The organism is Bradyrhizobium arachidis (assembly GCF_015291705.1).
GTDB lineage: Bacteria > Pseudomonadota > Alphaproteobacteria > Rhizobiales > Xanthobacteraceae > Bradyrhizobium > Bradyrhizobium arachidis.
In genome coordinates this window covers 4,944,285-5,001,955 of sequence record NZ_CP030050.1, presented here as the reverse complement: position 1 = coordinate 5,001,955, position 57,671 = coordinate 4,944,285, and the positions used below count along the sequence as shown (strand labels likewise).

The window sequence follows — 57,671 nt, the reverse complement described above, 5'->3', positions numbered from 1 at the left end:
CCGGTCGGTGTGCTCGTGCGCAGCGCCGCCGAGATGGCAGAGGTTCTGGCTGGCAACCCGTTTTCCAAAATGGCGCCCAACCGCACGGTCGCGATCTTCCTCGACAAGGCGCCGCCCGCCGATACGCTCGCCGGAATTCGCGGTCAGAAGGACGAAGAGGTCAAGCTCGCCGCCGCGAGATCTACGTGCATTACGGCGACGGCATGGGGACGTCAAAACTCGCGATCCCCGCCGCCAAGACCGGCACCGCGCGCAACATGAACACCATCGCCACCCTGGCGAAGATGGCCGCGGAGCTTTAGGCCAGCTTGAGCGCGGTAATCCCCATCAGCACCAGCACGATACCTACGAGCTTCATAGCGCTGAGCGTTTCCCCGAACAGCACGACTCCCAACAGGAACGTGCCGGCAGCCCCGATGCCGGTCCACACCGAATAGGCAACGCCGACTTCGAGCACCTTCAGCGCGCGCCCGAGCAGGAACACGAAGGCTGCGAGCAGCACCAGCGAAGCGATGCTCCACCCCGCCCGCGTGTAGCCTTCTGCGTACTTCATCGAGATCGCCCAGCCCACATCGAGCGCGCCGGCGATCACCAGCATCAGCCAGGCGACGGATGACGACATCGGCTCAGGCCGCGAGCTTGAGGAGATGCGCATCGTGCCGGACGAGGAAGGCGCGGAGCAGCTGCGGATAGTCCGCCCCGACCGCAGTGCCGACGCTCGGGCGCTTTGCGAGCTCAGCGCGCCAGGCGCGGACCTTCGGCACATCCCTAAAGATGCCATGCTCGGCCAGCTCGTCGAACAGATCGAAATAGCGAAAGACCGGCGCGAACACCGCATCGACCAGGCTGAACGCTTCGCCAGCGAAATAAGGCCCTGCGCCGAGCGCGGCTTCGACGCGCGCGAACTTCGCGACAAGCGCCTGGCGCTTGCTTTCGAAGGTCGCCGGATCCGTCGTGGTCTCCAGGCCCCAGAGATCGCCGAGGATCGCCGAACCGAATTCCATCCAGGCGCGGTGCTCGGCACGCTTCAAGGCATCCGCCGGATGCAGCTTGGCGCCGGCTTGCGTCTCCTCGATGTACTCGCAGATCACGTTGCTCTCGAACAAGGCCACCTCGCCCTTGTCCGTCGTCACCACCAGCACCGGCACCTTGCCGAGCGGCGAGATCCTCAAGAACCAGTCGGGCTTGTTGGCGAGGTCGATATCGATCCGCTCGAACGGAACGCCCTTCTCTTTGAGCGCGATCACGGCGCGCTGCACATAGGGGCAAAGCTTGTGGCTGATGAGCTTGAGCGAAGATGTCATGGCCATGATCCCGGCGGTTCGATGCAACTGCATCCAAGATAGATGCATTTGCATATATCCGTCAAGATCGATGCAACTGCATCAACCGGCTGTGACCTCGGCTGCCTCTCTAGGGTCTGGCGATCACCCCGCCGGTCATCGGCATCGGCACGCCCGTGGTCGCCGGATAGGACAGCGGCAGGCCCTTGAGGCCGCGCGCGGCGAGGAAGCCGAAGGCCTGCGCCTCGATGGCGTCGGAGGCCCAGCCCAGCGTCTCGGCCGCCTCGACGGTGGCCGAGCCCACCCGCTCCCGCAGCATGCGGAGCATGGTGAGGTTGCGGGCGCCGCCGCCGCAGACGATCCAGCTCCGCGGCCGCCGCGGCAGCAGCGGTATGACGCGGGCGATCGCCGCCGCGGTGAAGGCCGTCAGCGTCGCCGCACCATCGGCCGGCGCGACCTCGCCGAGCTTGAGCGCGGCGAAATCGTTGCGGTCGAGCGATTTCGGCGGCGGGCTTGCGAAGAACGGCAATTCCAGCGCCCGCGCGATCCAGGCGTCGTCCGCGTTGCCGAGCGCGGCGAACTTACCCTCCGCATCGAACGCCTGGTTCATGGTCCGGTACATGAAATCGTCGAGCAGCGCGTTGCCGGGCCCCGTGTCGCAAGCGATCAGCGTGTCGTTGCCGTCGATATAGGTGATGTTGGAGACGCCGCCGATATTGACCACGACGATCGGCCCTTCGCGCTCCAGCGAATTGGCGAGCGCGCGGTGGTAGACCGGCACGAACGGCGCGCCCTGCCCGCCCGCCTCGACGTCGGCGGCGCGGAAATCATGCATCACGGGAATATGGATCGCCCTGGCGAGCGCCGGCCCATCGCCGATCTGAACCGTCATCCGCTTCTCGGGACGGTGCAGCACGGTCTGGCCATGGAAACCGACGATGTCGATATCCTCCGGCCGCATCCGGTTCTGGGCGACGAAGGCGGCGACCGCCTCGGCATGCGCCTGCGTCACCGCGCGCTCGGCCTCGGCCAGGATGCCCGGCCGGGCATCGCGCCGCGGCAGGTGCACGGCCTCGGACAGCGCCTGGCGCAGCAGATTGCGCTCCGCCGGGCCATAGGGCCGGTAGCCGGACGGTCCGAATGCCTTCACCTGTTTTCCATCGGTCTCGATCAGCGCGACATCCACCCCGTCCAGCGAGGTGCCGCTCATCAAGCCGAGTGCCGTCAACATCATCTCAAGCGGGCCTCGACGTCCCCTACCCTGACGCCTGACTTGTATCAAACAAGTACATCTTATAATGCCACAGCGCGCATTTTTGCGGCAGCCCGGCTGGCGCTGGTTCCGCAACTTGCCGCAATGATCGTAAAATAAGAATGATCAGGCACGCCGACAGATGACTGCATTTAAATCGGATTTCCTCAACACCCTGCAAGAGCGTGGATTCATCCACCAATGCTCCGATTTCGAGGGGCTGGACGCGCTCGCCGCCAAGGGCGAGGCGACCACCTATGTCGGCTACGATTGCACCGCCCGCTCGCTGCATATCGGCAACTACCTGACCATGATGATGCTGTACTGGCTCCAGCAGTCCGGCAACAAGCCGATCACGCTGATGGGCGGCGGCACCACGATGGTGGGCGATCCCTCCGGCAAGGACGAGACGCGTGCGATGCGCACCGTCGCCGAGATCGAGGCCAACAAGGAATCGATCCGCGGCGTGTTCGCAAAGGTGCTGCGCTATGGCGAGGGCAAGAGCGACGCCATCATGCTCGACAATGCGGAATGGCTGACCAAGCTGAACTGGATCGAGATGCTGCGCGACGTCGGCCGGCACTTCTCGGTCAACCGCATGCTGACCATGGATTCCGTGCGGCTGCGCCTCGAGCGCGAGCAGGAGATGAGCTTCATCGAATTCAACTACATGGTCTGCCAGGCCTACGACTTCGTCGAACTCGCCAAGCGTACCGGCTGCCGGCTCCAGATGGGTGGCTCGGACCAGTGGGGCAACATCATCATGGGCGTCGATCTCGGCCGCCGCATGGGCACGCACCAGCTGTTCGCGCTGACGACGCCGCTCTTGACCACCGCCTCGGGCGCCAAGATGGGCAAGACCGCGCAAGGCGCGGTGTGGCTCAACGCCGACCAGTTCTCGCCCTATGATTTCTGGCAGTACTGGCGCAACACCGAGGACGCCGACGTCGGCAAGTTCCTGAAGCTGTTCACGACGCTGCCAATGAGCGAGATCAAAAAGCTCGAGGCGCTCGGCGGCTCCGAGATCAACGAGGCCAAGAAGGTGCTCGCGACCGAAGCGACCGCGCTGCTGCACGGCCGCGACGCCGCGAACGAAGCCGCTGAAACCGCGCGCCGCACGTTCGAGGAAGGCGCGCTGGCCGAAAGCCTCCCGACCGTGGAAATTCCGCGCGGCGAATTGGACGCCGGCCTCGGCGTGCTCAACGCTTTCGTCAAGGCGGGCCTTGTTGCCTCCAACGGCGAGGCGCGGCGCCAGATCAAGGGCGGCGGCCTCCGCGTCAACGATGAGCCCGTGACCGACGAGAAGATGGCGCTGTCGGCCGGCAATCTGACGCCGGAAGGCGTGATCAAGCTGTCCTTCGGTAAGAAGAAGCACGTCTTGATCAGGCCTGCATAGGCGTATGAGCTTTTGATGCTTGTCAGGGCGCGCCGAAGCGCGCTCCCTGACGGGCAATGGATCAGAACACGCCCAAGCAATCGACGGCGGGAACGAGCAAGGATAGCATTGCGGCGACGTCGCAAGGCGCCGTTCGCATCGCGCTCACCGTGCTCGCGCTCTGCTTCACGCTCGCGGTTCTCGGCCGCGGGCTCGGCGACAGCTTTACCGTGTTCCTGAAGCCGATCTCGGAAAGCTTCGGCTGGGACCGCGCGCAGATCGTGTCGGTTTATTCCCTCACCTGGCTCGCGAGCGGCCTCACCGCCCCCTTCGTCGGCCGCCTGTTCGACCATTCCGGACCGCGCATCGTCTATGCGCTCGGCCTGCTGCTGCTCGGCGCGGCGTTCCTGATCGCGGCGCATGCGCAGCATCTATGGCAGTTCCAGCTCTCGATCGGCCTCTGCGTCGGCATCGGCGTCGCTTTCATCGGTATCGTGCCGAACTCGATCCTGCTCGGCCGCTGGTTCGGGCCGCGTCTGCCGACCGCGATGTCGGTGGTCTATTCGGCAATGGGCGGCGGCGTGCTGGCGCTGCTGCCGGCCTCGCAGCTCCTGATCGACCATATTGGCTGGCGCGACACCTACCAGCTGTTCGGCTTCGCAGCCTTGGGCCTGCTGGTGCCGCTGTTGCTGCTGCCGTGGCGGCTGTTCGCCGCGGGCTCGCCTCATGTCGTGAAGAAGACCGATCCGAACTTCGTCGACAATGGCTGGACGCTGCTCGGCGCGATGCGCCATCACGCCTTCTGGGCGCTGTTCTCGACCTTCTTCTTCACCGCCGTCGGAATGTATGCGATCGCCGCGCAGATCGTGGCCTATCTGATCGATGCCGGCTTCCCGCCGCTCCAGGCTGCGACCGCCTGGGGTTTTTCCGGCGTCGTGCTGGTGTTCGGAATGCTCGGCGTGTCCGCGCTCGACGGCCTGATCGGGCGCCGGCCCTCGGTGCTTTTGAGTTACGCGATCTCGATCCTCGGCATCGTCCTGCTGTGGCTGCTGCAGTACTCGCCCAACATCCTGCTGCTGACCGGCTTCGTCGTCTGCTTCGGCAGCATGATGGGCTCGCGCGGCCCGCTGATCAGCGCGACCGCGATGCGGATCTTCCAGGGCAAGCGCGTCGGCACCATCTATGGCACGATCTCAATCGGCAGCGGGCTGGGCTCGGCATTCGGCTCCTGGAGCGGCGGCCTGATCCACGATGCGACGCACGGCTACAACGCGTTGCTCGCCTTCGCACTTGCGAGCGTGGTGCTCGGGATGATCCCGTTCCTGATCGTGCCCGCCTTGCGGCGCTAGGTTTCGCAGGAGTAACCTAAGCGCATTCGCATCACCGGAAAATTACGGATGGGCACGACGCGAACGCGCGCAAAAATCCGAATCGCAGGCGGCTGAAACCCCGGCATGCGGTGTTTTGTCCAACATGACGAAAATGTCAGCGCGAAAATTATGCCGGGTGGCTTGCGAGGCGGAACCGAATGCGGTCCAAGTCGCGCATTGGATGGAGGGCACAAACCAATGGACTTTCCCTATCTCGTTCGCTTTCAACCGGTTCTCTTGAGCCTGTTTCGCTTCATCACCGGCTTGCTGCTGTTCCAGTATGGCGTCGCCAAGCTGTTCAAGTTTCCGGTGCTTCCCTACTTCGCGAACATTCCGCCGCTGATCTATGTGGCCGGTACGCTCGAGCTCGTGCTCGGCGCGCTGCTGATGATCGGCCTGTTCACGCGCCTCAGCGCTTTCATCCTCTCGGGTGAGATGGCCTTCGCTTACTTCATGGGCCACATGTTCAAGGGCGAGACGCCGGTGTTCCTGCCGCTGCTCAATGGCGGCACCGCGGCGATCCTGTTCTGCTTCGCGTGCCTCTATCTCTCGGCGGCCGGCGGCGGCTCGGTCAGCGCCGATGCGGCGATGGGCAAGAAATAACGGCTTGATCGGCGGCGCGTTCGCGCGGCGCTGACGCACGCGGTTGACGCGCAAGTAAACGACGGCACCGGCAGTTTCGCCGGTGCCGCCTACCGCGAGCCCAACACGTTCCAGATCAGAACGAGGGCCGCGACCAGCAGCACGGACATGATGAGGCGGTGAACGAATCGATTCATTGCACGTCCGGCCAAGCCCAATCAGCACTAAAGTCTGAGAACGACGTCCACCCGCAAAAACACGGGTGCGCGGCGATGCATCGCGATTTGCCTGCACACTTGCGCATAAGGCTGCAAATGCCGTGCTGCGCGACGGGCCGTCGCATGCCTACGTTCATGATTGGTAAGAACTTCATGCTACCGATACGAGCAATAACAACCATTCCGTAGAGGCCGCGATGAAGCTGCTCAGTCACCTGAAGATCCGCACCAAGCTGACCAGCATGGTCTGCCTCGCGGCGCTCACGGTCACGGCCATCATCGGCGTATCGGCGGTGCTCAGCAAGAGCCGCATGATGGAGGACCGTGTCCAGCAAATGCGGACCGCGGTGGAACTTCTCTACAACTACGCACAATCGCTCCAGGACGAGGTCACTGCCGGCAAGCTGACGCAGGCCGAGGCGAAAGCCCAGTTCCACCAGCGCGGCCGCCGCATGAGCTTCAACGGCGGCCAGGGCTATCCCGTCGTCTACAATCCCGACACCTCGCTATTCGTGAACGGCGCCAACCAGCAGCTCGAAGGCAAGATCACAGGCGCCATCGACTCCAATGGCGTCCTGATCGCCGACGCGATCATGAACACCGCCAATCAGAATGCCCAGGGCGGCGTGGCCTCCTACCTGTACCCTCGTCCGGGCCAGACCGAGCCGGTCCGCAAGACCGTTTTCACGCGCAAATTCGCGCCCTGGAACGTCACCATCAGCTATGGCCTCTATGTCGACGACATCGACGCCGACGTTCGCGCGCTTACGCTCGAACTCGCTGCGATCGGCATCGGCCTGATGCTGCTGATGGCGACGCTGTCCTGGCTGATCGCCCGCGACGTGCTCGGTGCGCTCGACCGCCAGAAGAACCGCATGCAGGAGATCGCCGACGGCGCCATCGACAGACCGGTCGAGGAGACCGACCGCGGCGACGAGATCGGCCGCATGGCCGAGACGCTCGAAGTGCTGAGACAGACCGCGCTGACGGCGCGGAACCTGGAGGCCGAGCAGGCCGCCAACAAGAGCCGCAGCGAGCAGGAGAAGCGCGAGGCCCTGATCGCGCTCGCCGACCGCTTCGATGCCTCTGTCGGCCAGCTCGTCGGCCTGATGGCCTCCGGCTCCGGCGAGCTCGAGACCACCGCCAAGTCGATGTCGTCGACCGCCGAAGGCACCAACCAACGCGCTGCCGTGGTCGGCTCGGCCGCCACCGAAGCCAGCCAGCGCGTCCAGACCGTTGCGGCGGCCGCCGAGGAGCTCTCCTCCTCGATCACCGAGATCAGCCGTCAGGTCGCACAATCGGCCGAAGTCACCGGCCGCGCCGTCGACAGCGCGCGCCGCACCGACACCATCGTTCGGGCGCTCTCCGACGGTGCCCAGCAGATCGAGCACGTCGCCGAGCTGATCTCCAGCATCGCGGCACAGACCAATCTGCTCGCGCTCAACGCCACCATCGAGGCGGCACGCGCCGGTGACGCCGGCCGCGGCTTTGCCGTCGTCGCCTCCGAGGTGAAGTCGCTGGCGAGCCAGACCGCGGAGGCCACCCGCGAGATCGGCGACAAGATCGCGCAGATCCAGGGCGCCACCAGGGAGGCCGTCGACGCCATCGGCGGCATCACCGCCACCATCGAAGAGGTCAGCCGCATCGCCACCTCGATCGGAGCTGCCATCGAGGAGCAAGGCGCCGCCACTGCCGAGATCGCCCGCAGCGTCTCGCAGACCGCGGAGGCGACGAAGGAGGTCACCACCAATATCGGCGGCGTCTCCACGGCAGCGAACGAGACCGGCAACGCCGCCGGCATGGTGCTCGCCGCGGCCAGCAACCTCTCCAAGCAGGCCGAGCAGCTCTCCGGCGAAGTCGGAACGTTCCTCGCAGGCGTGCGCGCGGCGTAGCGCGCCACTCCGAACAAGACGTTTGGCGCGAAAGCGTCGCCACGTTCGTCATGGCCGCGCTTGTCCCGGCCATCCACGTTTTAGCCGAGCCGCACGAAGAACGTGGATGCCCGGGACAAGCCCGGGCATGACGAGCACTCGAGAAAGTAGGTGGCTTACCGCCGCGCCAGGCTGCACCCGTTCGAGAGCTGGCGGGTCGAGCCGGTCGAGCCATCGTTCGATTGCGAGGGGAATTCCTCGAACGGCGAGTTCTGCTTGCCGGTGTTGAACTCCATGATCTTCCGCGTCACGCCGGGAAAGATCGCGGAGATCGGATTGACGCGCATCACGGGCGCGGCCGGCGTGCCGACGACCTCGTAGGTCACGCCGATCAGTCCCTCCTTGTCGCCAGCCCCCAGGATCAACCCCAGCACCGGAATCTGTCCGAACATGTTGTTCAATCCGTACATCGGCACGAAGGTGCCGCTCATGCACACCTGGTTGCCGGGATAATCGATCGAGCCCTCGATGGTGGCACCGATCATCGGACCCTTGACCACACCATCGCGGATCGTCAGCGAGCCGTTCTGCCGGGTGAACTCGGCGCGCAGCGCGCTGAAGGAGACGCCGTTGCCGGTGCCGTTGGGCGCGCCGGCCGCGACGCGCTCGAGCTGCGCCTCGCCCTTTACCGTGAAATCGCGCACATTGATCAGGCCCTCGCGCGAGGCGTTCGGCTCCGACGTCGGCGGCTCCATCGCCACCACCATCTGGCCGCCGACCGCCTTGGTGTAGGTGTCAGTGAAGCGCAGCAGCGCGCCGGCATTGTTGGTCTGGAGGTAGATCACCTCGCGGTTGCCTTGGGCGCGGCCACCGCGCAGGTCGGCCGCGACCGGCGAGTCGTTGCCGATCTTGCCGCTCAGCGTGAACGCCTTGATGGCCCCGCTGCGCTTCGACATCTTGGCATCGAGGCTGCGCATCGCCTCGCCGTTGAACCCCATGACGGCGCCGAGTTTCAGGTCGATGTCGAAATCGACGTTCTTCAGCTTGTTCTTGGAATCGTCCTTGGAATTGCCTGAGATCGCCGATTTCAGGAAGCCGCGGCCGTCGAAGACATCGCCGCGCATCGTGCCCTTGACCACGCCATCCTGGCTGCGCTCGACCTTCAACGACGCCTTATCGCCGTCGGACGGCGAATAGGTCGGGAAGTTCGCATTCATGAGGTCGCCGTTCGGATCGACCTCGAGCGAGCCCTTGATCGAAGCACCGCCGCCTTCGATGACGATGTCCTCGAAACGGGTCGACTGCGCCGTCGGCACCACCTTGAAGCTGGCCTTGCCCGATTTGCCCGGCAGCTTGACCCAACCGGGCAGGATGTTGTCGAGCTTGACCGAGGTCAGGTCTGCTTCGACGCCGAGCTTGGTGGTCTGGTCGGGACCGCCGGCGATCTTGCCCGACAATTTGATCGGCAGCGAGCCGCTGACGGCGGGGCTGAGATCAAAGCCGAGGCGCGCGCGGCTCGCATCGTCCAGCGTCGCCTGCAATCTGACGTCCGCGTCGCCCTCGGCCGGCTTGCGGTAGTCAAGCGAGGCCGCCTGCCCGTTGATCTTGACGTCGCCCTTGACCTGATAGCCCTGGTTGTTGGCGGCGATCTTGAGGTTGTTGGCCTCCAGCTTCTGGTTCATCACCAGCTTGTCGGCTGAGAAGCCGTTGAGGTCGGCGGTGACGGCATAGACGGTGTCGGCCTTGGTCAACTCGCCCTTGACCGGCAAGCCGAGCTGAATGTTCGCCGTGAACGTCCCCTTGCTGGTGTTGGGATCGACGACCGTCGCCGACAGATCGCTGAGGCGATCATTGGCGAGCATTTCGGCCGCCGCCGGTACCGGACCGTCGACGCGGAACCTGGTGCGCGAGGGCGACGGCTTGGGCGCCATGTCAGGCACCTCGAAGACGAAATCGGAGATCGTGACCTTGCGGCCCGCAGGCGTGTCGGCAATGCCCTGGCCGATGTTCACGGTCGCGGTGCGCCCGGTGACGCGCGCCTTCAGATCGGCGTCGTGCACGACGGGCATGCCATCGACGGGGCGGACCGCGACGCCGCTCGCCACGATGTTGACCGAGAGGCCGTCGTCGGGAATCGGCGGGCCCTTGCGCGGCAGGTTCCTGGTCGACGAATTGATGCCGATCTCGATGCGCTGGAGCGTGCCGCGCTCGATGCGCTCGATCACCCATTCGCGCAGCTCAGGCACGACGAGCGTCGGCCACATCCGCTTCAGCGCCGAGGCCGACATCGGCGTGCCGGCAAAGCCCAGCGTCAGCCGCGGCTCGCCGGAATAATCGATGGCGCCGGTGCCGGCGACGCCGATCTCGCCATTGCTGATGTCGGCCTGCGTCAGCAACATGCGCTTGTGGTCGGTGTCGAAGCGAAAGCCGATCGCGATGCGGTTGAAGACCAGCGGCGGCTCGTTGTCGATGCCGCCGAGCAGAATCGACCCGCCGCTGAAGCCGAGCTGCCAGTCGTTGATGGTGCCGTTCGGCGGCTCGAGATGGGCCAGCAGCGTCAGACGGTTCGCGCCCGAGAGGATCTTGAACGGCGCGACCAGCACCCGCCGATTGGCGTCCCACTCGATGTTGATCTCGGCCTGGTCGATCGCCATCGGGTAATCGGGCGTATCGGTATCGATGATGTTGCCGGCGCCGATCACGATCTTGCCACGGAAGAAAGTCGGCACGCCGTCGCGGCCGAGCTCGCCCTTGAGCTCGCCGGTCAGCGGCAGGTCGGCGGTATAGGTGAGATCCTTGACCCGCAGCGCCAGCAGGATGTTGGAGGTCGAGACCTTGTCGGCCTTGATGTCGACCGAGCGCACGCCGTTCTCGGCGGGGCCGATCGTGGCCCGCAGCATCCACGGACGCGCGCCCTCCTCGCCGAGGCTGAGCGTGACGCCACCACGGCTCGGCCGGCGCAGGCTGAGCGTGATGTTCTCAAAGGTCCATTTGCTGCCGCGCTGCTGATCGTCGACGATCAGGTTGCCGTTCTTCAGACCGATCTCGTTGAGGTTCTGGCCGTCGAGGCCGGTCATGCTCAGGCTGTCGAGCCAGTCGAGGCCCTGAAGGATGCCGCTCTGTGCGGTCGCCTGCGGTGCCGCTTGCGATGCGGCTTGGGATGGGTCTTGGCCCGCGGGCGCGGTCGCAAAGGGCGGCGGCGGGACGCCATTGCGCGGGAACGTCGGCGGCAGGCCCGCGTCCTTCTTGGACGCAACACCTGTTGCCAGCGGTTTGGCGGTGTCGCCGGCGGAGACGGTGACGGTGCCGTCCGGCGCGATGCGGATCGCGAGCTCGGCGTCGACGAGATTGAGGCTCTCGGCGCGCAAATGGCCCATCAGGAGGCCGGCGCCCGACAACTTCACCTCGGCCTTCGGCGCGGTGGCGACGACGACATGATCGTGGTCGCGGACGACGATGTCGCGGATGCGGACGGCGATGCGGACCCGGCCGGCCCGCTCGATCTGGGTGCCGCCGACCTCGACCGTATTGCCGTGACCGATATTGTCCTCGATCGCCGCGGCCAGCCAGGGCGTTGCGATGTCGAGATTGATGGGACCGGCGCCAAGGCGCCACCACAGCGCGCCGAAGCAGCCGACAAAGATGACGACGAGAGTGCCTACGACGACGGCGATCCGGCGAAGCCAGCGTCCGCTCGGCAGTGCCCGCCGAAACGACGAGAAGCTGTCACCGATCCGAAAGCGCGAACCGGAGCGCGACAGCAGGCGGCGCGCCCGATGGCCCGCCTCCTCCTCCTGATCCTGATCCCAATCGGCCTCGTCCCAATCCGGCGGCTCTTGATAGCCGCCGCGCCGATCGAAATCCCGATTGTGATCCTGGGGCGACGTATTCCTTGCCATTGCCTCTCGATACAGGCGCCCATCATGGGTTTGAGCACCGCCGGGACCGCAGCCGTCGACAGGGATGGAAGCACCCCGCCCCGGCATTGCCGCCATACCTCGAATATTCCTGCTGTTCGTCATTTCGCCCCGGGAGCGCGTTCAACGAGCAGTGGGGTGGTGCGTGGAAATCCTTGTAACCATATCCCGGCGCCGCCAGACTTGCCCAGCCAAGGGCGCGAATCCGGCGTGCCGGACGAGATCTGCAATACCGCTTTGGTTGACCCGCCGAAAGCGTCGAAAGGAAGGCGTATGTCCAAGAAATCCCGAAAGAAATCGTCCAAAACGCCCTCCGGCAGTCCGACGGCTAAAAAGAAGACCCTAAAAACGCGGGCATCCAGTCAAACAAAACTCGCCAAAACCCGGCGGGCACCGGCCAGCAAATCAGCCGCGAGCATAGCAAAGACAGCATCGCATGGGGCCGCATCGAAACAGTTAAATTCCTCCAAATCGGCCGCGGCGGCGAAGGTGGCCTTGGCCGAGGGCGAGAAGGCCCCCGCCTTCCGCCTGCCCCGCGACGGCGGCGATGTGGTCACGCTGTCCGACTATGCCGGCCGCAAGCTCGTCCTGTTCTTCTATCCCCGCGCCGACACGCCCGGCTGCACCAGGGAGGCGATCGACTTCACCCGGCTTGCCGACGACTTCGCCAAAGCCGGCACGGCTGTGCTCGGCATCTCCGCTGATCCGTTAAAGGCCCAGGAGAAGTTCCGCGACAAGCACAAGCTCGGCGTTCCTCTCATTTCGGATGAGCAGCACGAGATGCTCGAGGCCTATGGAGCCTGGGGCGAAAAATCCATGTACGGCAAGAGCTTCCTCGGGATTCTTCGTACCACGATTTTGGTCGGGAGTGATGGCAAGGTCGCCAGGGTCTGGCGCAATGTCCGGGTCGACGGCCACGCCGATCAGGTGCTCGAAGCGGCAAGAAGTCTTTAACCAGCCCGTTAAGTTCTAACGGTTCCGTTTCCGGAAAATTAACCATGACCGGCCCAGATTGCTGCGGCAATTGAGCCGCAAGGAAACCATCCGACCGGCGCGGGAGTGCCGATGTCGAAAAGTTCTGCCCAATACTCGCAGTACCCCCAGCATCATCCTCACGACCACGGACGGGCCTTCCAGCGGCGTCCTGCCGCCACGGCAGCGGCCGCGATTCCGCTTCCCGCGACCGACGACGCCTACACCATCGTGCATCACGGCAAGCAGGTCCGCCTCGGGCCCGTGGTGTTCTGGATTGTCGTCGGCACCGTCGTGCTGCTCGGCCTGTGGTCGGCGGCAACCGCCACCTATTTTGCGTTCCGCGACGACGTCCTGACCCGCCTGATCGCACGTCAGGCCGAGATGCAATACGCCTATGAGGATCGCATCGCCGAGCTGCGCGCCAAGGTCGACCGCACCACCAGCCGGCAATTGCTCGACCAGGAACAGTTCGACCAGAAGCTCGACCAGATCATGAAGCGCCAGACGGCGCTGGAGTCCCGAGCGACGGCGCTCGGCGCCATGCCCGACGTGACCGGATCGATCCCGCGCTCGATTCCGCAGCGCGGCGATGCCGGCCAGAGCACGACGCAGGGCACGCCCAAACCCTCGCCGATCAGCGACACCGTGATCTTCGTAGCGCCGCCTGATCGCGAGGCGCGGCTCGAGTCACGCGCACCGACCGTGGCAGCTCCGCCGACCAGCCAGTTCGCCAAGAACCAGGGTTTTGACAACGTCCTGGTCCGGCTCACGAGCTCTCTCGACCAGGTCGAGCGTCGCCAGATGGCGGCGCTCAGCGCCGTCGAGGACGGCATGGATTCGCGGATGCGCCGGATGCGCGGCGTCGTCAGCGATCTCGGTTTGAACCTCGCCAATCTCGAAGCCGCCGTGCCGCGCAGCGCCATGGGCGGCCCGTTCGTGCCGGTCAAGCTCTCAGCCAATGCCGGGCCGTTCGAGAAGCAGCTCAACCGCATCAACGTCACCCGCGCCGAGATGGATCGGCTCAATCGCACGCTGGCGCTGGTGCCTTATCGCAAACCCGTCATCGGCGAGGTCGAGTTCACCTCCGGCTTCGGCGTGCGCAGCGATCCCTTCCTCGGTCGTCCCGCGATGCATACCGGGCTCGACTTCCGCGCCGCAACGGGCGACCCGGTCCGCGCCACCGCCTATGGCAAGGTGGTCTCGGCCGGCTGGTCCGGCGGCTACGGCCGCATGGTCGAGGTCGATCACGGCAACGGGCTTTCGACCCGCTACGGCCATCTCTCCGAAATCATCGTCAAGGTCGGCGAGATCGTGAAGATCGGCCAGGTCGTCGGCCTCGTCGGCTCGACCGGACGTTCCACCGGTCCGCATCTGCACTACGAAACCCGCATCGACGGCGAAGCGGTCGATCCGCAGAAATTCCTGCGTGCCGGCGTGCGCCTCAGCGCAGGCTAGGCCCGGGCTTGCTTCCGGCGTGCGCGGCCTCTTAGCGCCGCCCGCCGCCCATCCCGCCTCCGGGACCGCCGAAGCCGCCACCACCCATTCCACCACCCGGACCCATGGGGCCGCCGGGCGAGCCAAGACCACCGGGCGAGCCCAAACCGCCGGGACCTGACGGGCCGGTCGGTCCCGTCGGCGCGGGGCCGGGTGTCGTGCTGGGGCCAGATCCAGGCGCACCTGGCGCGCCCGGTGCACCGGGCGCCGTCGACGGGCCGCCGCCCTGAATGGTGGTGCCGCGATTCGGATGCAGGATCGAGCCGCCCGGCGAACGCCCGGGATTGCCGGCGCCGCCTGGCCCTTGCGTCGGCGAGCCCGGGAACTGGCCGACCGCGCGCGCCGAATCGAGCTGGAGGCCGCGCGAGCGGTCGAACGCGCCGTTGACCACCATTCGCGCTTCGCCGGCCGCAGGGCCAAAGCGCGAGCTGTCACGGGCAATCAGCCCGGAGCCGAGCTGGAGGTTTGCGCCCGACCGCTGCACATAGGCCTCGATCGACAGGCGGCTGGCGCCGACGAGATCGGAGAAATCGTCGATCCGCGTGCGCGCGGCCTGCATCATCCCCTGGGTCGCGCTGCCCTCGATCTGGACGCGCTGGCCGACCAGCAAGGGATCGACGCCGCTCAGCTTCAGCCCGCCGATATGCAGACCGTCCGCGCCGCGCTCGACGAGGCCCGTGACGCGCGCAGCCGCCTCGCGCCGCGGCTCGACCAGGCTGGCGACGATGACGCCGTCGGTCCGGCGCAGGCCGAACACGGCAACGTGCGCGCCTGCGCGGAGCTTGGTCTCCTTGCCGCTCGCCACGATCTTCTGGCCGAGCACGGTCAGCTCGTTGCCCTTCACCGATTCGATGGGACCTGCGACCTCGCTCGCAATCGTGATGTTGCGCGTGACCAGCGTGCCGTCGGCCTGACGCATTGCGACCACGCGCGCGAGCTGGCCGATACGCAGCGCCTTGGTGCTCGCCGCCTCGCCGTCGATCCGGACCGGAACGTCGTTCGCGTAAGTGATGCGCTCGCCGTTGACGTAGATGCTGCCGAAACGCTGGATCACACCGACGATGCCGGTGCCGCCGATGCCGTGATCATCGCCGCGCGTGAGCCCGGTGCCGCCGATGCCCTGGTCGGTGCCGCGCCCGCTCTGCGCACGGGCGATCGCCGTGCCGGCGAGCCAGAGTCCCGTCAGCAGAAGGCGGCGCGAGATCAGCGGCGGCCGGCTCATGAGGAGCTGCCCTCTTTGCCAGACTGTTTGCCGCCATTAGTCGCCTCGCCCTCCTCGTCGGCATCTTCGCTGTAGATGTAGATGCCGAAATTCCAGCGGGCGTCACCGCCTTTGTCCTTGGCGAGCGCGCGGTTGGCCTCGCGGTTGGCGGTCTTGAGCGCGTCCATGGCGAGCTCGCGCGAGCGCGCCTCGAGGCGCTTCGCCAGCTTCGGCGAGATGTTGTTGTAGTGCACCGCGCGTTCGAGGAAGCGCGGCCCGTCCGAGACGTTCTGCGCGGCCGCCGCGATATGGTCGTGCAGATTGCGGCCGAGATAGTGCCATTTGCTGTCGTCCTCGCCTGATGGGACGAAAGCGGCCTCGACCAGCTCGATCTCGTCGTTCCCGTTGATGGTGACGAGCTTGCGGTCGACCCATTCGTCGAGCACCGCGCGCGGGCGCACGTCTTTCGTGACGGAGGCGACGAGCTGCTCGAACGAGGGCTCATCGCCTTCGGCCGTGCGCGGCAGCGCCAGCGGCTCGCCTTTCGCGTCGGTGAACTCGGGCGCGGCGAGCCAGCGCGCGATCACGGCGCTGGTCAGCGACACCGCCGCCGGCGCTTCGTGCACGGGCGCGCCCGCGCCGCGCAGCCGCGCCACCTCCTTGCGATGGATCCCGGTGAGCAGGCTGACGCGGCTGTCGGTCTGCTCCTTTCCCTCGAGCGCGAAATCGTGCTCGGCGACGTTGACGAACAGCTCGCGCAGCAATTGCGCCAGCGCCGGAAAGGTCATGCCGCTGCGGATGCAGAGCCGCACGAGCGGGCGCAGCAGCCGCGCCAGCGGCGCGTGCAGCTTCGCGGCGGCATTCGGCTGCGGAGCCGCTGCTTTGGACCCGGGCTTGGCATTCATGTCTGAATTGTACCAATGCCTCACGTGGGACACAATCCCACATTTTCCCGTTTTGCGATTGACGTGGTAAATTTTCCCACATATACGGAACGCCACTGAGGGCGCGATTTAAAGGGACATTGACCATGGCCGACCGCTTGGCCCGCATTTCCAGTGCACCGTGTACCGTTCCGATGTTCGAGGGCCGCCACGGCCTGATCGAGCCGATGCTGCCGGCACTGATGCGGGGCGTGATCTTCATCTCGGTGCTGGCCGCACCGTTCGTCGCCGCGCTGCTCGCAGGCTGACCACCATCATGCATCACACCCAAGACAACTTGCACGAAACCCCGCGCCGCCCGTCGGTGCTGCACATCTTCAAGATCTATTATCCCGACCTGTTCGGCGGCACCCTCACGGTGATCCGCGACATCTGCGCGAGCCTGAAGGACGTCTTCGCCTCCGCCGTGCTGGTCTGCTCGCAATCGGTCGAGCGGCGCGACATCGTCGTCGACGATGTGCCGGTCGAGCGCGTCCGCTCGTTCGGCAATGTCCTGTCGCTCCCTGCCGCCCCGACCTATCCCTGGCGTCTCTGGCGCAAGATGGCTGAGCACGATCTGCTCGCCCTGCACGCCCCCTTTCCGCTCGCCGACCTCGTCTTCGCGTTCGGATTCGGCGCCAAGCGGCCGCTGGTGGTGCACTGGCATGCCGACATCGTCAGCCATGCCGGCCTGCGCTGGTTCATCGAACCCTTGATGCGGCGGACGCTGCGGCGCGCCAAGGCGATCGTCGTGTCCGACCACGTGCTGGTCGACAACACGCCCCTGCTGCGCGAGTTCGAGGACAAGTGCCACGTCGTGCCATTCGGCATTGACACTTCGGGCTATGACTGGGCGAAGATCGAGCCGCACCACGTCAATGATCGCGGCCGGCTCGTGCTCGCCTGCGGCCGGCTCGTGCCCTACAAGGGTTTCGACGTGCTGATCCGCGCCGCGGCTTTGCACAATTTCGAGGCCTGGATCATCGGCGAGGGCGTGGAGCGGCCGCGGCTCGAGCAGCTGATCGCCGAGCTTGGCGTCGGCGACCGAGTCCGCCTGCTCGGCTCGGTCAATGATTGCGAGCGCATCAAGCTGATGTGCCTTTCCGACGTCTTCGTGATGCCCTCGGTCACCAATGCCGAGACTTTCGGCCTCGTGCAGCTCGAGGCCATGGCTGCCGGCCGTCCGGTGGTGAACACTGCACTCGACACCGCGGTGCCGCGCGTCGCCCGCCACGGCATGGAGGCGATCACGGTGCCGCCCGGCGATGCCGAGAAGCTGGGTGAGGCCATCGACACCCTGATCCGCGATCCCGAGCGGCGGCGCCGCATGGGACTGTCGGCGCGGACGCGCGCGCTCAGCCGCTATTCCGCCACCGCCTTCAAGCAAGGCATGGAGACCGTCTACCGCGAAGCCGTCGCCGCCCCCAGCGAGCAGCGATCGGCGCGGCCCGAGCCGCCGCAGGCAACCGGCTGGGTGGACACCGTCCGGATCGCGGCGGCGCTGGCCTGGTCCGACATGCGCCACCGCTATGTGCGCTCGCTGCTCGGCCCGTTCTGGATGTCGCTCCAGATGGCGATCGTGGTCGCGGTGCTCGGCTCGGTGATCGGGCAGATGTCGAACGCCGGCGTGGTATCGCGCCTGCCCATGCTGGCGCTGTCGATGACGGCCTGGACCTTCCTCAACAGCGTGGTGCTCGACGCCACCACGGCGCTGCAAAACTCCGCGAGCATGATCCGCGACCGGGCGCTGCCGCCGATCATCTTCCTGCTGCAATGCACGTTCCGGCATGCGCTGTTCGCGCTCCATAACGCCTGCGTGCCGCTGGTGCTGTGGCTCATCCTGTCGCCCCACGACCTCTCGCACGCCCTGGCGGCGCTGCCCGGCCTCCTGGTCTTCGTGGCCTGCACCTTCGCCCTAAGCCTCGTCCTCGGCGCGATGGCAACGCGCTATCGCGACCTCAAGCCCATCATCGAATCCACGCTGATGCTCGCCTTTCTCGCCTCGCCCGTGATCTGGTCGTCGGACATCATCAACCACCGCTCGACAGTGATGCGGCTCAATCCGCTGACGCATCTGTTCGCGGTCTGGCGCGAGCCGCTGGCGGGCGGCCATGTCGATCCCGTCAGCATCGCCTACGTGCTCGTCGCGCTGGCGCTTCTGATTGGTGCGAGCCTGCTGACGCTGGTTCACCTGCGCAAAGCGGCATTCTGGATTTGACGCATGGTCTCGATCAACTTGCGCAACGTCTGTCTCGACTATCCGCTTTACGGCGCTTACGATCATTCGCTGAAGCGGCGGCTGCTCGGCCATCTCATCCGCGAGCCCAGCGAGATGCGGATCATCCGCGCCGTCGACGATGTCACGATCGAAGCCGAAGCAGGCGCCCGCATCGGGCTTGCCGGTCCCAACGGCTCCGGCAAATCCACGCTGCTGCGGCTGATCGCCGGCGTCTATCCGCCGAGCAGCGGCAGCGTCGATATCCGCGGCAACGTGATGCCCCTGCTCGGCCTGAATGCCGGCGTCAACGTCGACTTCGTCGCCGAGGACAATATCGCGCTGCTGCTGCGGATCAGCGGCCGCAAGCCGACCCGCAGCGTGATCGACGATATCTGGGCCTTCACCGAGCTCGAGACGCGCATGCAGCGGCTGCCGTTACGGATGTTCTCCTCAGGCATGCTGATGCGCGTGCTGTTCGCGACCGCCACCGCCTTCCCGGCCGACATCCTGCTGCTCGACGAATGGCTGAGCGTGGTCGACGAGCACTTTGCCGAGAAGGCGCAGGAACGCCTTCTGAACCTCGTCTCGCAGGCGGCGATCGTGATCATCGCCTCGCACGACCAGCCGCTGCTGCGCCGCACCTGCTCCAGCATCATCAACCTCGATCACGGCCGCATCGCCTCGACCGTGACGGTCGAGCCGCCGGCCACGCACGCCTTCGAGCTCCGCGAGAAACGCGCATGAAACAGAACATCCTCTTCGTGTCCGAGTCGCTCGGACAACCCAATCACAAGCGCGGCATCTTCCACTTCACCCGGGAGCTGGCCCGTTCGCTCGCCTCGGAGGGCCACGAGCTCACGCTGCTGGTCGAGACCTCCAAGCGCCACCGCAAGCTGTGCCGGCGTGAGCGACGCACCAAGCTGTTTCCGGCGCAGTCGCGCAACATCGAGCTGCTCGCTCTTTATCGCTTCCTCGACGAAGTCAATGTGAGCGGGCCGGTGACGCTCAGCGGCACGCGCCGCAAGTTCGACTGGCTCCGCCAGCGGGCCGGCCTGTTGCTGTCGCGGGACAACTTGCTCTGCCTGCTGCGCGCGATCGGCCTGCGTGGCCTGCACGCGCGGCTGATCGAGAACCGCACCGCCGCGCTCGAATATATTCCGCCGGATCTGAGCCACCTCGAACTGTTCCGCGACTTCCAGCTCGAGCCCGGATTCTTCAACTATCAGGACTCCTCGGCCTTCTTCCTGCTGCCGCCGCCGCGGATCGATGCGCGCGACTACGACGTCATCGTCGTGGACACCCCGACTCGCGTCGCGATCAGGCGCAGGCCGGACGCCAAGGTGATCTGCGTCGTCCACGATCTGTTGCCGCTCACCGACCTCAAGCTCAGCGACATCGCCACGCGGCAGTTCCTGGCGCGAATTCGCACCAGCCTGCGCCAGGCCGACGAGCTCGCCTTCGTTTCAAACTACAGCATGATGCGGTTCAGGGAACTGTTGCCGCAATTTGCGCACCTGCCGGCGCGGGTCGTGTATCCCCGCACCCGGTTCGACGCCCCGGATGTCCTGCACCTCCCAGCCCCGTCGGGGCGTCCGGGGCGGCCGAACTTCGTCATCATCGTGTCGAACGAGCCGCGCAAGAACGTCGCCACCGTCATTCGCGCCTTCCGCAACATCCCCCAGGCCGATCTCGTGGTGATCGGCTATGCCGGCCAGATCAGCCGGATGCGCGATCTTCCGAACAACGTCCGTTTCGCCGGCTATGTCGACGAGCATGAAAAGGCCGCGCTGATCGCGGAGGCACACGGCGTGATCATGCCGAGCCTTGCCGAAGGCTTCGGCATCCCGATCATCGAAGCGCTCGCGGCCAGCACGCCGGTGCTGTGCTCCGACATCGCGGTGTTCCGCGAGGTCGCGGGCGAGCTCGCCGACTATTTCGACCCGTTCTCGACCGAGGCGATCGCCGCCTCCGTCACGCGCGTGCTGACGCGGCAGGAGGAGTGCCGCGGCAGGATCCGCGCAAGGCGCCACGAGCTTGCAAAGCGCTTCGGCTACGAGACCCAGGCCCGCGACTTCCTCGGCCATGAGCTGACGAGGGAACGGCTGGTCGCCGCACAGTAGGCGCCGTCCGCATGACCGCCGAATCCGCGCTATGGTCTGGCCCGGCCGGTCCGCAGATCCGGCGCAGCCGATGGCAGGCGCTGGGCCGTTCAGCAGCGCTGGGCCGGGCCGCGGACGTGCTCGTCGTCCTGATCGCAGCGTCGCTGCCATGGTCGACCACGGCGCCTTCAATCTTCGTCGGGTTCTGGCTGCTGGCTGTCACTCCGACCATCGACTGGCGCGACTATGGCCGGGAGTTCGGACGGCCTGCCTTTGCCCTCCCCTTTGCCTTCCTGCTGCTCGCGCTTGTAGGCATGCTGTGGTCGGACGGCGCCTGGCCGGACCGGCTGCACGCGGTCAAACCGGTCGCAAAGCTCGTGCTCATTCCGCCGCTGATCTACCATTTCAGCCGGTCGGAACGCGGCCTCCAGGTCTGTCTCGCCTTTCTCGGCTCCTGCGCGCTGCTTGCGGTCTACTCCTGGATCGTGCTGCTCGATCCCTCCTGGAAGATCACCGCGACGGCGTCATCAGGCGTCCCGGTCAAGAACTACATCGATCAGAGTCAGGAATTCACGCTTTGCGCCTTCGCTCTCGCGCTGCCGGCGATGACGTTCTGGCGCGGCGGACGCGCGGTCGCGACCGCCGCTTGCATCGCCTTGATCCTGCTGTTCGCCACCAACATGGTGTTCGTCGCCGCGGCCCGCACTGCCTTGCTCTGCATCGCGGTGCTGCTCGGCCTGTTCGCGTGGAAACACCTCAGCCGGCCCGCGGCGCTGATCCTGCTCGCGGGCACAATCGCCGCGAGCAGCCTCGCCTGGACGACGTCGCCCTATCTGCGCCAGCGCGTCACCGACATTGCCGTCGAATACCGCCACGGCCACGAGGACATCAGCCACGCATCGACCGCACAGCGGCTGACTTATTGGCGTAAGGCGCTTCACGCCTTCACGGAGGCGCCTCTGATCGGCCACGGTACCGGCTCGATCAAGCGCCAGTTCGAGCGCGCCGCCACGGACGGCAGCAGCCTCGATGCGGAGGTCGTCAGCAATCCGCACAACCAGACCCTGCACGCCGCGATGCAATGGGGCGCGCTCGGCATCGTCCTGCTCTACGCGATGTGGCTCGCGCACCTCCGCCTGTTCCTCGGCGAAGGTCTCGCGGCCTGGATCGGGCTCGTCGCGGTCGTGCAAAACATCGCGAGCTCACTTCTGAACTCGCATCTGTTCGATTTCCACGAGGGCTGGATGTATGTGCTCGGCGTCGGCGTCGCGGGCGGCATGGTGCTGAAGGCCAAAGCCGGTCGCCAGAAGTGACTACTGGCTGCGCTCGTGGCCGACCTCGCCGGTGATGACCTCGCCGAACAGCTCCCAGGCTTGCCCGTTGAAGCGCATCAGCTGCATCTGCTCGATCGGGAAATAATCATCCGGCGAGGTGTTGACCATGATCCCCGGCAGCATCAGGTCGGTATGAAACTCCTTCAGGTTCGCGGCCTGCTTCATGACGTTCTCGCGCGTGAGATTGTCGCCGCACTGCTTGAGGACCTGCGCCATCGCCTCGGCCTGCACATAGCCATAGACGTTGTTGGCATTGGCCTTGTCGCCATCAGGGTAATACTTGTCCATGAATTCGCGCCATTTCACCACGGCCGGATCCTTGTCCCAGGTCGGATCGGTCGGATCCTTCAGATAGACCGTCGAGATGATGTCCTTGGAATATTCGAGCCCGGCGGGCTTGAGCACCGAGGCGACCGAGGTCGCGGTGTTGGCCAGAAAGAATTTTGGCTTCCAGCCGAGCTCGCCCACTTTCCGGATCGCCTGTGCCGAACCTTTCGGCGCCGCCCATGAGAAGAAGATGTCGGCGCCGGAATCGTGCAGGGCCACGATCTGCGAGTCGATCGAGGGATCGCTCACCTCGTAGGATTTGTCGGCGATGATCATATTGGCCTTGTCGCCGAGCCCGTCCTTCAGGCCCTTGAACTGGTCCTTGCCGGCGTCGTCGTTCTGCCAGAACACCGCGATCTTGCTGTTCGGGAAATGATCGCGGATGTATTTTGCGTAGATCCGGCCCTCGCTCTGGTAGTTGGGCTGGAAGCCCATGGTCCAGGGAAAGTTCTTGGGGTCGCCGAATTTGGTGCCGCCGGAGGCGACGAAAAGCTGCGGCACCTTCTTCGCGTTCATGTATTTCATGATCGCGGAGTTCGAGGGCGTGCCGAGCGGTTGGAAGATCAGGAGGACTTCGTCGCTCTCGACCAGCTTGCGCGCCTGCTCGATCGCCTTCGGCGGCGAATAGGCATCGTCATAGCTGATGAAATTGATCTTGCGGCCGTTGATGCCGCCCTGGTCGTTGATCATCTTGAAGAACGCGGCCTCGGTCTTGCCGATCACGCCATAGGACGACGCCGGCCCGCTATAGGGCATGATGTTGCCGATCTTGATTTCGGCGTCGCTGGCGCCGGGGTCGTATTTCTTCTGCGCCGAGGCCGGCGTCGCAGCGAGCACGCCGGCGACAAGCATGGCGAGGGCAGCAAGGTTTTCGCGACGACCCGGCATCGTTCTCTCCCTGTTTTGTAGTCTTGTTTTGTGGAGAGTGTCGCAAGGAGACTCGTCGCTGGCAAGCTCGACGATTTTCCGCGAGATGAAACGGCGACCCGGAACTTACGTGACGCGCCGCAGCAGATTCAGAACGCGTCCGTCGATCACCAGCAACGCGCTGCTGATGACGAGCGCGCCCGCGATCTCCCGCGCAGAGATCGGCTCGCCCAGTAGCAGCCATCCCAGCAGGATGGCCGTGACGGGAATGAGCAGCGTCACCAGCATCACATTGGTCGCGCCCGAGCGCCGGATGATCTGAAAGAAGACGATGTAGGCGAGCGCCGTCGACAGCGCGGCAAGCCCGAGCACCGCGAGCCAGGTCGCAAGACCCGGCATCGGCAGATGCCACGGCTGTTCCATCGCGCCGGCGACGATGGCCATCATCACCGTTGACGCCATCAGCTGAAACGTCGCGGTGCCAAGTGGAGCGGAGTCCTTCAGCAGCCGCCGCGCCGCCAGCGCCGCAAGGCCATAGCTGAATGCGCCGCCGAGGCAAAGCAGGATTCCGAGGCCCTGCCCCGACCTCGTCTCGATGCCCCATCCGCGCAGGATGACCACGCCGACGACGCCCAGCGCCACGCCGGCCACACGCCGTATCTGCAGAGCCTCTTCGCCGGCCGCCGCCATCACCATTACCGTGAACAGCGGCGTCGTGGCATTCAGGATCGAGGCCAGCCCGCTCGGAACGAAGGTCTGACCGATCACGATCAGCGAGAACGGGATGACGTTGTTGAGCAGTCCGATTGCGACGAACGGCTTCCAGCCTGCCATATCCTTGGGAAGACTGATGCCCTGCATCCGGAGCGACGGCAAGAGCATGGCCGCCCCGAGCGCAACGCGCAGGAGCACAAGCGTCAGCGGCGGCAACTCCCGCAACGCCGCGCCATTGAAAAAGAACGAGCCGCCCCAGAGGATCGAGAGCACCGCAAGCAGCGACCAGTCTCGCGCATCAATCCGGTTGTCGTTCGGGGGCATGCGTCTCGCCTCAGCGGCCAAACCTGTCGCCTAGGACGGCTCAGCCAACTTTCCCACCCGATTTCCGACAATGTCATGAGGACCGTCGTGTCTGGGCATCGCCGGCGATGTCGGCGACCACCGCGCCGATCACCAACGCCCCGCCAACGAGCGCATGAACGGCGGGCACTTCGCGGAAGGCAACCCAGATCCAGAACGGCATCAGCGGCGTCTCCAGCGTCGCGATCAACGAGGCTTGGCCTGACGGCAAGAGGCGCGAGCCGAGCATGTAGAAGGTCAGGCCGAGCGCGACCTGGAGGCATCCGAACATCGCGAGGATCGCAAGGCCGTTGCCGCCGACATGGGCGATGTCGTGGGCGAACGGCAGGCTGACGAGGCTTCCCAGGAAGTTCGAAAGCGCAGCCGCTGCCACCATCGACGTCTCGCGGTGGCGCCGGACCACCACCGTCATGGCGGAGATGGCGAGCACCATCAGGCAGCTCAAGGCAAGACCGCCGAGGTCGGCGCCGGCCTGCACGCCGCCGACCGTGACGACGACGCCGGCAAAGGCGATCAGGCTCGCAATTAGCGTGCGCCACGTCGCGGCTTCGCCGAGCCACAGCCACGCCAGCGCCGCGGCAACAAAGGGCTGGGTTGCGATCAGCACCGCGACATTCATCACCTTGGTCATCTGAAGCGCGGGGATGAACGAGACCATGCCGATGGTGGACAAGGAGGCGACGAGCAAACCTCCCCTTCCCGGCGCCACCAATTGCCGCAGGGCCGCACGGCCCTGCATCACGACGAGAAACACGCTGATCAGACTGCCCGCGAACACGCCGCGCCAGAACAGGATGGTCCAGGGATCGAACGGCAGCAGGCGGGTGAAGAACGGCGCCGTGCTCCAGGCAACCGCAGCGGCGATGACGAGGGCAATGCCGAGACCGCGATCCGATCGAGGCTGCCCCATGTCGAATTCCGGTTAAGACGGCTTCTTCGGCCGCGATACGAGCTCGATCATCCTGCCTTCGTCGTCATCCGGCATTGCGGCCTTGGCCTGCGCGTAGGACTCGACCGCGGCGCGCGACACCAGTGGCTTGTCGGCGAGCAGGCTTTCCGCGAGCCTCACCGCATAAGCGGCATCCTTGTGCCGCAGCGCTGCGGTGAACGTCGCGCCGGAAAAATCGCGGGCGACCATGCGCTTGGAGTGGCGCTGCACCTGCGGACTTGCGGCAACGCCCGCCTGGATCGAGTCCAGCACGAGGTTCATGTCGAGCCCGGCCTGCTCGGCGATCGCAAGGCCCTCGGCGAGGCCGGCGATCTGGATCGCGCCCATCAGATTGTTGATGAGCTTGTAGACCGTGCCGGAGCCGACCGCGCCGAAATGGCGGATGGTCGAGCCGATCGGTTCGAGGAACGGCCGCGCCCGTTCGAGATCGGCTGCATTGGCGCCGACCAGCAGCGTCAGCTTCCCGGCCGCTGCGGCATCCGGCAAGCCCGTCACGGGGCAGTCGACATAGATCAGCCCGCGTGCGTTGAGCTCACGGCCCATCTCGCGGGCATGGTCATAGGAGACGGTGGAGCATTCGATCGCGATGGTGCCGGCCTTGGCCGTCTTGGCCGCGCCGTCCGACCCGAGCCAGACCGCGCGCGAGGCCTCGTCGTCGGCGACCATGGTCACGACTGCGTCGGCATCGATCGCGGCATCCTCCGGCGAGGTCGCCCAATGCGCGCCGCGGGCGATCAGGTCTTCAGCTTTTGCCTTGCTGCGGTTCCACAGCGTCACCGTGAAGCCGGCATCGAGATAACGGCCGGCCATGCCATGGCCCATCCGCCCAAGCCCGATGAAGGCGACGCGCGTCATCGCTAATCCACGTCCTCGATGTCGCCGCCCGTGGTGCCGAAGGCGCGCTGCGCCAAGGTAGCGGCCATGAACTCGTCGAGATCGCCACCGAGCACGCCTGATGTGTCGGAGGTCTGCACGCCCGTGCGCAGATCCTTCACCATCTGGTAGGGCTGCAGCACGTAGGAGCGGATCTGGTGGCCCCAGCCGATGTCGGTCTTGGCGGCCTGGTCGGCAGCGGCCTTCTCCTCGCGCTTCTTCAGCTCGATCTCGTAGAGGCGTGCGCGCAGCATGTCCCAGGCCTGCGCGCGGTTCTTGTGCTGGGAGCGGCCGGCCTGGCAGACCACCGCGACGCCGGTCGGAATATGCGTCAGCCGCACCGCGGATTCGGTCTTGTTGACGTGCTGGCCGCCGGCGCCGCCAGAGCGCATGGTGTCGACGCGGACGTCGGATTCCTTGATGTCGATCTTGATGCTGTCGTCGATGACGGGAAACACCTGCACGCTCGAAAACGAGGTGTGCCGCCGCGCGTTGGAATCGAACGGCGAGATGCGCACGAGGCGATGCACGCCGGCCTCCGTCTTCAGCCAGCCATAGGCGTTGTGGCCGGAGACCTGGATGGTCGCCGACTTGATGCCGGCCTCTTCGCCCTCGGATTCCTCTAACACCTCGACCTTGAAGCCGTGGGTGTCGGCCCAGCGCGTGTACATGCGCAGCAGCATCTGCGCCCAGTCCTGGCTCTCGGTGCCGCCGGCGCCGGCATGGACCTCGAGATAGGAATCGAACCGGTCGGCCTCGCCCGAGAGCAGCGCCTCGAGCTCGCGCCGCGCGACTTCCTTCTTCAGGTTCTTCAGCGCAGCTTCGGCCTCGGCCACGACGCCGTCATCGCCCTCGGCCTCGCCGAGCTCGATCATGCCGATGTCGTCTTCGAGCTCCTGCTCGACCTTGCCGATGCCGGAGAGCGCGTCCTCAAGCGAGGTGCGCTCCTGCATCAGCTTCTGGGCTTTCTGGGGATCGTTCCAGAGGTTGGGATCTTCTGCGAGCTTGTTCAGCTCAGCGAGGCGCGCCGTCGATTTCTCGACGTCAAAGATGCCTCCTCAGCAGCCCGACTGACTGCTTGATCTCTTCTACCAACCGTTCGATTTCGGCGCGCATGTCGTTCTCTGGTCTCGCGGAATCCCGCGTGGGCGCATGATCCGGGAAAGTGTGAAGCGGTTTCCCGAAAGATCATGCGCAAACAAGAAATAAAGCGCGATGACTCATCGCGCAGATGGGGATGTAGCGGCGGCGGCTGCAAAGCGCAACCGCCGCTGCGACAGATGTCTGTCTTGTCCTGCGCCTTAGTACAGCCCGCCGGTACCCGGCCGCATGAAGAAGCCGGAATCCGGCTGCTGCTGCTGCGAGGCCGGCACGCCGCCGCGCCCGTCGGCGTCAGCAACGCCGATGACCGAATAATTGTCCGGCGGCGCCGTGCCCGGCTTGAACGCCTCCAGAATGGTTCCGCCGGTCTCGCCGGGGCCGGCACGCATGCCGGTCTTGGCGACAACGCGGACGAGCTTGATGCCGGCCGGCACCTTGAACGGAACGGCGGGCTTGTCGGCGAGCGCGAGCTTAAGGAAATCGCGCGCGATGGGGGCTGCCAGATGGCCGCCGGTCGCCGCGTTGCCCTTACCGAGCGCACGCGGCTTGTCATAGCCCATGTAGATGGCGACGGCGACATCGGGCGAGAAGCCGACGAACCAGGCGTCCTTGGCCTCGTTGGTGGTGCCGGTCTTGCCGGCGATCGGCTTGCCGACCTCCTTGACCACGGTCGCGGTGCCGGCCTGCACCACGCCTTCCATCAGCTCGGTGATCTGATAGGCGGTCATGGAGTCCAGCACCTGCTCGCGGCGGTCGATCAGCTGCGGTTCGGGCTGGTTCTTCCAGCCGCCCGGCGCGTCACAGCCGCGGCATTCGCGCTGGTCGTGCTTGAAGATGGTGTGGCCGTAGCGGTCCTGGATACGGTCGATCAGGGTCGGCTTCACGCGGCGGCCGCCATTGGCGAGCATCGAATAGGCCGTGACCATGCGCATCGCCGTGGTCTCGCCGGCGCCGAGCGCGTAGGACAGATAGTTCGGCAGCTCGTCATAGACGCCGAAGCGGCGGGCATATTCGCCGATCAGGGGCATGCCGATGTCCTGCGCAAGGCGCACCGTCACGGTGTTGAGCGACTGCCGCAGCGCGTTGCGCAGCGTCACCGGTCCCTGGAACTTGCCCGAGGAGAAGTTTTCCGGCCGCCACACGCCGGCACCCTGGCCCTGGTCGATTTCGATGGGCGCGTCGAGGACGACGGTCGAGGGCGTGTAGCCGTTGTCGAGCGCGGCCGAATAGACGATCGGCTTGAACGACGAACCCGGCTGCCGATAGGCCTGCGTGGCGCGGTTGAACTGGCTCTGGTCGAACGAGAAGCCGCCGACCATCGCGAGCACGCGGCCGGTCCATGGATCCATCACCACCATCGCGCCGGAGACTTCGGGGATCTGGCGCAAACGATACTGGCCTTCGACCGGCTGTCCTTCCTTGCTGTAGAGGGGATCGGCGTAGATCACATCGCCGGGCGCCAGCACTTGCGCCACGGACGTCGGGGTCTTGCCCTTGGCATTGCCTTGGGCCGCCCTCGCCCAGCGTATGCCGTCGAGTGTGACGAGGCCGGTCTCGCGCTGCTTGCTGACGGCGCCGCCGAGCTCGCGGCTCGGCTGGAAGCCGATGCGGGCGGACTGGTCGCTGGTCTCCAGCACCACCGCCATACGCCACGGCGAGATGTCGGACAGCGACTTGATCTCGGCGAGCTTCACGCCCCAATCGCCGGAGATATCAAGCTTGCTCATGGCGCCGCGATAGCCCTGCTGCTCGTCATAGTTCACGAGGCCCGAGACCATGGTCTTGCGCGCCATGACCTGGATCTTGGGATCGAGCGTGGTGCGGACGGAGAGACCGCCCTCATACAGCTTCTTCTCGCCGTAACGCTCGAAGATGTCGCGGCGGACTTCCTCGGCGAAATATTCGCCGGCGAAGGTGTGGGCGCCGTTGGAGCGGTTGGTGACGGCGAGCGGCTCCTTGCGCGCCTTGTCGGCGTCGGCCTGCTTGATCCAGCCGTTCTCCAGGAGACGGTCGATGACGTAGTTGCGGCGCTCGACGGCGCGGTCGCGGTTACGGACCGGATGCAGCGTCGCCGGCATCTTCGGCAGCGCGGCGAGGTAGGAGGCTTCCGCCACCGTCAGCTCGTTCACCGACTTGTCGAAATAGACCAGCGAGGCAGCCGCGATGCCGTAGGCGCCGAGGCCGAGATAGATTTCGTTCAGGTACAGCTCGAGGATCTTGTCCTTCGAGTAGGTCTTCTCGATGCGCATCGCCAGCAAGGCTTCCTTGATCTTGCGGGCAAAGGAGACCTCGTTGGTCAGCAGGAAGTTCTTGGCCACCTGCTGGGTGATCGTGGACGCACCCTGCGGACGGCGGTTGGAGCCGTAGTTCTGCAGGTAGAGCAGTCCGGCGCGCGCCATGCCGGTGTAGTCGATGCCGCCATGCTCGTAGAAATTCTTGTCCTCGGCCGCGAGGAAGGCGTTGATCACGAGCTTGGGCACCGCCTGGATCGGCAAATAAAGACGCCGCTCCTTGGCGTATTCGCCGAGCAGCGAACCGTCGACCGCGTGCACGCGGGTCATCACCGGCGGCTCGTAATCCTGGAGCTGAGAGTAATCGGGCAAGTCCTTGGAGAAATGCCAGATCAGGCCTGCCACGGCGCCGACACCGACAAGGAACACCACCGTTCCCGCGGCGAACAGGAAGCCCATGAACCGCACAAGCAAGCGCATTATGTGTTTATCCGTTCAAACTCTGGATCAGCCCAGTATCAGCCCCTTGGCACCCAAAACTGGTGCCAACCTCACGTCGCGAATTCACCGGCCTACGCAATCACATCAAGACCAGGCCTAGAGACGCTTGCCGAGCGGGATTCTCTCCGATTCCGGAACCCCCTGCGGCATTTTTATAAAGCGTCCGCTGTGGCCAAACTAGGGCCTTTGCGGCGGGACGAAAAAACCCTTTCAATTCGAGGGACCTGCCGTGGCCAGTCGCTTGGCCAGGAACCCGTCAATGGCCTGTGCCATCGAGCCCACGGCCTTGGACCGCCAGCCCTCCGATACCAGGTGCCCAAGGTCGCCCTTGTTGGAGACATAGCCGATCTCGACCAGGACGGACGGGACGTCGGGTGCCTTCAGGACCCGGAAGCCGGCCGATTTCAGGGGATGCTTGTGCATCCGCACGCTCGCCTTCATTTCAGCCATCAATAGGCGGGCAAAACGGTTTGAAAACGTGCGCGTTTCCCGTTGGGTGAGGTCGATCAGAATGTCGGCGACGTCGGTCGGCTCCTCCGCCAGATTGAACCCCGCGATGGCGTCCGCCCGGTTTTCCGCATCCGCCAGCCGCTGCGCCTCGGCGTCGGAGGCCTTGTCCGACAGCGTGTAGATCGTGGCGCCCTGGGCGTCGCCCTCGGCCTTGGGCAGCGCGTCGGCGTGAATCGAGACGAACAAGGCCGCCTTGAGGTTACGGGCGATCTTGGTCCGGTCATTGAGCGGGATGAAGGTGTCGTCGTCCCGCGTCATCACCACCCGGTATTTGCCGGCCTTTTCGAGCCTGTCGCGGAGCGCCAGACCGAACGCCAGCACCAGATTCTTCTCGCTCTCGCCGCTCGACTGGGTGCCGTTGTCGATGCCGCCATGGCCGGGATCGATCACGACCACCGGGCGGCCATCGGCCTTCTGCTGCGCGGTGTCCGGCGCCGGGGCGGCCGGAACCGTGGCGGGCGGCGCATCGGCGATCGCGGGCCGCAGGTCCGGGCGGTTCTCCGGAGGAATCGTCGGCACGAACGCGGCGCGATCGACTTCCTCCAGCTCGAGCACGAGCCGCGCCGGCTGGCCATTGGCCGCCTCCAGCACGTAGGAATTGGCGATCTTGGCGGGTCCCGTCAGGTCGAACACGATTCGCGAGCCGCCGGGCATGACGAGCCCGTAACGGAACGCCTTGACCAGCCCCCGCCCCCCAATTCCGGTGCCGGCGGGCAGCTGAAAATTGAGCTGGGGCACGTCGACCACCACCCGATAGGGGTCGGCCAGGGTCACGGTGCGGAAGGTGACGGTCTGATCGAGGTCGAGGACGAAGCGGGTCTGTTTGGCATCGCCGGCGAGGCGCGCGGCCGAGGCGATTGGAAAATTCGCCGCTGATACAGCGGCTTGCGGCTGGCTTTCCGCCGCGCTCAGGCGCCAGGAATCAGCGCCCGCCAATAGTGCAGTGCACAGCAGCGCGCCACCCAGTAAAACCCTTTGATTTGTGCGGCTCGCCACCGATTCCGTGCCTCCGAGCAGCCCTTTTAACGCAATAGAACCACAGGGTTAATCGATCCCTAATGACAGAAATGCGAAACTCGCCGACTGTGACCGCCGTGCGACGCTCCCTTGCACGGTTGGCCTATTCCACGTATGTACGGAATGCTGACGGCCGATATTTCCGGTTGTGTCGCATTCAGCCTCCCGGTGCAGCGCCGGAGCTCCCAAGATTTGGGAATTCCAGCGTTTTCCGTTCCCCTCTAAGGCCAGCGCGGTGCGCGGCAGCGAGGTGGAGCGGGGCAAAGCCCCGGTGGCGGACGGTCCCTGGTTACCTTAGCGTGTCCGGGACGGTTCTGACAGCGGCGTGACCATTTACCCGGTCCCTTAATCCCAAGGGAGCGGTTCGTAATCCCCAAGGCGAGCGCGCTCGCGCCATGCCTGGCCAGCAGCAACTGATTGAGGGGCGGCCTCGCCGCCCAATGCTTCATACGGGCCGACGCTTGATGCGCCAGACTGTGCCGACGAATTCTGAAGGACCATTCGCGACGCTGCGGAGTGACAATCCCGCGCGCCGCTTCGGTTCTGAAGCTTCCGGTTCGGCAAGGCGCGAGAGACGGCGTTTCGGCCTTCCCCTCACCCCCGAATCAGGTGGACCGTCGCGTCACCCGGCAGCGCAATTCGCGCCCACGGTCGAGCGCGCCCGCCGCCGCCAAGAGTTAAGACATGCCCAACAAGATGTTGATCGATGCCACTCACCCGGAAGAGACCCGGGTCGTCGTGGTCCGCGGCAATCGCGTCGAAGAGTTTGATTTCGAGACCGCGCAACGCAAGCAACTGCGCGGGAATATCTACCTCGCCAAGGTCACAAGGGTCGAACCCTCGCTCCAGGCCGCCTTCGTCGAATATGGCGGCAACCGCCACGGCTTCCTCGCCTTCAGCGAAATCCATCCCGACTACTATCAGATCCCGGTCGCCGACCGGCAGGCGCTGATCGAGGCCGAGGAGCAGGCCCATCGCGAGGCCGAGGAAGAGAGCGAGAACCGCTCCCACGGCCGCCGCCGCTCGCGCCACCGCAATGCCCGCCGCCGCGGTCAAGGCGAGCGCGTCCGCAGCGACATCGTCGAAGGTCTCGAGGCCGGCGCCGATCCCGCGGCCCAGCCGGTCGAGGGCGAAGCCCTGCACGCCGAGGGCGCATCGCACGAGGGCGAGCACCTGCTCGCCGATGCGGAGCATCACGACGGCCACGAGCATCACGACCACGACCATGGCGATCATGATCACCACGATCATGACCATGAAGCGCATGGCCACGACGACCACCATCATGCCCATGATGACGATCACGCGCACGATCATGACGATCATCATCATGACGACGAGCACGATCATGATCATGCCGCCGAGACGCCCGCGCCTGTCGCAGCGATCGGCGCCGAGCCCGTGGTCGCGACCGAAACCGCTCCCGAGCCGCAGGAAGCCCAGACCTTCGAAGCTCACACCTTCGAAGCCCACACCTCCGAAGCACATGCCGAGGCTCTGGCTGAAGCCGTGACGGCCGCCGCCGAGCCGGCTGATGCGGTCTATGCCGCCGGCGATGTCGCCGAGGCGCCCCATGCCGAGGCCGCGGACGCGGCCGGTGAAGACGACGAGGACGAGGACGGCGAGGAAGCCGAAGAGGAAGTCGTCGAATCCGTCGGCGGTGACGACGTGCTGGAGGAAGTGCCGGAGCGCACCTTCCGCCCGCGCCGCCAGTACAAGATCCAGGAAGTCATCAAGCGCCGCCAGGTGATGCTGGTGCAGGTGGTCAAGGAAGAGCGCGGCAACAAGGGTGCGGCGCTCACGACCTATCTCTCGCTCGCCGGCCGCTATGCCGTGCTGATGCCCAACACCGCGCGCGGCGGCGGCATCAGCCGCAAGATCACCAGCGCCCAGGACCGCTCGCGCCTGAAGGAAGTGGTGCAGGATCTCGACGTGCCCGAGGGTATGGGCATCATCCTGCGCACCGCCGGCGCCTCCCGCACCAAGCCGGAGATCAAGCGCGACTTCGAATACCTGATCCGGATGTGGGAGACGGTGCGCGACCTGACGCTGAAGTCGCAGGCCCCGACCCTCGTCTACGAGGAAGGCTCGCTGATCAAGCGCTCGCTGCGCGACCTCTACAACAAGGAGATCGACGAGATTCAGGTCGCCGGCGAATCCGGCTACCGCGAAGCGCGCGACTTCATGAAGATGCTGATGCCCGCCAATGTCAGCGCGGTGAAGCAGTATCGCGACGGCCAGCCGCTGTTCTCGCGCATGGGCGTCGAAAGCCAGCTCGACGCGATGTTCTCGCCGACCGTGCAGCTTCGCTCCGGCGGCTATGTCGTGATCAACCAGACCGAGGCGCTGGTCTCGATCGACGTCAACTCGGGGCGATCGACCCGCGAGCACCATATCGAGGACACCGCGCTCAAGACCAATCTGGAGGCGGCCGAAGAGGTCGCCCGCCAGCTCCGCCTGCGCGACCTCGCCGGCCTGATCGTCATCGACTTCATCGACATGGACGAGAAGCGCAACAACCGTGCGGTCGAGCGCAAGCTGTCCGATTGCCTGAGGCAGGATCGCGCCCGCATCCAGGTCGGCCGCATCTCGCATTTCGGCCTGCTCGAGATGTCGCGCCAGCGCATCCGCGCCAGCGTGCTGGAATCCTCGACCGATCCGTGCCCGCATTGCGGCGGCACCGGCCACGTCCGCTCGGTGTCCTCGGTGGCGCTCCAGCTGCTGCGCGGCCTCGAAGAGATCCTGATGAAGGGCGCGACCCACAATCTCGTGGTCCGCACCCGCACCGACGTCGCGCTCTACGTGCTGAACCACAAGCGCGGCCATCTGCGCGACCTCGAGAACAGCTTCAAGGTCACGCTGTCGGTCATCGCCGACCCCAGCGTCAGCGGCCCGCAGGCCTATCTGATCGACCGCGGCGAGCAGGTGCATACGCTCGAAGCCGCCAAGGCGCTGCTGGCAGCGCAGGCCGCCGCAAGCCCGCCGCCGCTGGCTGAAGAGGCCTATGACGACGAGGAATTCGATCCGGAGCTGGAATCCGAGGTCGAGACCGAGGAGACCGAAGGTCTCGCTGAAGAACAGGCTGCCGGCGAGGCCGGTCCCGAGCAGGACGGCCAGCGCCGCAAGCGCCGCCGGCGCCGGCGCGGCCGCGGTGGCCAGCGCGAAGGCGAGCTGCGCGAGGACAGCCCGACCACCCTTCCCGAATCGGCGGTGGCTGCCGGCGAAGGCGAGGACGATGCCGAATCCGAGCAGGATGGCGAGGAAGGCGAGGAGCAGGCCGCCCGTGGCGAGCAGCAGGGTAGCGGCGAGCGCCGGCGCCGGCGCGGTCGCCGCGGCGGACGCCGTCGGCGTGGCGGTGGCGAGGATGGTCTCGCCGGCTCCATCGGCGACGAGCTCGCGGCCAATGCGCCGCCGGAAGCGAGCGACGCGGTCGCCGATTTCGACAGCATCGGCAACGAAGCCGCGCCCCCGATCGCGCAGGCCGAGCTCTTCGCCGAGCCGCAAGCTGCTCTGCCTGAGGTGCGTGCTGAGGTGCCGACCGAGGCGCCGGCCGAGCCGGAGCCCGCTCCCAGCGCGGAGGCCGAAGAGCCTGCCGACGACAAGGCCGCGCGACGCCGCTCCACGGTCCGGGAAAAGGTGAGCTTCCTGTCGAGCAGCCCGAGCGAGCCCGCAACACCGGTTGCGCAGGCGAGCGAACCGATTACTACGCCCGTGCCGGCCCCCGAACCCGCACCGGAAGCAGCAAGCGAAACCCCAGCCGCGCCGCGTCGCGCCGGATGGTGGTCACGGCGCTTCGGCGGCGGCGAGTAACAGCAACATCCAGATGAAACCGCCCGGCCAAACCGGGCGGTTTTTGATTTGGCGAGGTCAGTGTCGATGCAAAGTGCGATCGTTCTCGGCGGCGGCATGATTGGAGTCAGCGCCGCGCTGCACCTGCGGCAGCGCGGCTGGGCCGTCACGCTCGTCGACCGCAGGGAGCCGGGCCGCGAGACCAGCTACGGCAATGCCGGGATGATCCAGGCCGAAGCGGTGCGCCCCTATCCGATGCCGCGCGACCTCGCCTCGCTGCTCAAGATCGCAACCGGCCGCACCAATGACGTGCGCTACAGCCTGTCCTCGCTTCATCTCCATATCGAGCCCCTGCTCCGCTACTGGTGGCATTCGGCGCCGAAGCGGCATCGCGAGGCGATCGACGCCTGGGCGCGGCTGATCGCCTACGCGACAAGCGAGCACGACATCCTCATCCGCGAGGCGCATGCCGACAATCTGATCCGCCGCGCCGGATACCGGCATCTGCATCGCGACCCCGTCTCGTTCGACCAGGCCATCAAGGCCGCGGAAGACGACGAGCGCGAGTTCGGCGTGAGGTTTCGCGCGCTCTCGGGGGCCGAGCTCGCCAAGGCCGAGCCGATCTTGCGCGACGACCTCCCCGGCGCGATCCACTGGCTCGACACCTGGACAGTGTCCGATCCCGGCGCGCTGGTCACCGCCTATGCCGAGCTGCTCGAGCGCCTCGGCGGCAGCATTGTGCTCGGGGACGCCCAGAGCCTGCAGCAGACCGCGACCGGCTGGTCGGTCAACACCGACAAGGGACGCATCGACGCCCCCCACGCCGTCGTGACGCTCGGACCATGGTCGCCCGATCTGCTCACCAAATTCGGCTACCGCATTCCGCTGGTGCGCAAGCGCGGCTACCACATGCACTATGCCGGCGGCGCGTCGCTCGATTTGCCTCTCGTCGACAAGGGCAACGGCTACGCGATGGGCCCGATGGCCAAGGGCATCCGCATCACCACCGGCGCGGAGTTGACCGGCATGGATGCGCTCGCAACGCCGGTGCAGCTCGCCAGCGCCGAGGCCTCTGCGCGCGAGCTGATCGATCTCGGCCAGCGCGTCGAGCCGGATCCGTGGTTCGGCACGCGGCCCTGCACGCCCGACATGCTGCCGGTGCTCGGGCAGGCCCCGCGCCATCCCGGCCTCTGGATGAACTTTGGCCACGGCCACCAGGGCTTTACGCTGGGGCCCGCGACCGGGCGCTTGCTCGCCGAGATCATGAGCGGCGAGACGCCGGCGATCGACCCGGCACCGTACCGGCCGGAGCGGTTCTAGCCCTCCGCGTTCGCGGCGAGCACCGCGAGCGCGGCCGAAATCCGCATCAGCGGGCCATCCCATTCGCGGGGGCTGCGCTGCCGGAACAGCCGCATGGTCGGATACCACGGACTGTCCTCGCGATCGCGCAGCCAGCGCCAGTCGAGCGCGTATGGCGTCAGCATCCACACCGGCCGGCCAAGCGCGCCCGCGAGATGCGCAACCGACGTATCGACGGCGATGACGAGATCGAGCGCCGCGACCGCCGCGGCGGTGTCGGCGAAATCGCCGAGCGCAGGTGCAAGGTCGATGACATCCTTGCCGAGTGCCGCGAGCACCTCGCCGTCCTCGGGGCGCGGCTCCTTTTGCAAGGAGTAGAGCTGAACGCCCTGCATCACGAGACGCGGCAGCACGGCTTCGGCCGGCAGCGAGCGCTGCTTGTCACCCTTGTGCCTGGCATTGCCGGCCCAGACCACGCCGACCTTCAGCGCGGTTACACCTGCGAGCGCCGCGCGCCAGCGCGACAGTTTTGCGGGATCGGGATGCAGATAGGGCACGTCGGCCGGGATGGTGCCGAGCGTGGTGCCGAATATCCGCGGCAGGCTCATCAGCGGCAGTTGCAGATCGAACGGCGGCAGCGCTTCGCCGCGCGCGATCACGGTGACATCAGGGAGCTGCCGGAGCAGCGCGGCGAGCGCGGGCTGAACCTGGAGGATGATCTTGCCGCCCATCGCCGTCACCATCGGCAGATAGCGCACAAAATGCAGGGCATCGCCGAGCCCGTATTCGGCGAACAGCAGCAGCGTGCGCCCCTTCAGCGGTTCGCCCTGCCACTCGGGCTCGCTGAACGTGGGGTCACCGTCCGACAGCGTCTTGCATTTGCGCCGCCAGCGATAGGCCTCGAAGCCATTCACGAAGTCGCCGTTCATCAGCAGGAAATGCGCATGGTTGTACTGCGCGAGCGGCTGCTCCGGATCGAGCGCGATCGCGCGATGCGAGACCGCGAGCGCCTCGTCGATGTCGCCGGCATTGCGCAGCGCGACCGCGAGATTGGCGTGGCCCTTGGCATAGCCGGGGTCGGCGACGACCGCGCAGCGATGCGCGGCGACCGCATCGCCTGCGCGCTCCTGCTTCTCGAAGATGATGCCGAGATTGGTCCAGGCCGCCGCGTAGTCGGGCTTGAGCAGCAGCGCGTGCTCGCAGGAAGCAATCGCCTCGTCGAGCAGGCCGAGCTCGGAGAGACAGGCGCCGAGATTGCTTGCGATCACATGATCAGACGCGTCGAGCGCAAGGGAGCGCCGGTAGATCTCGGCGGCCTCCACGAGGTGACCGGCCTCGTGCAGCACGAGGCCGAGCAGGCGCAGCGCCGGAGCATTGTCCGGCGCGCAGGCGATGGCGCGGTGGTACGCGGCAATGGCGGCTTCGAGCAATCCTTGCCGGTAGAGCACGGCGCCGAGACTGCACAGCAGACCGGGATCATCCGGATCGGCGTCGAGGGCGCGGCGATAGGCGGCCCCTGCCTCGCTGAGCCTCATCTGATCCGCAAGGAGATTGCCGAGATTGAGCCAGACGCCGTGATAGGAAGGCTCCCGCGCGATGACCGCGCGATAGGCTTCCTCCGCTTCCATCAATCGCCCCTGCTCCGCGAGCACGATGGCGAGATTGAAGCAGGCGCGCGTGAGATGGGCATCGAGCGCCAGCGCGCGGCGATAGGCGGCTTCGGCCTCGCCGAAACGCGAAAGCTCGCCCAGCGCCACGCCGATCTTGTTGTGCAGGCCGGCATCGTCCGGCCGCCGCACCAGCGCACGGCGGAACGCCGCCACCGCGCCCTCCTGCTCGCCCTTCACCGCAAGCGCATCGCCGAGCGTGACGAGCGCCGGCGCATGGTCCGGATCGATGTTGAAGACACGGCCGAGCAGCGCGGCACCGTCGGCCGCGCGATCGGTGACGAACGCAGCCACCGCCGCAAGATGCAGCGCCGGCAAATGATCGGGCGCGATCCTCAGCGCCTCCGCACAGAGCGCCTCAGCGTGATCCGGCCGTCCCGCCGAAAAATGCTCCGCCGCCTGCAACACAATCCGATCGACCGCCTCGCCCACGATGCCACCCGCCCCTTGGAAGCCAGATGCGGGTTAAACGCGCGAGGTCGCAAAATCCGTCAGTCGGCGCGCGCGGTGAGCAGCTTTTTGATCCGTTGGGCGTCCTCGACCGTCGCCGGGTTGTAGACGATCATGCTGAGATCGGAGCGGCCCTCGACGTTGAAGCTCGAATATTCGAACGACATCATGCCGTGAAGGGGATGCCGCAGCCGCTTGGTGCCGTCGCCGTGGTGGCGCACGTCGTTGTCGCGCCACAACGCCGCGAATTCCGGGCTGGTGCGGCAGAGCTCGTCGACGAAATCGGCGACATGCGAGACCGCGCCCGCGCGCGCCGCATCCGCCCTGAACGCTGCCACCACGAAGCGCGCGACGCTGTCCCAATCATACTGGGCGGCGCGCACGCGCGGATCGCAGAAGATGAAGCGCAGGATGTTGCGCTGGCCCGGCGGGATCGCGCCATAGTCCGTCAGCACGACGCTTGCGGCGCGATTCCAGGCGACGACGTCCCAGGTTGCGGTCCGCACCAAGGCCGGGCTGAATTCGAGCGCGTCGAGCACGTGCTGTAACCGTGGCGAGACGCCTTCGGTGGCCTGGTAACGCACCTCGGGCGGCCGGCCGAGCCCGATCAGGAACAGATGCTCGCGCTCGACATCCGTCAGCATCAAGGCGCGGGCGATGCGGTCGAGCACGTCGGCCGACGGCGCGCCGCCCCGGCCCTGCTCCAGCCAGGTGTACCAGGTCGGGCTGATATTGGCGCGCTGCGCCACCTCCTCGCGGCGCAGCCCGGGCGTGCGCCTGCGGCTGCCGGAAAAGCCGAACGCTGTGGCATCGAGCCGGGTACGGCGGTCCTTCAGGTAGGCGCCGAGCAGGTTTTCAGCGGTCTCGCTCATCCTGTTAGCTATTATACCCTGATAAGGTCACTACTTTACCCGGATAATGATAGCGCAGATGGTCGTCTCCACCAACGCCCTCGATCGATCTGGAGATGCCTCATGCGAGTTTTCGTCACCGGCGCCACCGGCTTTGTCGGCTCCGCCGTCGTTCGTGACCTGATCGCCGCCGGCCACCTTGTCACCGGTCTTGCCCGGACCGATGCAGGTGCGGCCGCCGTCGCCGCGATGGGTGCGCAGGTCCATCGCGGCTCGCTGGAGGACCACGCCTCCTTGCGCAGTGGCGCGGCTGCTTCCGACGGCGTGCTTCACCTCGCCTTCAACCACGACTTCTCGAAATTCGCCGAGAATTGCGAGCTCGACCGCCGCGCCATCCTCGCACTCGGCGAGGAGCTGAAAGGCTCGAACCGTCCACTCATCGTCACTTCGGGCGTGGCGCTGCTCGCGCCCGGACGCCTTGCGACCGAGGACGATGCGGCTGCGCGCCATTTCCCGCGCGTGTCGGAGGCCACCGCCGAAGAGCTCGCCGAACGCGGCGTGCGCGCCGGCATCGTGCGGCTGCCGCCCACCACCCATGGCGAAGGCGACCACGGCTTTGTGCCGCGCCTGATCGCGATCGCGCGCGAGAAAGGAGCCGCCGCATACCTCGGCGATGGCAGCAACCGCTGGCCGGCCGCGCACCGCTTCGATGCCGCACGCGTCTACCGCCTCGCGCTGGAGCAAGGCGCATCTAACCGCCGCTATCACGCCATCGCCGAGGAAGGCGTGCCGTTCAAGGCGATTGCAGAGGTGATCGGCAAAAGGCTCGGCGTGCCCGTGGTTGCGAAGACGCCGGATGAAGCGGAGGCCCATTTCGGCTGGTTCGCGCGATTTGCGGCCGTCGACGTTCCGACCTCCAGCGCGAAGACCCGCGCCGCGCTTGGCTGGGAGCCGAAAGAAAAAGGGCTGATCGAGGATCTCGACCAGCCCTATTACTTCAAGGTTTGACAGCGCGGCTCGCGCTGTCAAATCCGCATCAGTCCGTCGTGATGGCCGTTTCCATGTCGGTCGGATCGATCTGCTGGTTCAGCCGCGCGTTGAGCTTGTCGCGGTCGAGCTCGCCCTCCCACCAGGCGACGATCACGCAGGCGACGCCGTTGCCGCACAGATTGGTCAGCGCGCGGCATTCGCTCATGAACTTGTCGATGCCGAGCACGATCGCCATGCCCGGCACGAGGCGCGGATCGACCACGGCCAGCGTCGCCGCCAGCGTGATGAAGCCCGCACCGGTGATGCCGGAGGCACCCTTCGAGGTCAGCATCGCCACCACCAGGATGGTGAGCTGCTGGCCGAAGGAGAGATCGAAGCCGAGCGCCTGCGCGATGAAGAGCGTCGCCAGCGTCATGTAGATGTTGGTGCCGTCGAGGTTGAACGAATAGCCCGTGGGCACCACCAGACCCACCACCGACTTCGAGCAGCCGAGCCGTTCCAGCTTCTCCATCAAGGACGGCAGCGCGCTTTCCGACGACGAGGTGCCGAGCACGATCAAGAGCTCGTCCTTGATATAGGCGAGGAACTTGAAGATCGAGAAGCCCGCCAGCCGCGCGATGATCCCGAGCACCACGAACACGAACAGCGCCGCGGTCAGGTAGAACGTCGCGATCAGGCCGACCAGGTTGAGGATCGCGCCGGTGCCGAACTTGCCGATGGTGTAGGCCATCGCGCCGAACGCGCCGATGGGAGCAGCGCGCATCACGATGGAGATGACGCCGAACACGGCATGCGCGGCATCGTCGATGAAGTTGCGGATGGTGTGGCCGCGCTCCCCCAAGCTCATGATGGCGAAGCCGAACAGCACCGAGAACAGCAGCACCTGGAGGATCTCGCCCTGCGCGAAGGCGCCGACCACGGTGTCGGGAATGATGTGCAGGACAAAGTCGACCGACCTCTGCGCCTCGGCCTGCTTGGCGTAGTTGGCAACCGCCTGCGCATTGGCGGCGGCATTGCCGAAGCCCGCGCCCGGCCTGACGACATTGCCGACGATGAGGCCGATCACCAGCGCGAAGGTCGAGACCACCTCGAAATAGACCAGCGCCTTGACGCCGATGCGGCCGACCTTCTTGGCGTCCTGGATGTGCGCAATGCCGGATACGACGGTGCAGAAGATGATCGGCGCAATCACCATCTTGATCAGCTTGATGAAGCCGTCGCCCATCGCTTTGATCCACTCATTGGTGGCGAGCGACGGCCACAACCAGCCGACGATGGCGCCGAGCACGATGGCGATCAGCACCTGAACGTAGAGAACTCTGTACCACGGCTTTGCTGCGGCTGGCGTTGCCGGCGCCGCCGCTATCGTTGTCGTCGTCATCGTTTCACTCCCCCTCAAAAATCAGAGCCAGCCAAGATCAACTTGGCCGGCCCTGTCAATTGGAACTGCTCGGAATGGTGCGCTTTACCCGCGGCGATCGACGAGCCGGCGTGCCGCCGGCATCAGCGTCGCGCCAAGCGCGTTCTTGACCAGCGAGGCCGCGATGAACGGCGCAAGGCCGACCTGCCAGGCCTTCGCGGCGCCGAGCCCGAGGCCAAAGGCGAGCCAACCGAACCCGGCCGCCAGTATGACGATATGACCGACCGCCATTGCCGCAAACAGCAGCACGACGCTGCGATCCCAGCCGCGCTCGGCGAGCCAGCCGGTGACGAAGGCGGCGCCGACGAAGCCGAACAGATAGCCGGCGGTCGGGCCGACCAGGGGTGCGATCCCACCGACCGGGCCGGCGAACACCGGCAGTCCCATCGCGCCTTCAGCGAGGTAGGCAATCATGGTTGCGCTGCCAAGGCGCCAGCCATAGGCGGCGCCGATCATCAGCACGACCAGCGTCTGCAAGGTCATGGGCACGTAGGGCAGCGGCAGGTTCACCTTGGCTGACAGCGCCATCAAGGCGGTGCCGAGCGCGACCAGCACGACGGCGCGCAGTGCGCCGACGCTTTCGCCCGGCCGGGTCGGCCACATCAAGGCGGCGAGAGGAGAATGCGTGGCGGTGGACGAGACGGAACGGTCAGACAAGTTGAACTCCGGAAGGCTGGCGAAAACTGGCGGCTATTTAAGCCAGTGAGCGATCCGGTCAACTGCCTCGCGCATCTCGTCCGGCGAGCGCGCATAGGAAAAGCGAATGAACGAGCGGCCGTGAACGGGATCGAAATCGAGCCCTGGCGTCGCTGCGACGTTCGCCTGCTCCAGCATTTGCTTCGCAAACTCGAAACTGTCGGAGGTGAAGTCCGAGACGTCGGCATAGAGATAAAATGCACCATCGGCCGGCAGAAACTTGCGCAGGCCCGCCTTGGGCAATCCCTCGATCAGGATGCGCCGGTTTTCCTGATAGCCGTGCTTGATCTCCTCCATCTCGGCCGCGCCGTCGAAGGCGGCTTCGGCCGCGATCTGCGACAGCGCCGGCACCGAGATCGACAGGTTCTGCTGCAGCCGCTCGATCGGACGCACGAGTATCTCGGGCACGACCATCCAGCCGACGCGCCACCCGGTCATGCAAAAATACTTCGAGAACGAGTTGATCACGAGTGCGTGCTCCGACAGCGCCGCCGCCGTTACCGCCGGAAACGCATAGTCGAGCCCGTGATAGATCTCGTCGGAGATGAAACGGATGCCGGCATCTTCCGCCGCCGCCATCAGGCTGGCGAGCGCCTCGCGGGACATCATCGTGCCCGTCGGATTGGCGGGACTGCCGACCAGCACACCCTTCAGCGGCGCCTTCCGATGGGCGGCGAGCAGCGCTTCGCCGGTCAGCGCATGGCGCGTGTCGTCCGTGGTCTCGATCAGCACCGGCTCGCAGCCGAGCGCGGTGAGGATGTGGCGATACGGCGGATAGCCCGGCACTGTCACCGCGACGCGGTCGCCCGGCTCGAACATCGACAGGAACGCCAGGATGAAGCCGCCGGACGAGCCCGTCGTCACCACGATCCTGTCGGGGCTGACGTCACAGCCATGGGCGTCGCGATAGTGCCGCGCGATGCGCTCGCGCAACGAGGGGATACCGAGCGCCGAGGTATAGTCGATCCGTCCCGCCTCGAGCGCCGCATGGGCGGCCGCAATCGCCGTCTTCGGCGCGCCGGCCGCGGGCTGGCCGACCTCCATGTGGATGACATGACCGCCGGCGGCCTCGATTCGGGCCGCCGCGGCCATCACGTCCATCACCATGAAGGGGGGAACATCGCTGCGGCGGGAGGGCTCGAGCCACTGCCCCAACCGGTTCCTCAATGTCGCGTCGTGCATCGATTTCTGCTATTCGCTGGCGGGCCGGTCCGTCCGGTCCGGGAAACGGGGCGCTTGCGCCCCAGACTGGCCGCATTGTACGGCTCATAAGGGGTACGGCTCACAAGGGCATATCGCGTATCCGGTCCGCCGCCAATCGCCAAAAACCAATCACCAAACTGCTTTGCCAGACCGTTTGACCCAGACCGCCTGATGTTGCTCCAGATCGCATTGCGCAGGAAGGCCTCCGCCCTCACCGCCCTCGTCACGGCCGCAGCGATCGCGCTGTTGCCGGTCCCGGCCGCGCATGCGCAGGCCAAGGGGCCGCCGGTCCTGCGCGACACCGAGACCGAGCAGCTGCTGCGCGAATACACCCGCCCGATCCTGCGCGTCGCCGGCCTGGAGAAGCAGAACATCCAGATGGTGATCCTCAACGACGCCTCGTTCAACGCGTTCGTCGCGGATGGCCGCCGCATCTTTGTCAATTACGGCGCGATCCTCCAGTCCGAGACGCCGAACCAGATCATTGGCGTGCTCGCGCACGAGACCGGGCATCTGGCCGGCGGCCATCTGTCCAAGCTGCGTGAGCAGCTCGCCACCGCCCAGACCCAGATGATCATCGCGATGCTGCTCGGCGCCGGTGCAATCGCCGCGGGCAGCACTCGCGGCAGCAGCAGCGCCGGCAATAACGGGCTTGCCAATGCCGGCGCGGCCGCGATCGCCGGCCCCCAGGAGATGATCCGCCGGACGCTGCTGTCCTACCAGCGCCAGCAGGAGGAGAACGCCGACCGTGCCGGCGTGAAGTTCCTGACCGCGACGCAGCAGTCGCCGAAGGGTATGTACGAGACCTTCAAGCGCTTCACCAGCGAGAGCCTGTTCGCCGCGCGCGGCGCCGATCCCTACCTCCAGTCGCACCCGATGCCGGCCGAGCGCGTCGCTGCGCTCCAGGAGTTCGCCAGCTCCAGCCCCTATTGGGACAAGAAGGACGATCCGGCGCTCCAGCTCCGCCACGACATGGTGCGCGCCAAGATCTCCGCCTTCATGGAGCGGCCGGAGACGGTGTATCGCCGCTATCCGCAGACCAATGACAGCCTGCCGGCGCGCTATGCCCGCGCCATCAGCACCTATCTGCACGGCGACCTGCGCAGCGCGCTGGCCCAGATCGACGCCCTGATCCAGGTCCAGCCCAACAACCCGTACTTCTACGAGGTGCGCGGCCAGGCCCTGCTGGAGAGCGGCAAGCCGGCCGACGCCATCGCGCCCCTGCGCAAGGCTGTCGCACTCTCCAACAACGCCCCCCTCATCGAGATGTTACTTGGGCAGGCTCTGGTTGGAACCGATAATAAGGCCTACACGGACGATGCTGTTCGGATTCTCCGTGCCGCGGTGGCACGGGAGCCCGAGGCGCCGCTCGGCTACACCCAGCTCGCGATGGCCTATGGCCGGAAGGGCGACTATGCCGAGGCCGATCTCGCCTCGGCGCAGGCCGCTTACCTGCGCGGCGACAACAAGACCGCCCGCGAGCTTGCCACGCGCGCGAAAACCCGTTTCGCCGTCGGCACGCCCGGATGGGTCAAGGCCGACGACATCGTGGCGTCAAAGCCGCCGCGCAACTAAGTCAAACTAAGTAAGACGACGCCTGATACCCACGACGTCACGACACCAGAACCAGTCCGCCGGGACGTTTTCCGAAACCTGCTTTGGATAAGAGGATTTGCCTATGCCTTCGCTGCGCCTGCTTGCCCCCGCGCTGTTTGCGCTCGCCATGTTCGGCGCGGCCGCGCCCGCGTCGGCCGACAGCTTTTCCGATGCCCAGCGCACCGACATCGAGGCAATCATCAAGAACTACCTCGTCACCCATCCCGAGGTGCTCGAGGAGGCGATGACCGAGCTCAGCAAGCGCCAGGCCGATGCCGAAACCAAGAAGCACGAGGCCAGCATCGCGCAGAACTCGGATGCGATCTTCAACTCGCCGCGCCAGGTCGTGCTCGGCAACAAGGACGGCGACGTCACCTTCGTCGAGTTCTTCGACTACAATTGCGGCTACTGCAAGCGCGCCATGGGCGACATGCTCGACCTCATGAAGAGCGATCCGAAGCTGAAGGTCGTGCTGAAGGAGTTTCCGGTGCTGAGCCAGGGCTCGGTCGAAGCGGCGCAGGTCGCGGTCGCCGTGCGCATGCAGGATCCCACCGGCAAGAAATATCTCGACTTCCACCAGAAGCTGCTCGGCGGCCGCGGCGCCGCCGACAAGGCGCGCGCCCTGCAAGCGGCCAAGGAAGCCGGCCTCGACACCGCGAAGATCGAGAAGGACATCGCCAGCCCCGAGGTGCGCGCCACCATCGAGGAGAACTTCAAGCTTGCGGAGGCGATGGGCATGAACGGCACGCCGAGCTACGTGATCGGCAAGCAGATTGTGATCGGCGCCGTCGGCCTCGAAGGCCTCAAGGAGAAGATCGGCGTCGCCCGCTGCGGCAAGGCGACTTGCTGACAGAGCGATCGCGCAGCTCACAACTCAAGCATGCATCGAGGCCGGCTGAAAAGCCGGCCTTTTTCGTCGGCCAAAGCTGGCGCGAATCCGGCGCGCGCATTCATCTCGCGTTTAGGAAACAAATACCCCGGAACCGGCGATGTTCCGGAACAACTCAAATCTCCTTTCGTTGTCGGCGCGGGCAATGACGCAAATGGACACGTGAGGAGAATTCGATGTTGAACCGCTTTATGATCTCGGTTGCCGCACTCGCGCTGGTGGCGGGCACCGGTCTGGCGAACGCACAGGACAAGGGCCGCGACACTGGCGGCGCTGGTTCGCAGCAGCAGATGCAGCATTCGCAGCCTTCCGGCGGCGCCGCAGAGCGCGGCTCGATGGGCAAGGAGTCCTCGGGCGCCGAGAAGGGCACCGTCGGCCAGGCCGGCGGCTCGATGGAGAAATCCGGCGCCGCGGAGAAGTCCGGTGGGATGGAAAAGTCCGGCACGATGAACAAGAACGCGGCTGACGAGAAGGCCGGCGCGAAGGGCGAGCACGCCCAGGGTGCACAGGACAAGTCGAAGAGCATGAGCTCGGACTCGACCAAGTCTGACTCCACTAAGTCCGGCGCCAAGGACATGAAGGCCGAGGACAACAAGGCCGGCGGCGCCGCCAAGAGCAACAATGCCGAAAACCGTCCGGGCGCGACCGACAGCAAGTCTCAGACCACGACGGGCAACGCCTCCGCGACTGCCGCGGCGCCGCCCGCCGAGAAGCGGACTGAAATCTCAACGGCGATCAAGTCGACCAAGATCGAGGAGACCACCAACGTCAACTTCAACGTCTCGGTCGGCACCGCGGTCCCGGCGTCCGTCCACTTCCACCCGCTGCCGCCCCGGATTGTCGAGATCTACCCGCAGTGGCGTGGCTATGAGGTGATCTACGTCCGCGGCCAGTATGTGATCGTCCGTCCGCAGACGCGCGAGATCGTGTACATCATCGAAGGCTAAGCCGCTTCGGTGAAGACCAGACGAGCCCCTGCCGAGAGATCGGCGGGGGCTTTTGGCCTGTTGGCCGGCTTGTCCCGCCTGTCCCGGCCGGCAGCCATGCTTCGGACTGGTTAACAAGCAATTTCCGTAGTTTCCGCACAGGTTTTTGCGCAACGGATGAGGTGCCTGAACCCACCTTGGAGGTCCTTCAAGGCTTCCCCTCACGCGCTTTGTTACCTATAACCCCCGCCACGCCGAAGCACCTCTTTTCCGGGATTGGAATGGCTCAACCTGCAACCGACACGATCCTCGTCCTGAACGGGCCGAACCTCAACATGCTGGGGACGCGCGAGCCCGAGAAGTATGGCCATGCGACGCTGGCCGACGTCGAGGCGCTGTGCCGGGAGACGGCAGCACATTTCGGCCTCAAGGCCGACTGCCGCCAGTCCAACCGCGAAGGCGAGCTGATCGACTTCATCCACGAGGCGCATGCGCGCAAGATGAAGGGCATCATCATCAATGCCGGCGGCTATTCGCACACCTCGATCGCGCTGCACGACGCGCTGCTCGCGGTGCAGATCCCGACGGTCGAGGTTCACGTGACCAACATCCACGCCCGCGAGAGCTTCCGTCACCACTCCTACACCGCGCGCGCGGCCTTCGCCTCGCTGTGCGGTTTCGGCATCGAGGGCTACCGCCTCGCCATCCAGGGCCTTGCAGCCAAGCTCGACATCAAGCCCAAAGCCTGACGCACCCTCCTCACACAGAACATTCGGATCAAACAACATGGCGCGCCAGCCAGACGACAAAGCAGCCGCAAAGTTTTCCAGCGAGGATTCCGCGCTCGTCCGCGAGCTCGCTCTTCTGCTCGATGAGACCAGCCTCACCGAGATCGAGATCGAACGCGCCGGCCTGCGCCTGCGCGTCGCCCGCAACATCAGCGTCGCCGCGACCATGCCGATGCCGATCGCAGCCGCTCCCGCCGCGCTGCCGATGGCGGCAGGCGCCGCTGCGGCGCCTGCTGCCGCCGCCGACCTGTCGAAGCATCCGGGTGCGGTGACCTCGCCGATGGTCGGCACCGCCTATTGGGCGCCGGAGCCTGGCGCAAAGCCGTTCATCGAGGTCGGCAACAAGGTCTCGGTCGGCCAGACCCTGCTGATCATCGAAGCCATGAAGACCATGAACCAGATCCCCTCGCCGCGCGCCGGCACGGTGACGCAGATCCTGGTCGAGGACGGCCAGCCGGTCGAGTACGGCGAGCCGCTGGTTATTATTGAGTGACGCGAATGGGGAATAGCGAATAGCGAATGGCATCAGCCTTCCCTACTCGCCATTCGCCAGTCGCCATTCGCTGCAGGACAACATGTTCGACAAGATCCTCATAGCCAATCGCGGCGAGATCGCCCTTCGCATACTGCGCGCCTGCAAGGAGCTCGGGATCGCGACCGTCGCCGTGCACTCCACCGCCGACGCCGATGCAATGCATGTGCGCCTGTCGGACGAGAGCGTCTGCATCGGACCGCCGCCGTCCAAGGACAGCTATCTCAACGTGCCGGCGCTGCTCGCGGCCTGCGAGATCACCGGCGCCGATGCCGTGCATCCCGGCTACGGCTTCCTGTCGGAGAACGCGCGCTTCGCGGAAATCCTCGCCGAGCACAATCTGCAGTTCATCGGCCCCAAGGCCGAGCACATCCGCCTGATGGGCGACAAGATCGAGGCCAAGAAGACCGCCAAGCGGCTCGGCATCCCCGTGGTGCCCGGCTCCGACGGCGCGGTCGGCCCTGATGACGACGCGATGGCGATCGCGAAGAAGATCGGCTTCCCGGTGCTGGTGAAGGCCGCCGCTGGCGGCGGCGGACGCGGCATGAAGGTCGCGCACAGCGAGGCCGACCTCCAGGTCGCACTGTCGACGGCAGCCAATGAGGCCAAATCCGCCTTCGGCGATGCCTCCGTCTACCTCGAAAAATACCTCCAGAGGCCGCGCCATATCGAGATCCAGATCCTCGGCGACGGCCGCGGCGGCGCGATCCATCTCGGCGAGCGCGACTGCTCGCTGCAGCGCCGCCACCAGAAGGTCTGGGAAGAAGGCCCCTCGCCGGTGCTTGCCGCCGCCGCGCGCGCCAGGATCGGCGAGACCTGCGCCAAGGCGATGCGCGAGATGAAATATCTCGGCGTCGGCACCATCGAGTTCCTGTTCGAGGACGGCGAGTTCTACTTCATCGAGATGAACACGCGCATCCAGGTCGAGCATCCCGTCACCGAGAGCATCACCGACATCGACCTCGTGCTGGAGCAGATCCGCATCGCCGCCGGCGGCGACCTGCCCGCGAAGCAGGAAGAGGTGCAGATCATCGGCCACGCCATCGAGTGCCGCATCAACGCGGAGAATCCGCAGACCTTCCGACCCTCGCCGGGCCGCATCACGCAGTACCACCCGCCCGGCGGGCTCGGCGTGCGGATCGATTCCGCGGTCTACCAGGGCTACCAGATCCCGCCCTATTACGACTCGCTCGTCGGCAAGCTGATCGTCCACGGCAAGACCCGCACCGAATGCCTGATGCGCTTGCGCCGCGCGCTGGACGAGATGGTCGTGGACGGCATCGAGACCACCCTGCCGCTGTTCCGCGACCTGGTGCGCCAGGACGACATCATCAACGGCGACTACCACATCCACTGGCTGGAACAGTATCTCGCCGGCAAGGCGGAACCGGGCACGAAATAATCCCTTCTCCCATGGAACCCATTGGCCCCAATCGAGTTCTCGACGGTGGGGCCAGTTCCCGAGGGGGCGTTTTGAATTCCGTTGAACCTGAGCGAGTGAGACCGTCGTGACGGCCGAGGGCCAACGACGGCGGGCATTCTGGCAGATCCTGCTGTTCGCGGCGGGCCTGCTGGTGCTGACCGTGATCAGTGCCGGCTCAGTCTATCTCGTCAACAAGGCGCGCGACGACGCCAAATGGGTGCTTCACACCATCGAGGCGGAGAACCAGATCAACACCCTGCTGCTCGAGATCCGGCGCGCCGAGAGCGGCGCCCGCGGCTTTCTCCTGACGCAGGGACCGGATTTCCAGTCCGATCACCAGAAAGCCGTCGCAGCGATCATTCCCGCGCTCGACAAGCTCACGCGCCAGATTGGCGACAATCCGGCGCAACGCGAGAGCCTCGAGAAGCTGCGCGCGGCGATCGAGACCCGGCTCGACCAGTTCTCACGCGAGATGAATTTCGTGAAGCAGGGCCGCCCCGACGATGCCACCGCGCTCGTCCGCGAGGCCGCTGCCGGCAATACCACGACCACGATCACCAACCTCGCCAACGCGATGATCCGCGAGGAGGAACGGCTGTTCCAGATCCGCAGCGCCAACTCCGACCGGAGCCAGACGCTGGCGGCGTCGATGACCGGCATCGGCTCCGGCCTCGTCGTGCTGCTGGCCCTGATCTCGATCTGGCTGGTGCGGCGCTCGGCCCGCGCCCGTGACGAGGCGGAAACGCGCCTGCGCGATGCCAACGTCAATCTGGAGGCCGTGGTCGACGAGCGCACGGCGGACCTGCGCGAAGCCAATGACGAGATCCAGCGCTTCGCCTATATCGTGAGCCACGATCTGCGCTCGCCCCTCGTCAACATCATGGGCTTCACCAGCGAGCTCGAGGAGCTCGGCGGCGACATTTTCCGCCGCATCAGCGGCCTTGCCCACGTCCCCGCCGACGGGCCGCCGCTGCCGGCCGGCGAGATCGCGCTCGAAGGCCCCGACAAGCAATTGTCGACGGATTTTGCCGAGGCGCTCGGGTTCATCAAATCGTCGATCGCCAAGATGGACCGGCTGATCTCGGCCATCCTCAACCTCACCCGCGAGGGCCGCCGCGAGTTCCAGCCGGAGAAGATCGATACGCGCGAGCTGATCGAGGCGATCGTCTCGACCCTGGCCCACCAGGCCGCCGAGGCGCAGGCGGAGATTCATGTCGCGCCCTTGCCGAATCTCATCAGCGACCGCCTTGCGCTGGAGCAGATTTTCTCCAATCTGATCGATAACGCGATCAAATATTTGAAGACTGGCGTTCCCGGCGAGATCAGAATCCGCGGGCGCACCAAGCTCGGCTACGCTATCTTCGAAATCAGCGATAACGGCCGCGGTATTGACCCTAGGGATCACCAGCGGATCTTCGACCTGTTCCGCCGTGCGGGAACCCAGGACAAGCCCGGCCAGGGCATAGGTCTTGCACATGTGCGTGCACTTGTGCGCCGCCTCGGGGGCACGATGTCGGTATCATCGGAACTAAACGCGGGCAGCACCTTCACGATCACGCTGCCCATCACCTGGAACGTCAGCAACCGGAACGCAGATCGATGACCCAGCCTGTCACCATCATCATGATCGAGGACGACGAGGGACACGCCCGGCTGATCGAGCGCAACATCCGCCGCTCCGGGGTCAACAACGAGATCGTCTCGTTCCCGAACGGCACCGACGCGATGAAGCACCTGTTCGGCGCGGACGGATCCGGTCTCGTGCAGAAGGGCAACGCGCTCCTGATCCTGCTCGATCTCAACCTGCCCGACATGACCGGGATCGACATCCTGAAGCAGATCAAGGAGAACAAATATCTGAAGGCCTCGCCCGTGGTGGTGCTGACCACCACCGACGACAGCCAGGAAATCAAGCGCTGCTACGAGCTCGGCTGCAACGTCTACATCACCAAGCCCGTCAATTACGAGAATTTCGCCAATGCCATCCGGCAGCTCGGCCTGTTCTTCTCGGTCATTCAGGTCCCGCCTGCCGCCACATGAACCAACAGCGCACGCCAACACTGCTCTATATTGACGACGACGACGCGCTGGCGCGTCTGGTCGATCGCGGCCTGACGCGGCGCGGCTTCAAGGTCGTTCTTGCCGCAAGCGGCGAGGAGGGCCTCGAGCGCATCCGCCGCGCGGAGACCGAGGGCGGCATCGACGTCGTGGCGCTCGACCAGTACATGCCCGGCCTCGATGGCCTCGAGACGCTCGAGCAGATCATGGCGATAGCGGGCGCGCCGCCGGTGGTGTTCGTCACCGCCTCGCAGGATTCCACCATCGCGGTGACAGCTCTGAAGGCGGGCGCGGCCGACTACCTCGTCAAGGACGTCAAGGGCGACTTCATCCCCCTGCTCCACGTCGCGGCCGAGGGCGCGCTGCGCCAGGCCGAGATGCAGCGGGCGCGCGAGGAAGCCGAGGCCGAGATCCACGCCTCGCGCGACCGCTATGCCGCGCTCGCCGCCGAGCGCGAGCTGCTGCTGCGCGAGGTCAACCACCGCGTCGGCAACTCGCTCCAGATCATCGCCTCGCTGCTGCACCTGCAGGCGAGCTCGGCCGCGCAGGAAGAGGTCAAGGCGGCGCTGACCAATGCGATGGGCCGCGTCGCTGCGGTCGCGCAGGTGCACCGCCGCCTCTACACCTCGCAGGACCTCAAGAGCGTGGTGCTGAACCAGTACCTGGACTCGCTGCTCGAGGATCTCCGCCGCTCGGCCGAAGGTAACCGGATGTCGCGCCTGACGCTGAAGGCCGAGCCGATCGAGATCGACCCGGACCGTGCCGTCGCCGTCGGCATCATCGTCAACGAGCTGGTGATGAACGCGGTGAAATACGCCTATCCAGATGGCGCCGGCCCGATCCATGTCGAGCTGAGCTCGAAAGGAGACGATCTGCTGCTCGCGATCAGCGACGACGGCGTCGGCGACAACGTCAAGGCCGATCCGCGCTCGACCGGCATGGGCCAGCGCATCGTCGCGGCGATGGCCTCCAAGCTGGATGCCACCGTCGAGCGCGATCCCGCGCATTCCGGAACCCGTATCGTGTTGCGGTTCCGCCGCGTGCCTGACGTGCCCGGCAAGACCAGCAGCGCCGCCGCGAGCTGACCTGCGCGCCACCCATCGCAACCGAATTGCGATCCTGCTATTGTTGCCTCATGACTTCGCGCGACTCCGCCTCGTCTGAAATCACGCCGGCCGTGCTGCTGCGCGCCTATGCCTGCGGCATCTTTCCGATGGCGGAAAGCGCCGACGATCCGACCCTGTTCTGGGTCGAGCCGGAATTGCGCGGCGTGATCCCGCTCGACGGTTTTCGCGTGGCCTCGCGCCTTGCGCGCACCGTGCGCTCGGATGGGTTGCGCGTTACCGTCAACACCGCGTTCAAGGCGACAATCGCCGGCTGCGCCGCGCCGCAGACCGGCCGCGAGGACACGTGGATCAACAAGCGCATCCGCGACCTCTATGGCGGCCTCTACGAGCTCGGCCATTGCCACAGCGTCGAGGCCTGGCAGGGCGACGAGCTCGTCGGCGGTCTTTACGGCGTCAGCCTCGGGCGCGCCTTCTTCGGCGAGAGCATGTTCCACACCGCGCGCGATGCCTCCAAGGTGGCGCTGGTGCATCTGGTGGCGCGGCTGATCCATGGCGGCTTCGAGCTGCTCGACACGCAATATGTCACCGATCATCTGAAGAGCTTTGGCGCGGTGGAGATCTCGCGGCGGCGCTACACCGCGCTGCTCGACAAGGCGCTCGCCGGCGAGCCCGGCGATTTCCTGCGGCTGTCGCCGGGTGACGCAATCCCCGGCGCACGCGCGCTCGAGATCATCGCCTCGCGGCAATAACCGATAGCTGGCCTAGCGGCCAAACCCCGGGATACCGAACAGGCCTGGCCGCTGCTCCGGCGGCGGAGGCGGTGCCGGTTGCTGCTGCTGCATCGGCGGCAGAGGCTGCGGCGGACGCTGCTGCACCTGCTTGGGTGCGGCTTTCTTCTGCGCGGGCGGCGGCGGTGGCGGGGCCGGCTTGCTCGCGGGATCGGGCGCCGCCGTTGCGATGGTCTGCTGCGGCTCTTTGCAGTCGGTCAGCCAGATGTCGTAGATCGGATGCTCGACGCCGTGCAGGCCGGGGCTTGCCGCGTACATCCAGCCCGAGAAGATGCGCTTCACCTCGCCCTGCAAGGTGATCTCGTCGACCTCGACGAAGGCGTCGGTGTTGGCGGCTTCCGTCGCCGGCCGCGTGTAGCAGGCGTCGGTCTTGACCCTGAGCGCGCCGAACTGGACGGTCTCGCCGATATCCTCGTCGAAATTAATGATGCGTCCGGTGATCTTGTCGAGGCCGGAGAAGGTGGCCTTCTTGTTCACGATCTTCTGGGCCGGCGGCTCGGTCACGACCTCGTCGCCCGGCTGGAGGCTCGCCGGCGTCTGCGGCACGGCGCCACCAGGCGCGCCCTTCTGCTGCGGCTGGCGCTGACCGGGCGCACCCGGTGCGGCTCCCGGCGCATTGGGCGGCGCGACTGCGACGGACGGCGGCTGGTTCGGCGGAGCGACCGTGGAGCCCGGCGGCGGCGCCAGCGGCTGGCTCTCGACCGGCCCCGGCATCACGTTGCCCTGCCGACCCGGCGGCGGCGGCATCGGACGCGACGGCAGCACGCGGCCCTGCGGCGGCAGCGCGGGGACCTCTTCGTCGTCGTCCTCGGGCATCGGAGGCTGCGGCTGGCCGCGCGGAATCGCCCCCGGCGGCCGCGGCGGCGGATCGGAGAAGATCGTGCCGATCTGCGCCTGGGCAGGCGTCGCAACCGTCAGCGCGGTGGCAGCCAGCAGCGCCGCAAGGCCTGTCAGGGTAAAGGTTTTGAACATCTTGCGCGGCTTCAACAGCGAATCGGGCTTGTTGGACATTCTACAGGGGATACCGCCGCTCGCAGGCTATCGGGTTAACACGCCGAATACGGCGGGGAAAGGGCGGCATCCCTGCCCTGCCCGCCGCCCGCTGGCCAGACCCGCCACCGGATGGGATAGTTCGGTGCGCCTCTCCCCGGGGCCAATGCGGGCAATCCCCCGATACCGACGTCCAACCAGAATCCCCTGAGGCCGCTCCCATGCCCGTCGTACTCGATCCCGATGCCGCCGCCGTCTACCGGGCTTTTCGGGAGGCCGGGCGCCCCGCCTACGAGACCCTGACCGCGCCGGAGGCCCGCGCCTATTATTCGCAAGCCCGCTTTGCCACCAATCCCGAGCCGCCCGAGCTTGCGCGCGTCACGCAACTCGCGATCCCGGCGCCGCACGGCGCCATCCCGGCCCGCCTCTACTTGCCAAAGGAGCCGCGCCGGACTGAGGGAGTGTCGCCGGCGCTGGTGTTCTTCCACGGCGGCGGCTGGGTGATCGGCGATCTCGAGTCCCACGACGTCGTCTGCCGCCAGCTTGCTGAGGCCGGCGCCCTTATCGTCATCTCGGTCGACTACCGCCTCGCGCCCGAGCACAAGTTTCCCGCCGCCGTCGATGACGCCATCGCCGCGACCTGGTGGATCGCCGCGAATGCGCGCGAGCTCGGCATCGACGCCGCGCGCCTCGCGATCGGCGGCGACAGCGCCGGTGGCAACCTCGCCGCCGTCGTCGCACTTGCCGCGCGCGACGCTGGCGGCCCGACGATCGCGGGCCAGGTGCTGATCTACCCCGCGACCGATTTCGCCATGTCTCACGGCTCGCACAACGAGCCCGAGACCAGCGTGCTGCTGACCCATTCGGTGATCCGCTGGTTCCGCGATCATTATCTGAACGGCACAGCCGACATCCACGACTGGCGCGCTTCCCCGGCGCGCGCACAAAACCTTGCCGGCTTGCCGTCCACATATGTGCTGACCGCCGGCGCCGATCCCCTGCGCGACGAAGGCGACGAATATGCCGAGCGGCTGAAGCAAGCGGGCGTGCCCGTCGCTTACAAGCACTATTCCGGCCAGTTCCACGGCTTCTTCACGATGGGAAAACTGCTGCCGCAGGCCGATGTCGCCGTGAGCGAGATCGGCGCGTGGCTGAAGGGGTTGTAGCTTCCGTAGCACGACGCACCAACGACGCCGATGTCCTCCCTCCTCAAATCTCTCCTCGCTGTCCCCCTGCGCGCCCTCACCTGGATCGGTGACCAGGGCACGCGCGCCGTGGCGGCGGTGGTGTTCATCGCGGTCGCTGTGCCGCCGATCGGCGCGCTGCTGCGTCCCTATCTCACCTGGGCGATCGTCGGCCTGCTCTGCATCTCGTTCATGCGCGTCGATCTCGCCGCGCTCTACGGCCATCTCCGCCGGCCTGCTCTGGTCGCCACCGCCACCGCATGGACCACGCTCGGCGTGCCCCTGCTCGTCGGGCTGATCGCCTGGGCGACCGGCTTCGACAACCACGCGCCCGGCCTCTTCCTCGGCTTGATGCTGCAAGGCATGGCCTCGCCGATGATGGCATCGCCGGCGCTCGCCGCCATGATGGGGCTCGATGCGACCCTGGTGCTGATCACGCTGGTGACCTCGACGGCGCTGGTGCCCTTCACGGCCACGCTGTTTGCCGGCCTGTTCCTCGGCGCCAAGCTCAGCGTCACGCCGCTGGCGCTGGGGCTCAAGCTGCTCGGCCTGCTGTCGGGCTCGCTGCTCGGCGCCACCATCATCCGGCGCCTCGCCGGCGCGGAGGCGATCCAGCGCCACAAGCGGCCGATCGACGGCATCAACATCATCATCCTGCTCGCCTTTGCCTCCGCGATCATGGGCGATGTGGCCCACGACGTGCTGACCGATCCGGTCTTCACGATCGGCATCGCGCTCTTGTCCTTTGCGATCTATTTCACGCTGCTCGCCATGACGACGCTGATCTTCCGCCGCATCGGCTATGAGCGCGCGCTGGCGCTCGGGCTGATGGTGGCGCAGCGCAATCTGGGCGTGATGCTGGCTGCGACCTCAGGCGCGCTGCCGGCCACGACCTGGCTCTATTTCGCGATGACGCAGTTTCCGATCCACCTGTCGCCCTACATGCTGACGCCGATCGCGCGGCGCCTGACGGCCCGCGCGGACGACGCCGGCACGGCGGCTGCAGGCAGGACGACCTAAGGCGCAGTCGGCTTCGAGGCCCTGAAGAGATAACGGTTGGTGCTGAAGAAGTACTGCCCCGCCGCGCCGAGACGCTCGAACTCGCTGTGCCATGCGGTGAGATCATCGGCCGGAACGTCGTTCCTGCGGGCGACGAAATCCCGGATGCCTTGGGCCAGTCCCTTGCTGTAGCTGTCGTCATCGTACTGCAAATTCAGGATGGGAAAGATCGATGCGCCGTCGAGGTGAAATCCCGCCTCCACCAGTCTGCGGGCCATCGATCTCGGCAGGCGCGGGTGGGCGCAGTGCGCTTCCCATGAGGTCATGACCGCGGTCATCCGTTCCGGGTCTTCGGAATGCCACACCACTGCGTCCCAATCGGTCGCGACAAAAATCGTGCGGCCACCCGGCCTGAGGACGCGATATGTCTCGGCAAGGACGCGGTCGACATCGGGCACGTACTCGGCAACCTGGGTGCACACGACGACATCGAACGAGGCA

General features: G+C 66.2%; 46 protein-coding genes and 1 pseudogene (2 of these 47 cut by a window edge). 27 read left to right on the top strand and 20 right to left on the bottom strand.

What is annotated here, in order from left to right; all coding sequences use genetic code 11:
* A pseudogene (locus WN72_RS23215) lies at positions 1 to 302 on the top strand (DUF1697 domain-containing protein) (it extends 210 nt beyond the left edge of the window).
* Here WN72_RS23215 and WN72_RS23210 read toward each other — a convergent pair.
* The 3 genes from WN72_RS23210 to WN72_RS23200 form a co-directional block, all read right to left on the bottom strand.
* Positions 299 to 622, bottom strand: a complete 324-nt coding sequence (locus WN72_RS23210; protein WP_092216225.1) for a DMT family transporter — start codon at positions 620 to 622, stop codon at positions 299 to 301. The pseudogene WN72_RS23215 and the gene WN72_RS23210 sit on opposite strands and share 4 nt — an antisense overlap.
* Positions 623 to 626: 4 nt before the next feature.
* Positions 627 to 1,304, bottom strand: a complete 678-nt coding sequence (locus WN72_RS23205) for a glutathione S-transferase family protein (RefSeq protein WP_092216364.1) — start codon at positions 1,302 to 1,304, stop codon at positions 627 to 629.
* A 109-nt stretch (positions 1,305 to 1,413) separates the two neighbouring features.
* Positions 1,414 to 2,517, bottom strand: coding sequence for an anhydro-N-acetylmuramic acid kinase (locus tag WN72_RS23200; protein WP_092216224.1), 1,104 nt, complete (start codon positions 2,515 to 2,517; stop codon positions 1,414 to 1,416).
* 160 nt (positions 2,518 to 2,677) lie between these two features.
* On the opposite strand from WN72_RS23200, the gene tyrS reads away from it, so the two are divergent.
* The 4 genes from tyrS (at position 2,678) to WN72_RS23180 (ending at position 7,972) form a co-directional block, all read left to right on the top strand.
* Positions 2,678 to 3,931 (top strand): tyrosine--tRNA ligase, encoded by a 1,254-nt coding sequence (tyrS, locus tag WN72_RS23195; protein ID WP_027557830.1) that lies wholly within the window; start codon positions 2,678 to 2,680, stop codon positions 3,929 to 3,931.
* A gap of 56 nt (positions 3,932 to 3,987) precedes the next feature.
* Positions 3,988 to 5,259, top strand: a complete 1,272-nt coding sequence (locus WN72_RS23190) for an MFS transporter (protein ID WP_092216223.1) — start codon at positions 3,988 to 3,990, stop codon at positions 5,257 to 5,259.
* A 219-nt stretch (positions 5,260 to 5,478) separates the two neighbouring features.
* Entirely contained in the window at positions 5,479 to 5,883 is a 405-nt protein-coding gene (locus tag WN72_RS23185) for a DoxX family protein (RefSeq protein WP_092216222.1), read from the top strand.
* A gap of 394 nt (positions 5,884 to 6,277) precedes the next feature.
* Complete coding sequence (locus WN72_RS23180; RefSeq protein ID WP_092216221.1) at positions 6,278 to 7,972, top strand: methyl-accepting chemotaxis protein; 1,695 nt, start codon at positions 6,278 to 6,280, stop codon at positions 7,970 to 7,972.
* A gap of 155 nt (positions 7,973 to 8,127) precedes the next feature.
* Here the strand turns inward: WN72_RS23180 and WN72_RS23175 are convergent, their stop codons facing one another.
* Positions 8,128 to 11,937: a YhdP family protein gene (locus tag WN72_RS23175; protein WP_167380836.1), complete on the bottom strand. Its 3,810-nt coding sequence runs from the start codon at positions 11,935 to 11,937 to the stop codon at positions 8,128 to 8,130.
* Positions 11,938 to 12,141: 204 nt separating this feature from the next.
* On the opposite strand from WN72_RS23175, the gene WN72_RS23170 reads away from it, so the two are divergent.
* Entirely contained in the window at positions 12,142 to 12,822 is a 681-nt protein-coding gene (locus WN72_RS23170; RefSeq protein WP_092216219.1) for a peroxiredoxin, read from the top strand.
* A gap of 111 nt (positions 12,823 to 12,933) precedes the next feature.
* Positions 12,934 to 14,298, top strand: a complete 1,365-nt coding sequence (locus WN72_RS23165) for a M23 family metallopeptidase (RefSeq protein ID WP_194482920.1) — start codon at positions 12,934 to 12,936, stop codon at positions 14,296 to 14,298.
* A gap of 31 nt (positions 14,299 to 14,329) precedes the next feature.
* Here the strand turns inward: WN72_RS23165 and WN72_RS23160 are convergent, their stop codons facing one another.
* Together WN72_RS23160 and WN72_RS23155 are read right to left on the bottom strand one after the other, a co-directional pair.
* Positions 14,330 to 15,559, bottom strand: a complete 1,230-nt coding sequence (locus WN72_RS23160) for a DUF5666 domain-containing protein (RefSeq protein ID WP_092216217.1) — start codon at positions 15,557 to 15,559, stop codon at positions 14,330 to 14,332.
* Positions 15,556 to 16,443 carry a DUF6502 family protein gene (locus WN72_RS23155; protein WP_167380820.1) on the bottom strand — a complete coding sequence of 296 codons (888 nt, stop codon included), beginning with the start codon at positions 16,441 to 16,443 and terminating at the stop codon, positions 15,556 to 15,558. Before WN72_RS23155 ends, WN72_RS23160 begins: the two co-directional genes overlap by 4 nt.
* Before the next feature lie 125 nt (positions 16,444 to 16,568).
* Between WN72_RS23155 and WN72_RS23150 the strand changes: the two genes are divergently transcribed.
* The 5 genes from WN72_RS23150 to WN72_RS23130 are packed head-to-tail and all read left to right on the top strand — an operon-like array spanning position 16,569 to position 22,091.
* A complete protein-coding gene (locus WN72_RS23150; protein WP_167336510.1) occupies positions 16,569 to 16,730 on the top strand; it encodes a hypothetical protein in 162 nt (53 codons plus the stop codon).
* Positions 16,731 to 16,738: 8 nt separating this feature from the next.
* Positions 16,739 to 18,679, top strand: a complete 1,941-nt coding sequence (locus WN72_RS23145; protein ID WP_092216215.1) for a glycosyltransferase — start codon at positions 16,739 to 16,741, stop codon at positions 18,677 to 18,679.
* A gap of 3 nt (positions 18,680 to 18,682) precedes the next feature.
* Entirely contained in the window at positions 18,683 to 19,423 is a 741-nt protein-coding gene (locus tag WN72_RS23140) for an ABC transporter ATP-binding protein (RefSeq protein WP_092216214.1), read from the top strand.
* Positions 19,420 to 20,799, top strand: a complete 1,380-nt coding sequence (locus tag WN72_RS23135; RefSeq protein ID WP_027557819.1) for a glycosyltransferase family 4 protein — start codon at positions 19,420 to 19,422, stop codon at positions 20,797 to 20,799. Before WN72_RS23140 ends, WN72_RS23135 begins: the two co-directional genes overlap by 4 nt.
* An 11-nt stretch (positions 20,800 to 20,810) precedes the next feature.
* Positions 20,811 to 22,091 carry an O-antigen ligase family protein gene (locus WN72_RS23130; protein ID WP_092216213.1) on the top strand — a complete coding sequence of 427 codons (1,281 nt, stop codon included), beginning with the start codon at positions 20,811 to 20,813 and terminating at the stop codon, positions 22,089 to 22,091.
* Here the strand turns inward: WN72_RS23130 and WN72_RS23125 are convergent, their stop codons facing one another.
* From WN72_RS23125 to WN72_RS23095, 7 genes are all read right to left on the bottom strand, one after another.
* Entirely contained in the window at positions 22,092 to 23,327 is a 1,236-nt protein-coding gene (locus tag WN72_RS23125; protein ID WP_027557817.1) for an ABC transporter substrate-binding protein, read from the bottom strand.
* Between the two features lie 105 nt (positions 23,328 to 23,432).
* On the bottom strand, positions 23,433 to 24,344 hold the full coding sequence (locus WN72_RS23120) for a DMT family transporter (protein WP_092216212.1): 912 nt from the start codon (positions 24,342 to 24,344) through the stop codon (positions 23,433 to 23,435).
* A 73-nt stretch (positions 24,345 to 24,417) separates the two neighbouring features.
* Entirely contained in the window at positions 24,418 to 25,293 is an 876-nt protein-coding gene (locus WN72_RS23115) for a DMT family transporter (RefSeq protein ID WP_092216211.1), read from the bottom strand.
* A gap of 12 nt (positions 25,294 to 25,305) precedes the next feature.
* Complete coding sequence (locus WN72_RS23110) at positions 25,306 to 26,187, bottom strand: NAD(P)-dependent oxidoreductase (protein ID WP_092216210.1); 882 nt, start codon at positions 26,185 to 26,187, stop codon at positions 25,306 to 25,308.
* A gap of 2 nt (positions 26,188 to 26,189) precedes the next feature.
* Positions 26,190 to 27,321 (bottom strand): peptide chain release factor 2 gene (gene prfB, locus WN72_RS23105; RefSeq protein WP_143130599.1). Its coding sequence is split into 2 segments (ribosomal slippage): positions 26,190 to 27,251 and positions 27,253 to 27,321, totalling 1,131 coding nucleotides; the frame shifts between segments, so codons are not numbered across the junction.
* Between the two features lie 185 nt (positions 27,322 to 27,506).
* Positions 27,507 to 30,017: a penicillin-binding protein 1A gene (locus tag WN72_RS23100; protein WP_027557812.1), complete on the bottom strand. Its 2,511-nt coding sequence runs from the start codon at positions 30,015 to 30,017 to the stop codon at positions 27,507 to 27,509.
* 231 nt (positions 30,018 to 30,248) lie between these two features.
* A complete protein-coding gene (locus WN72_RS23095) occupies positions 30,249 to 31,544 on the bottom strand; it encodes an N-acetylmuramoyl-L-alanine amidase (protein ID WP_092216208.1) in 1,296 nt (431 codons plus the stop codon).
* A gap of 705 nt (positions 31,545 to 32,249) precedes the next feature.
* Between WN72_RS23095 and WN72_RS23090 the strand changes: the two genes are divergently transcribed.
* The gene (locus tag WN72_RS23090) at positions 32,250 to 35,375 is read left to right on the top strand and encodes an Rne/Rng family ribonuclease (protein ID WP_092216207.1); all 3,126 of its coding nucleotides are present in this window, start codon (positions 32,250 to 32,252) and stop codon (positions 35,373 to 35,375) included.
* 66 nt (positions 35,376 to 35,441) lie between these two features.
* Positions 35,442 to 36,674, top strand: coding sequence for an NAD(P)/FAD-dependent oxidoreductase (locus WN72_RS23085; protein ID WP_092216206.1), 1,233 nt, complete (start codon positions 35,442 to 35,444; stop codon positions 36,672 to 36,674).
* Here the strand turns inward: WN72_RS23085 and WN72_RS23080 are convergent.
* Together WN72_RS23080 and WN72_RS23075 are read right to left on the bottom strand one after the other, a co-directional pair.
* Complete coding sequence (locus WN72_RS23080) at positions 36,671 to 38,755, bottom strand: tetratricopeptide repeat protein (RefSeq protein ID WP_092216205.1); 2,085 nt, start codon at positions 38,753 to 38,755, stop codon at positions 36,671 to 36,673. The genes WN72_RS23085 and WN72_RS23080 overlap by 4 nt on opposite strands.
* A gap of 56 nt (positions 38,756 to 38,811) precedes the next feature.
* A complete protein-coding gene (locus WN72_RS23075) occupies positions 38,812 to 39,642 on the bottom strand; it encodes a helix-turn-helix transcriptional regulator (protein ID WP_092216204.1) in 831 nt (276 codons plus the stop codon).
* A gap of 102 nt (positions 39,643 to 39,744) precedes the next feature.
* On the opposite strand from WN72_RS23075, the gene WN72_RS23070 reads away from it, so the two are divergent.
* Positions 39,745 to 40,629 carry an SDR family oxidoreductase gene (locus WN72_RS23070; RefSeq protein ID WP_092216203.1) on the top strand — a complete coding sequence of 295 codons (885 nt, stop codon included), beginning with the start codon at positions 39,745 to 39,747 and terminating at the stop codon, positions 40,627 to 40,629.
* 28 nt (positions 40,630 to 40,657) lie between these two features.
* Here the strand turns inward: WN72_RS23070 and WN72_RS23065 are convergent, their stop codons facing one another.
* From WN72_RS23065 to WN72_RS23055, 3 genes are all read right to left on the bottom strand, one after another.
* Positions 40,658 to 41,992, bottom strand: coding sequence for a dicarboxylate/amino acid:cation symporter (locus WN72_RS23065; RefSeq protein WP_092216202.1), 1,335 nt, complete (start codon positions 41,990 to 41,992; stop codon positions 40,658 to 40,660).
* An 84-nt stretch (positions 41,993 to 42,076) separates the two neighbouring features.
* Complete coding sequence (locus tag WN72_RS23060; protein ID WP_092216201.1) at positions 42,077 to 42,634, bottom strand: biotin transporter BioY; 558 nt, start codon at positions 42,632 to 42,634, stop codon at positions 42,077 to 42,079.
* Positions 42,635 to 42,721: 87 nt separating this feature from the next.
* Positions 42,722 to 43,909, bottom strand: a complete 1,188-nt coding sequence (locus WN72_RS23055; RefSeq protein WP_092216200.1) for a pyridoxal phosphate-dependent aminotransferase — start codon at positions 43,907 to 43,909, stop codon at positions 42,722 to 42,724.
* A 192-nt stretch (positions 43,910 to 44,101) separates the two neighbouring features.
* On the opposite strand from WN72_RS23055, the gene WN72_RS23050 reads away from it, so the two are divergent.
* The 10 genes from WN72_RS23050 (at position 44,102) to aat (ending at position 53,958) form a co-directional block, all read left to right on the top strand.
* Positions 44,102 to 45,505 carry a M48 family metalloprotease gene (locus WN72_RS23050; RefSeq protein ID WP_092216199.1) on the top strand — a complete coding sequence of 468 codons (1,404 nt, stop codon included), beginning with the start codon at positions 44,102 to 44,104 and terminating at the stop codon, positions 45,503 to 45,505.
* Between the two features lie 103 nt (positions 45,506 to 45,608).
* Entirely contained in the window at positions 45,609 to 46,376 is a 768-nt protein-coding gene (locus WN72_RS23045; RefSeq protein WP_027557801.1) for a DsbA family protein, read from the top strand.
* A gap of 215 nt (positions 46,377 to 46,591) precedes the next feature.
* A complete protein-coding gene (locus tag WN72_RS23040; protein WP_027557800.1) occupies positions 46,592 to 47,362 on the top strand; it encodes a DUF1236 domain-containing protein in 771 nt (256 codons plus the stop codon).
* A gap of 260 nt (positions 47,363 to 47,622) precedes the next feature.
* Positions 47,623 to 48,090: a type II 3-dehydroquinate dehydratase gene (gene aroQ / locus WN72_RS23035; RefSeq protein WP_092216198.1), complete on the top strand. Its 468-nt coding sequence runs from the start codon at positions 47,623 to 47,625 to the stop codon at positions 48,088 to 48,090.
* 37 nt (positions 48,091 to 48,127) lie between these two features.
* Entirely contained in the window at positions 48,128 to 48,622 is a 495-nt protein-coding gene (accB, locus tag WN72_RS23030; RefSeq protein ID WP_092216197.1) for an acetyl-CoA carboxylase biotin carboxyl carrier protein, read from the top strand.
* 82 nt (positions 48,623 to 48,704) lie between these two features.
* Complete coding sequence (gene accC / locus WN72_RS23025) at positions 48,705 to 50,063, top strand: acetyl-CoA carboxylase biotin carboxylase subunit (RefSeq protein WP_027557797.1); 1,359 nt, start codon at positions 48,705 to 48,707, stop codon at positions 50,061 to 50,063.
* A gap of 106 nt (positions 50,064 to 50,169) precedes the next feature.
* Complete coding sequence (locus WN72_RS23020; protein WP_092216196.1) at positions 50,170 to 51,687, top strand: sensor histidine kinase; 1,518 nt, start codon at positions 50,170 to 50,172, stop codon at positions 51,685 to 51,687.
* Entirely contained in the window at positions 51,684 to 52,124 is a 441-nt protein-coding gene (locus WN72_RS23015) for a response regulator (protein ID WP_027557795.1), read from the top strand. The genes WN72_RS23020 and WN72_RS23015 overlap by 4 nt, the downstream gene beginning before the upstream one ends.
* Positions 52,121 to 53,227, top strand: a complete 1,107-nt coding sequence (locus WN72_RS23010; RefSeq protein ID WP_027557794.1) for a sensor histidine kinase — start codon at positions 52,121 to 52,123, stop codon at positions 53,225 to 53,227. The genes WN72_RS23015 and WN72_RS23010 overlap by 4 nt, the downstream gene beginning before the upstream one ends.
* A 50-nt stretch (positions 53,228 to 53,277) precedes the next feature.
* The gene (gene aat, locus WN72_RS23005) at positions 53,278 to 53,958 is read left to right on the top strand and encodes a leucyl/phenylalanyl-tRNA--protein transferase (protein ID WP_027557793.1); all 681 of its coding nucleotides are present in this window, start codon (positions 53,278 to 53,280) and stop codon (positions 53,956 to 53,958) included.
* 12 nt (positions 53,959 to 53,970) lie between these two features.
* Here aat and WN72_RS23000 read toward each other — a convergent pair whose 3' ends face one another.
* Complete coding sequence (locus tag WN72_RS23000; protein ID WP_027557792.1) at positions 53,971 to 55,008, bottom strand: DUF2155 domain-containing protein; 1,038 nt, start codon at positions 55,006 to 55,008, stop codon at positions 53,971 to 53,973.
* Between the two features lie 200 nt (positions 55,009 to 55,208).
* On the opposite strand from WN72_RS23000, the gene WN72_RS22995 reads away from it, so the two are divergent.
* Both WN72_RS22995 and WN72_RS22990 read left to right on the top strand, forming a co-directional pair.
* Positions 55,209 to 56,153 (top strand): alpha/beta hydrolase, encoded by a 945-nt coding sequence (locus tag WN72_RS22995; protein WP_092216195.1) that lies wholly within the window; start codon positions 55,209 to 55,211, stop codon positions 56,151 to 56,153.
* A 30-nt stretch (positions 56,154 to 56,183) separates the two neighbouring features.
* Positions 56,184 to 57,191 carry a bile acid:sodium symporter family protein gene (locus WN72_RS22990; RefSeq protein ID WP_092216194.1) on the top strand — a complete coding sequence of 336 codons (1,008 nt, stop codon included), beginning with the start codon at positions 56,184 to 56,186 and terminating at the stop codon, positions 57,189 to 57,191.
* Here the strand turns inward: WN72_RS22990 and WN72_RS22985 are convergent.
* On the bottom strand, positions 57,188 to 57,671 hold the 3' portion of the coding sequence (locus WN72_RS22985; protein WP_092216362.1) for a methyltransferase domain-containing protein. Its footprint extends 305 nt past the window's final position; only the last 484 of its 789 coding nucleotides appear in the window; the start codon falls outside the window, past its right edge; the stop codon is at positions 57,188 to 57,190. The genes WN72_RS22990 and WN72_RS22985 overlap by 4 nt on opposite strands.

What these genes read in the sequence shown, in the direction of transcription:
- WN72_RS23070 (WP_092216203.1), top strand. Translation starts at nt 39,745, where the DNA reads ATGCGAGTTTTCGTCACCGGCGCCACCGGCTTTGTCGGCTCCGCCGTC.
- WN72_RS23125 (WP_027557817.1), bottom strand. Translation starts at nt 23,327, where the DNA reads ATGCCGGGTCGTCGCGAAAACCTTGCTGCCCTCGCCATGCTTGTCGCC.
- WN72_RS23205 (WP_092216364.1), bottom strand. Translation starts at nt 1,304, where the DNA reads ATGACATCTTCGCTCAAGCTCATCAGCCACAAGCTTTGCCCCTATGTG.
- WN72_RS23170 (WP_092216219.1), top strand. Translation starts at nt 12,142, where the DNA reads ATGTCCAAGAAATCCCGAAAGAAATCGTCCAAAACGCCCTCCGGCAGT.
- WN72_RS23050 (WP_092216199.1), top strand. Translation starts at nt 44,102, where the DNA reads ATGTTGCTCCAGATCGCATTGCGCAGGAAGGCCTCCGCCCTCACCGCC.
- WN72_RS23075 (WP_092216204.1), bottom strand. Translation starts at nt 39,642, where the DNA reads ATGAGCGAGACCGCTGAAAACCTGCTCGGCGCCTACCTGAAGGACCGC.
- WN72_RS23135 (WP_027557819.1), top strand. Translation starts at nt 19,420, where the DNA reads ATGAAACAGAACATCCTCTTCGTGTCCGAGTCGCTCGGACAACCCAAT.
- WN72_RS23180 (WP_092216221.1), top strand. Translation starts at nt 6,278, where the DNA reads ATGAAGCTGCTCAGTCACCTGAAGATCCGCACCAAGCTGACCAGCATG.
- aat (WP_027557793.1), top strand. Translation starts at nt 53,278, where the DNA reads ATGACTTCGCGCGACTCCGCCTCGTCTGAAATCACGCCGGCCGTGCTG.
- accC (WP_027557797.1), top strand. Translation starts at nt 48,705, where the DNA reads ATGTTCGACAAGATCCTCATAGCCAATCGCGGCGAGATCGCCCTTCGC.
- WN72_RS23055 (WP_092216200.1), bottom strand. Translation starts at nt 43,909, where the DNA reads ATGCACGACGCGACATTGAGGAACCGGTTGGGGCAGTGGCTCGAGCCC.
- WN72_RS23145 (WP_092216215.1), top strand. Translation starts at nt 16,739, where the DNA reads ATGCATCACACCCAAGACAACTTGCACGAAACCCCGCGCCGCCCGTCG.
- tyrS (WP_027557830.1), top strand. Translation starts at nt 2,678, where the DNA reads ATGACTGCATTTAAATCGGATTTCCTCAACACCCTGCAAGAGCGTGGA.
- WN72_RS23045 (WP_027557801.1), top strand. Translation starts at nt 45,609, where the DNA reads ATGCCTTCGCTGCGCCTGCTTGCCCCCGCGCTGTTTGCGCTCGCCATG.
- WN72_RS23120 (WP_092216212.1), bottom strand. Translation starts at nt 24,344, where the DNA reads ATGCCCCCGAACGACAACCGGATTGATGCGCGAGACTGGTCGCTGCTT.
- WN72_RS23165 (WP_194482920.1), top strand. Translation starts at nt 12,934, where the DNA reads ATGTCGAAAAGTTCTGCCCAATACTCGCAGTACCCCCAGCATCATCCT.
- WN72_RS23085 (WP_092216206.1), top strand. Translation starts at nt 35,442, where the DNA reads ATGCAAAGTGCGATCGTTCTCGGCGGCGGCATGATTGGAGTCAGCGCC.
- WN72_RS23150 (WP_167336510.1), top strand. Translation starts at nt 16,569, where the DNA reads ATGGCCGACCGCTTGGCCCGCATTTCCAGTGCACCGTGTACCGTTCCG.
- WN72_RS23200 (WP_092216224.1), bottom strand. Translation starts at nt 2,517, where the DNA reads ATGATGTTGACGGCACTCGGCTTGATGAGCGGCACCTCGCTGGACGGG.
- WN72_RS23175 (WP_167380836.1), bottom strand. Translation starts at nt 11,937, where the DNA reads ATGCCGGGGCGGGGTGCTTCCATCCCTGTCGACGGCTGCGGTCCCGGC.
- WN72_RS22995 (WP_092216195.1), top strand. Translation starts at nt 55,209, where the DNA reads ATGCCCGTCGTACTCGATCCCGATGCCGCCGCCGTCTACCGGGCTTTT.
- WN72_RS23040 (WP_027557800.1), top strand. Translation starts at nt 46,592, where the DNA reads ATGTTGAACCGCTTTATGATCTCGGTTGCCGCACTCGCGCTGGTGGCG.
- WN72_RS23100 (WP_027557812.1), bottom strand. Translation starts at nt 30,017, where the DNA reads ATGCGCTTGCTTGTGCGGTTCATGGGCTTCCTGTTCGCCGCGGGAACG.
- WN72_RS23065 (WP_092216202.1), bottom strand. Translation starts at nt 41,992, where the DNA reads ATGACGACGACAACGATAGCGGCGGCGCCGGCAACGCCAGCCGCAGCA.
- WN72_RS23060 (WP_092216201.1), bottom strand. Translation starts at nt 42,634, where the DNA reads ATGTGGCCGACCCGGCCGGGCGAAAGCGTCGGCGCACTGCGCGCCGTC.
- aroQ (WP_092216198.1), top strand. Translation starts at nt 47,623, where the DNA reads ATGGCTCAACCTGCAACCGACACGATCCTCGTCCTGAACGGGCCGAAC.
- WN72_RS23210 (WP_092216225.1), bottom strand. Translation starts at nt 622, where the DNA reads ATGTCGTCATCCGTCGCCTGGCTGATGCTGGTGATCGCCGGCGCGCTC.
- WN72_RS23130 (WP_092216213.1), top strand. Translation starts at nt 20,811, where the DNA reads ATGACCGCCGAATCCGCGCTATGGTCTGGCCCGGCCGGTCCGCAGATC.
- WN72_RS23115 (WP_092216211.1), bottom strand. Translation starts at nt 25,293, where the DNA reads ATGGGGCAGCCTCGATCGGATCGCGGTCTCGGCATTGCCCTCGTCATC.
- WN72_RS23010 (WP_027557794.1), top strand. Translation starts at nt 52,121, where the DNA reads ATGAACCAACAGCGCACGCCAACACTGCTCTATATTGACGACGACGAC.
- WN72_RS23155 (WP_167380820.1), bottom strand. Translation starts at nt 16,443, where the DNA reads ATGAATGCCAAGCCCGGGTCCAAAGCAGCGGCTCCGCAGCCGAATGCC.
- WN72_RS23140 (WP_092216214.1), top strand. Translation starts at nt 18,683, where the DNA reads ATGGTCTCGATCAACTTGCGCAACGTCTGTCTCGACTATCCGCTTTAC.
- WN72_RS23160 (WP_092216217.1), bottom strand. Translation starts at nt 15,559, where the DNA reads ATGAGCCGGCCGCCGCTGATCTCGCGCCGCCTTCTGCTGACGGGACTC.
- WN72_RS23185 (WP_092216222.1), top strand. Translation starts at nt 5,479, where the DNA reads ATGGACTTTCCCTATCTCGTTCGCTTTCAACCGGTTCTCTTGAGCCTG.
- WN72_RS22990 (WP_092216194.1), top strand. Translation starts at nt 56,184, where the DNA reads ATGTCCTCCCTCCTCAAATCTCTCCTCGCTGTCCCCCTGCGCGCCCTC.
- WN72_RS23000 (WP_027557792.1), bottom strand. Translation starts at nt 55,008, where the DNA reads ATGTCCAACAAGCCCGATTCGCTGTTGAAGCCGCGCAAGATGTTCAAA.
- WN72_RS23190 (WP_092216223.1), top strand. Translation starts at nt 3,988, where the DNA reads ATGGATCAGAACACGCCCAAGCAATCGACGGCGGGAACGAGCAAGGAT.
- WN72_RS23110 (WP_092216210.1), bottom strand. Translation starts at nt 26,187, where the DNA reads ATGACGCGCGTCGCCTTCATCGGGCTTGGGCGGATGGGCCATGGCATG.
- WN72_RS23015 (WP_027557795.1), top strand. Translation starts at nt 51,684, where the DNA reads ATGACCCAGCCTGTCACCATCATCATGATCGAGGACGACGAGGGACAC.
- WN72_RS23090 (WP_092216207.1), top strand. Translation starts at nt 32,250, where the DNA reads ATGCCCAACAAGATGTTGATCGATGCCACTCACCCGGAAGAGACCCGG.
- accB (WP_092216197.1), top strand. Translation starts at nt 48,128, where the DNA reads ATGGCGCGCCAGCCAGACGACAAAGCAGCCGCAAAGTTTTCCAGCGAG.